The 57,671-nt window shown below is 73.5% G+C and carries 38 protein-coding genes and 1 pseudogene (1 of these 39 running past the window's edge); 6 read left to right on the top strand and 33 right to left on the bottom strand.

Going from position 1 to position 57,671, the window contains the following annotated elements:
- The 8 genes from dnaG to CUD01_RS08240 all read right to left on the bottom strand — a co-directional run.
- On the bottom strand, positions 1 to 1,074 hold part of the coding region annotated (gene dnaG / locus CUD01_RS08275) for a DNA primase (RefSeq protein WP_141320198.1) (this coding region is incomplete at its 3' end). The annotated region extends 328 nt beyond the left edge of the window; 1,074 of 1,402 annotated nt are visible.
- A 95-nt stretch (positions 1,075 to 1,169) separates the two neighbouring features.
- A complete protein-coding gene (locus CUD01_RS08270; RefSeq protein WP_141320196.1) occupies positions 1,170 to 2,846 on the bottom strand; it encodes a glycosyl hydrolase family 18 protein in 1,677 nt (558 codons plus the stop codon).
- 168 nt (positions 2,847 to 3,014) lie between these two features.
- A complete protein-coding gene (locus CUD01_RS08265) occupies positions 3,015 to 8,519 on the bottom strand; it encodes a family 43 glycosylhydrolase (RefSeq protein ID WP_141320194.1) in 5,505 nt (1,834 codons plus the stop codon).
- Between the two features lie 297 nt (positions 8,520 to 8,816).
- Positions 8,817 to 10,100: a deoxyguanosinetriphosphate triphosphohydrolase gene (locus CUD01_RS08260; protein ID WP_243860743.1), complete on the bottom strand. Its 1,284-nt coding sequence runs from the start codon at positions 10,098 to 10,100 to the stop codon at positions 8,817 to 8,819.
- A gap of 36 nt (positions 10,101 to 10,136) precedes the next feature.
- A complete protein-coding gene (locus CUD01_RS08255) occupies positions 10,137 to 11,993 on the bottom strand; it encodes a glycoside hydrolase family 13 protein (RefSeq protein ID WP_141320191.1) in 1,857 nt (618 codons plus the stop codon).
- Positions 11,990 to 12,895, bottom strand: a complete 906-nt coding sequence (locus CUD01_RS08250) for a sugar ABC transporter permease (protein ID WP_094180317.1) — start codon at positions 12,893 to 12,895, stop codon at positions 11,990 to 11,992. The genes CUD01_RS08255 and CUD01_RS08250 overlap by 4 nt, the downstream gene beginning before the upstream one ends.
- The gene (locus tag CUD01_RS08245; RefSeq protein ID WP_141320190.1) at positions 12,895 to 14,517 is read right to left on the bottom strand and encodes an ABC transporter permease subunit; all 1,623 of its coding nucleotides are present in this window, start codon (positions 14,515 to 14,517) and stop codon (positions 12,895 to 12,897) included. Before CUD01_RS08245 ends, CUD01_RS08250 begins: the two co-directional genes overlap by 1 nt.
- A gap of 173 nt (positions 14,518 to 14,690) precedes the next feature.
- Positions 14,691 to 15,950 (bottom strand): sugar ABC transporter substrate-binding protein, encoded by a 1,260-nt coding sequence (locus tag CUD01_RS08240; RefSeq protein WP_141320188.1) that lies wholly within the window; start codon positions 15,948 to 15,950, stop codon positions 14,691 to 14,693.
- A 244-nt stretch (positions 15,951 to 16,194) separates the two neighbouring features.
- Between CUD01_RS08240 and CUD01_RS08235 the strand changes: the two genes are divergently transcribed.
- Positions 16,195 to 17,256, top strand: coding sequence for a LacI family DNA-binding transcriptional regulator (locus CUD01_RS08235; RefSeq protein ID WP_141320186.1), 1,062 nt, complete (start codon positions 16,195 to 16,197; stop codon positions 17,254 to 17,256).
- 150 nt (positions 17,257 to 17,406) lie between these two features.
- The gene (locus CUD01_RS08230) at positions 17,407 to 19,122 is read left to right on the top strand and encodes a glycoside hydrolase family 13 protein (RefSeq protein WP_141320184.1); all 1,716 of its coding nucleotides are present in this window, start codon (positions 17,407 to 17,409) and stop codon (positions 19,120 to 19,122) included.
- A gap of 73 nt (positions 19,123 to 19,195) precedes the next feature.
- Here CUD01_RS08230 and CUD01_RS08225 read toward each other — a convergent pair whose 3' ends face one another.
- Positions 19,196 to 20,671: an alpha-amylase gene (locus CUD01_RS08225; protein WP_141320182.1), complete on the bottom strand. Its 1,476-nt coding sequence runs from the start codon at positions 20,669 to 20,671 to the stop codon at positions 19,196 to 19,198.
- Positions 20,672 to 20,777: 106 nt separating this feature from the next.
- Here CUD01_RS08225 and CUD01_RS08220 point away from each other — a divergent pair, with 106 nt between their 5' ends.
- Positions 20,778 to 21,686, top strand: a complete 909-nt coding sequence (locus CUD01_RS08220) for a carbohydrate kinase family protein (protein WP_141320180.1) — start codon at positions 20,778 to 20,780, stop codon at positions 21,684 to 21,686.
- Positions 21,687 to 21,713: 27 nt separating this feature from the next.
- Here CUD01_RS08220 and dusB read toward each other — a convergent pair whose 3' ends face one another.
- A complete protein-coding gene (dusB, locus tag CUD01_RS08215) occupies positions 21,714 to 22,892 on the bottom strand; it encodes a tRNA dihydrouridine synthase DusB (protein ID WP_371860772.1) in 1,179 nt (392 codons plus the stop codon).
- A 90-nt stretch (positions 22,893 to 22,982) separates the two neighbouring features.
- On the opposite strand from dusB, the gene CUD01_RS08210 reads away from it, so the two are divergent.
- Positions 22,983 to 23,564 carry a SigE family RNA polymerase sigma factor gene (locus CUD01_RS08210; protein WP_094182223.1) on the top strand — a complete coding sequence of 194 codons (582 nt, stop codon included), beginning with the start codon at positions 22,983 to 22,985 and terminating at the stop codon, positions 23,562 to 23,564.
- Complete coding sequence (locus CUD01_RS08205) at positions 23,561 to 25,159, top strand: hypothetical protein (protein ID WP_141320176.1); 1,599 nt, start codon at positions 23,561 to 23,563, stop codon at positions 25,157 to 25,159. Before CUD01_RS08210 ends, CUD01_RS08205 begins: the two co-directional genes overlap by 4 nt.
- A 326-nt stretch (positions 25,160 to 25,485) precedes the next feature.
- Here the strand turns inward: CUD01_RS08205 and CUD01_RS08200 are convergent, their stop codons facing one another.
- The 3 genes from CUD01_RS08200 to CUD01_RS08190 all read right to left on the bottom strand — a co-directional run bounded on the left by CUD01_RS08200 (position 25,486) and on the right by CUD01_RS08190 (position 28,027).
- Positions 25,486 to 26,871, bottom strand: coding sequence for a glycine--tRNA ligase (locus CUD01_RS08200; RefSeq protein ID WP_094180334.1), 1,386 nt, complete (start codon positions 26,869 to 26,871; stop codon positions 25,486 to 25,488).
- Positions 26,872 to 27,043: 172 nt separating this feature from the next.
- Complete coding sequence (locus CUD01_RS08195) at positions 27,044 to 27,394, bottom strand: VOC family protein (protein WP_141320174.1); 351 nt, start codon at positions 27,392 to 27,394, stop codon at positions 27,044 to 27,046.
- A 39-nt stretch (positions 27,395 to 27,433) separates the two neighbouring features.
- Complete coding sequence (locus tag CUD01_RS08190; protein WP_371860771.1) at positions 27,434 to 28,027, bottom strand: helix-turn-helix domain-containing protein; 594 nt, start codon at positions 28,025 to 28,027, stop codon at positions 27,434 to 27,436.
- A gap of 86 nt (positions 28,028 to 28,113) precedes the next feature.
- Here CUD01_RS08190 and CUD01_RS08185 point away from each other — a divergent pair, with 86 nt between their 5' ends.
- The gene (locus CUD01_RS08185) at positions 28,114 to 29,814 is read left to right on the top strand and encodes a bifunctional NAD(P)/FAD-dependent oxidoreductase/class I SAM-dependent methyltransferase (protein ID WP_141320170.1); all 1,701 of its coding nucleotides are present in this window, start codon (positions 28,114 to 28,116) and stop codon (positions 29,812 to 29,814) included.
- On the opposite strand, the gene CUD01_RS08180 is transcribed toward CUD01_RS08185, so the two are convergent.
- The 20 genes and pseudogenes from CUD01_RS08180 to CUD01_RS08090 form a co-directional block, all read right to left on the bottom strand.
- Positions 29,774 to 30,382: an FtsX-like permease family protein gene (locus CUD01_RS08180; protein ID WP_166771983.1), complete on the bottom strand. Its 609-nt coding sequence runs from the start codon at positions 30,380 to 30,382 to the stop codon at positions 29,774 to 29,776. The genes CUD01_RS08185 and CUD01_RS08180 overlap by 41 nt on opposite strands.
- Positions 30,379 to 31,086 carry an ABC transporter ATP-binding protein gene (locus CUD01_RS08175; protein ID WP_141320166.1) on the bottom strand — a complete coding sequence of 236 codons (708 nt, stop codon included), beginning with the start codon at positions 31,084 to 31,086 and terminating at the stop codon, positions 30,379 to 30,381. The genes CUD01_RS08180 and CUD01_RS08175 overlap by 4 nt, the downstream gene beginning before the upstream one ends.
- Positions 31,087 to 31,211: 125 nt before the next feature.
- Positions 31,212 to 32,003, bottom strand: coding sequence for an isoprenyl transferase (locus CUD01_RS08170; RefSeq protein ID WP_141320164.1), 792 nt, complete (start codon positions 32,001 to 32,003; stop codon positions 31,212 to 31,214).
- A gap of 34 nt (positions 32,004 to 32,037) precedes the next feature.
- Positions 32,038 to 32,769, bottom strand: a complete 732-nt coding sequence (gene recO, locus CUD01_RS08165) for a DNA repair protein RecO (RefSeq protein WP_141320162.1) — start codon at positions 32,767 to 32,769, stop codon at positions 32,038 to 32,040.
- 66 nt (positions 32,770 to 32,835) lie between these two features.
- Positions 32,836 to 34,629 (bottom strand): 2-isopropylmalate synthase, encoded by a 1,794-nt coding sequence (gene leuA / locus CUD01_RS08160; protein WP_141320160.1) that lies wholly within the window; start codon positions 34,627 to 34,629, stop codon positions 32,836 to 32,838.
- Positions 34,630 to 34,825: 196 nt separating this feature from the next.
- Positions 34,826 to 36,415 (bottom strand): outer membrane protein assembly factor BamB family protein, encoded by a 1,590-nt coding sequence (locus tag CUD01_RS08155; protein WP_141320158.1) that lies wholly within the window; start codon positions 36,413 to 36,415, stop codon positions 34,826 to 34,828.
- 99 nt (positions 36,416 to 36,514) lie between these two features.
- Positions 36,515 to 37,873: an RDD family protein gene (locus tag CUD01_RS17235; protein ID WP_141320156.1), complete on the bottom strand. Its 1,359-nt coding sequence runs from the start codon at positions 37,871 to 37,873 to the stop codon at positions 36,515 to 36,517.
- Complete coding sequence (locus CUD01_RS08145; RefSeq protein WP_141320154.1) at positions 37,870 to 40,278, bottom strand: transglutaminase domain-containing protein; 2,409 nt, start codon at positions 40,276 to 40,278, stop codon at positions 37,870 to 37,872. The genes CUD01_RS17235 and CUD01_RS08145 overlap by 4 nt, the downstream gene beginning before the upstream one ends.
- Positions 40,275 to 41,417 carry a DUF58 domain-containing protein gene (locus CUD01_RS08140; RefSeq protein ID WP_141320152.1) on the bottom strand — a complete coding sequence of 381 codons (1,143 nt, stop codon included), beginning with the start codon at positions 41,415 to 41,417 and terminating at the stop codon, positions 40,275 to 40,277. Before CUD01_RS08140 ends, CUD01_RS08145 begins: the two co-directional genes overlap by 4 nt.
- Complete coding sequence (locus tag CUD01_RS08135) at positions 41,417 to 42,373, bottom strand: AAA family ATPase (protein ID WP_094180346.1); 957 nt, start codon at positions 42,371 to 42,373, stop codon at positions 41,417 to 41,419. Before CUD01_RS08135 ends, CUD01_RS08140 begins: the two co-directional genes overlap by 1 nt.
- 47 nt (positions 42,374 to 42,420) lie before the next feature.
- Positions 42,421 to 44,064: pseudogene (locus tag CUD01_RS17035) on the bottom strand (fibronectin type III domain-containing protein); the annotation flags it as partial.
- Positions 43,973 to 48,625: an Ig-like domain-containing protein gene (locus tag CUD01_RS17440; protein ID WP_243860741.1), complete on the bottom strand. Its 4,653-nt coding sequence runs from the start codon at positions 48,623 to 48,625 to the stop codon at positions 43,973 to 43,975. The gene CUD01_RS17440 and the pseudogene CUD01_RS17035, both read right to left, overlap by 92 nt.
- The gene (locus CUD01_RS08125) at positions 48,622 to 50,178 is read right to left on the bottom strand and encodes a serine/threonine-protein kinase (protein ID WP_141320150.1); all 1,557 of its coding nucleotides are present in this window, start codon (positions 50,176 to 50,178) and stop codon (positions 48,622 to 48,624) included. Before CUD01_RS08125 ends, CUD01_RS17440 begins: the two co-directional genes overlap by 4 nt.
- 63 nt (positions 50,179 to 50,241) lie before the next feature.
- A complete protein-coding gene (locus tag CUD01_RS08120; RefSeq protein WP_141320148.1) occupies positions 50,242 to 51,912 on the bottom strand; it encodes an FHA domain-containing protein in 1,671 nt (556 codons plus the stop codon).
- Positions 51,909 to 52,739, bottom strand: coding sequence for a PP2C family protein-serine/threonine phosphatase (locus CUD01_RS08115; RefSeq protein ID WP_232514689.1), 831 nt, complete (start codon positions 52,737 to 52,739; stop codon positions 51,909 to 51,911). The genes CUD01_RS08120 and CUD01_RS08115 overlap by 4 nt, the downstream gene beginning before the upstream one ends.
- A gap of 186 nt (positions 52,740 to 52,925) precedes the next feature.
- Positions 52,926 to 54,422, bottom strand: a complete 1,497-nt coding sequence (locus CUD01_RS08110; protein WP_244937712.1) for an alpha/beta hydrolase family protein — start codon at positions 54,420 to 54,422, stop codon at positions 52,926 to 52,928.
- A gap of 107 nt (positions 54,423 to 54,529) precedes the next feature.
- Positions 54,530 to 55,462 (bottom strand): GTPase Era, encoded by a 933-nt coding sequence (gene era, locus CUD01_RS08105; RefSeq protein WP_141320144.1) that lies wholly within the window; start codon positions 55,460 to 55,462, stop codon positions 54,530 to 54,532.
- Positions 55,459 to 56,748 (bottom strand): hemolysin family protein, encoded by a 1,290-nt coding sequence (locus CUD01_RS08100; RefSeq protein ID WP_141320142.1) that lies wholly within the window; start codon positions 56,746 to 56,748, stop codon positions 55,459 to 55,461. The genes era and CUD01_RS08100 overlap by 4 nt, the downstream gene beginning before the upstream one ends.
- Positions 56,745 to 57,197, bottom strand: a complete 453-nt coding sequence (gene ybeY / locus CUD01_RS08095; protein ID WP_094180354.1) for an rRNA maturation RNase YbeY — start codon at positions 57,195 to 57,197, stop codon at positions 56,745 to 56,747. Before ybeY ends, CUD01_RS08100 begins: the two co-directional genes overlap by 4 nt.
- The coding region (locus CUD01_RS08090) for a PhoH family protein (protein WP_141320140.1) at positions 57,194 to 57,671 on the bottom strand (478 nt) is incomplete at its 5' end. The genes ybeY and CUD01_RS08090, both read right to left, overlap by 4 nt.

Below are 57,671 nucleotides of genomic sequence, written 5' to 3'. Positions count from 1 at the left end.
GACCGCGACGAACGTCTGCGCGGCGAACGTCTGGTCCTCGCCGAACGCGCGCAGCGCGGCCTTCTGCCCGGCCGCGTCCCCGTCGAACGTGAAGATCACCTCGCCGCCGACGGACGCCCCCGTCGCGAGCTGCACGCCGCTGCTGGCACCGGAGTCGCCGATGAGACGGCGCACGATGCGCGCGTGGTCGGAGCCGAACGCGGTGCCGCACGTCGCGACCGCGGTCCCCACGCCGGACAGGTGCATCGCCATGACGTCGGTGTACCCCTCGACGACCACCACCTGCTTGGCGCGCTGCATCTCGCGCTTGGCGAGGTCGAGCCCGTACAGCACGTGGGACTTGCGGTACAGCGCGGTCTCGGGTGTGTTGAGGTACTTGGGGCCGTTGTCCTCGTCGAACAGGCGGCGCGCGCCGAACCCGATGGTCTCGCCGGTGACCTCGCGGATGGGCCAGACGAGCCGCCCGCGGAACCTGTCGTAGACGCCGCGCTGCCCCTGGCTGACGAGCCCCGAGGCGACGAGCTCGGGCTCGGTGAACCCGCGCCCGCGCAGGTGACGCATGAGCGCGTCCCACCCGGTGGGGGCGAACCCGACGCCGAACTGCTCGGCAGCGGTCCGGTCGAAGCCGCGCTCGGCGAGGAACTGCCGGCCCGCGGCACCGGCGGGCGTCGTGAGCTGCTCGCGGTAGAACTCCTCGGCGACCTTGTGCGCCTCGATCAGCCGGCGTCGACGGCCGGGCTCCTGCTCGGGCCGGGCGGGACCGCCGCCCTCCTCGTAGCGCAGCTGGATCCCGACGCGCCCCGCCAGGTACTCCACCGCCTCGGTGAACCCCAGGCCGTCGACCTTGATGACGAAGTCGATGACGTCGCCGCCCTCGCCGCAGCCGAAGCAGTGGTAGCGGCCGACCTGGGGCCGCACGTGGAACGACGGCGAGCGTTCGTCGTGGAAGGGGCACAGACCCTTGAGGGAGCCGACGCCCGCGGTCTTGAGCTGCACGTGCGCGCCGACCACCTCGTCGATGCGCACACGCTCGCGGACCGCCTCCACGTCCTCCCGCCGGATGCGTCCCGCCACGCCAGGAGTCTAGGTCGTCCGCGTCGTCGTCCCGACGTCCGGGCGGGCGAGGGGGCCGACGCCGTCGGCGCCGACCCCCTCACCTCGTCGTCCGGTCAGCCGATGCCCGACTTGAGCGCCGAGATCAGCTCGCCGTTGCTCGTGTCACCCGACAGCTCCCAGAAGAACGCCCCGCCGAGGCCCTTGCTCGTGGCCCAGGCGGTCTTGGTGGCGATCGTCGCGGGGGTGTCGTAGCTCCACCACTCGTTGCCGCACTTCGCGTACGCGGTCCCGCCGACCGTCCCGGTGGCCGGGCAGCGGTTCTTGAGGACCTTGTAGTCGTCGATCCCCGCCTCGTACGTGCCGGGCGCGGCGCCGGTCGCAGAGCCGCCGGGTGCGCTCTGCGTGACGCCCGTCCAGCCGCGTCCGTAGAACCCGACGCCGAGCAGGATCTTGCTCGCCGGGATCCCCTTGGCGATGAGCTTGTTCACCGCGTCCTCGGAGTTGAAGCCCGCCTGCGGGATTCCCGGGTAGGAGGTGAGCGGCGAGTGCGGTGCCGTCGGTCCCTGCGGGTTGAACGCGCCGAAGTAGTCGTACGTCATCGGCATGATCCAGCTCAGCTTGGTCGCCGCGGTGGCGTAGTCGGTCGCGTCGATCTTGCCGCCGCTGCTGCCGTCCGCCGTGATCGCGGCCGTGACGAGGAAGCTCGAGCCGAACTTGTCGCGCAGCGCCGTGACGACCCGGTCGAACGCCTGCGGACCGCTCGAGTCGCAGCTCAGGCCGCACGCGTTCGGGTACTCCCAGTCGACGTCGATGCCGTCGAACAGACCGGCCCAGCGCGGGTCGTTGAGCAGCGAGTAGCACGAGTCCGCGAACGCGGTGGGGTTCGCCGCCGCCTGCGTGAAGCCGCCCGACCAGGTCCAGCCCCCGAACGACCAGAGGACCTTGAGGCCCGGGTTGGCGGCCTTGAGCTTGCGCAGCTGGTTGAAGTTGCCGCGCAGCGGCTGGTCCCACGTGTCCGCGACGCCGTCGACGCTCTGGTCGGCGGTGTACGCCTTGTCGTACGCCGCGTACGAGTCGCCGATCGAGCAGCGCCCCCCGGTCGTGTTGCCGAACGCGTAGAGGATGTGCGTCAGCTTCGACGCGCTGCCGGACGTCTTGATGTTGTTGACGTGGTAGTTCCGTCCGTAGACGCCCCACTCCGCGAAGTACCCGACGAGCTTCTTCGCTCCCGGGTTCACGGTGGTCGTCGGCGTCGGCGTCGGGTTCACCGTGGGGGTCACCGTCGGCGTCGGGCTCGTCGTCGGGTTCGTCGGGCTCGTCGTCGGCAGGACCGTGCCCGTGCACGTCGCACCGTTGATGGTGCAGCCCGTCGGCTGCGCGAACGGGCCGCTGCCGACGTACCCCCAGGACTGGGAGGCGCCCGGGGCGAAGGGGCCGGCCCAGCTCTTGGAGGTGACCTTGTAGTGGTTGCCGGTGCGGGTCACGTCCGCGTCCCACGAGCTGGTGATCGCGGTCCCGGCGGGCAGGTCGAACTCGAGCGTCCAGGACGACGCCGTGGCCGACGAGCCGTTGGTGACCTTCACGGTGGCCTGGTGACCGGTCCCCCAGTCACCTGCCGACGTGAACGTCGCCGTGAAGGTGCCCGCCGCGGTGGCGGGCAGCGCGGCGGCGAGTCCCGCCGTCACGAGTGCCGCCGCGGCGGCGAGGGCGACGAGCGCGGTGCGTCGTCGCTGGGGCGGTGTTCTGCGCGTGATGCCGGCTCCTGCGCCGGCGAGTCCTGCGTGCTGCATGCCTTGCCTCCCTGAGCGATGGGAAGTGCGGTATTTAGTAAGGGATATTCACTAATCCCTTACCCACAGACGTTAGTCAGACCGGGTGACATCGGTCAGCGGATGGGATGACTTGCGGGCACGACGACGCCCCCGCGCCCGGCAGGCACGGGGGCGTCGTCGCCGGCGTCAGCGCACGTTCAGCCGGTGCGTCGAGCTCGACGTGGCGTACCTCGAGTCACCCGAGTAGAGCGCCACCAGCACCAGCGTGCTCGTGGTGCGCGGCAGCGTGAACACGACCCTGCCCTTGCTCAGCGTGCCCTTCAGCACGGTCGAGCCCGCGACGAGCCGCACGGTCCCGGTGGGCCGCTCGCCCTTCGTCGGGCCTGTCACCGTCACGATCACCTTCGGGCGCGAACCCTCCGAGACCGTCCACGACGACCGCACGAGCTTGACCTTGGGAACCGAGCGGATCACGATCACCTTCACCGTGGTCGACGACGGAGCGACCGAGGCGGTCCCGACGTACTTGACCTTGAAGGCGTGCGAGCCCACCGCCAGCTTCGCGGGCAGCGCCACCTCGGCCGTGCCGGTCATGCCGGAGGTCGAGAGCGTCACCGTCCGCACCAGCGTGCCGTCGGCCCGGCGCAGCTGGACCTTGCCGGAGGCCGGCTGGTCGGTCCCGGTCACCGTCACCTTCACCGTGGCCTGCGTGCCGTACCGGACGGCACCCGACGGTCCGCGCGCACCGGTCGTGGACGCCGACTTGCGCACCGTGGTCTGCACCAGGCCGGTCGAGCCGAGCCAGGTGTCGCCCGCCGGCACGAAGGCGGCCGTGACCGTCTGCTTGCCCACCGGCAGCTTCACGGTCGACGTCGCGACACCGTCCACGACGGCGGCGGTCCCGAGCACCCGGGTGCCGCTGCGGAACGAGACCGTACCGGTGGCGGTGCGCGGGGTCACGGTCGCCACGAGCTTCTGCTCGTCGCCGACGACGAGCCGTCCGGAGACGGCCACCTGCGTCGTCGTGGCCCGGTGCATCTCGGTGAACGACCAGGTGTCGACCTCGAGCAGGTCGCCCGCACCACCCTGGAAGACCAGGAACACGTCGTGCACGCCGGATGCGTCCGCCAGGTCGGCGGTCACGTCCTGCCACTGGTCGGACACCACGGGCTCGAGCGTGCCGAGCAGGCGGCCGTCGACGGCGTCCTGCCGGACCTCGATCGTCGTGCCCGCCTGCACGGACCGGACCCGGGCCGTGACCCTCGAGGCGCCGTGCGCCAGGTCGACGCCCGCGAGCGCCACCCAGTCCCCCGCGTCGATATCGGTCAGCGCCAGGTTGGTCGCCGATCCGGTCGTCGACGGGACGTCGATCTCGGTCGTCGTGATGCCCTGCTCCCACCCGATGGTCTCCGCCTCGATCGCCCCGTCGAACGCGTCGAGCGGTGCGAGCTGGTCCACACCGGCGTAGTCCGCCTGGACCTGCTCCATGAGCCCGTCCTCGTCGAACGTGACCTCGTTGATGTGCGTCGACCGGTACCCGAGCGTGTTGCCGCTGCCATGGATCGCCTTGTCGAGCGTGCCGGCGTGGTAGGCGATGTAGAACTTCCCGTCGAGCTCGAAGAACGACTGGTGGTTGTTCCCGCCGACGCCGAAGAAGCCGTACATGTTCGGCAGGACCACTCCGGCGTAGTCGTCGACCGTCCACGCGTAGGAGCCGTCGTCCTGGAGGGATCCCAGCGGTGTGTCGGCCACCATGTACGCGATCACGCCGGTCGCCGGGTAGTCCGCCGGGGTGCTCGCGTCGGGCGGCGTGAAGTTCGTCGAGTACGAGTAGTAGTACTTCCCGTCCCGCTCGAACACGTGGCTCGCCTCGAACATCTTCGGGGCGTCGATCACCTGCGCGCTGCCGACCGTGCTCGTCATGTCGTCACCGAGCTTGATCACGCGGGTCGTCTTCGGGTTGTTGGCGTTCGTGCCGGTGCCACCCCCGAAGTACAGGTACGCGTCACCCTCGTCGGTCACGACGACCGCAGGGTCGAACAGCCAGTTGCCGTCGGCCGACGCACCCGGCGTGCTCGGAGTGATGAGCGCGTGGCCGAGCGGATCGGTCCACGGACCGGTCGGCGAGTCCGCCTCGAGGACGCCCACGCTCGCGGCGTTGTTGGCGAAGTACAGGAAGAACTTCTCCTGGCCGTCGACGACCTTGCTGGCCACCGCGGGCGCCCAGGAGTTGTTCGCCCACGTCGCCGCACCGGACGCCCCGGCGACCTTGATGTCGCCGTGGTCGGTCCAGTTCACCAGGTCGTCCGACGAGATGACGGTGATCGTCTTGATGTTGCTGTAGTTGTTCGACGCGAGGTTGCTCGGGTCGTACTGCTGGGTGTCGTTCGTCATGTAGACGTACACCCGGCCGTCGTGCTCGAACGCGTACGGGTCGGCCCCGAACTTGTGGTTGACCAGCGGGTTCGAGCTACCGACCCGCTTGGCGACGGCGTCCCAGACGCCCGGCTCCTCGACCACCGGCGGCTCCTGCGTCATGACGAGCGAGACGTCGTCGACCAGGTAGTCCATGAGGTCGTCCGCACCCGGGCTCGCGACCCACGTGGTCTCGATCAGCAGCCACGCCTCGTCGACCGACTGCGTCGTCGGGACCGTGAACTCGCCGCTGATCGTGCCCCACTCACCCTTCGTGAGCGTCGTGCTCACGTAGTCGTCGTAGGCGTAGCCACCGAAGTTGCCGGTGATGTTGAACGCGCGCGTGGCCGGTCCCGTGTCATACCTGACCTTCGCACTGACCTGGTACGTCGCACCGGCGAGCAGCTTGCCGGTCATGTCCTGCCACAGGCCGGCCTGCGTGCCGGTGCGTCCCGTGACCGACCCGACCGTCGACTGCTTCGTCACGTCGTCGACCGTGCCGAGCGTCGCGTTGCGCGCCGTCCAGCCCGTGGTCCCGTCCGCGAAGAAGCCGTTGACGACCAGCTCGCCCTCGGCCGGCTCGGGGTCCGGCGTCGGCTCGAAGGTCGGATCCTCCGGGTCGACCGGCTCCTGCGGCGTCGTGGTCGTGCCGTCGTCGACGAGCACGCCGAGCTCCGCGAGCTCACGGCTGAGCGCCTGGGTCGGCGCGTCGATCTGGTTCTGCGTGCTCGGGTCCGTGACAGCCTGGGCCTTCGCGAGCGCCGCCTGCATGTCCGCCCACGCCTGCGCCGGGTAGTCCGCCTGGTCGAGCGTCGCCGCGTGCGCGACGGCCGCGTCCAGCGCGGTGGTGTCGAGCTCGGCGCCGTCGGCCGTCAGCGTGTCGCTGAGCAGGTAGTAGTCGACGTCGACGTGACCGCCGGTGGACTGCGTCGCGTAGTCGAACAGCCCGAACCGGTAGCCCATGAAGTGCGACAGGCTCCAGTCCATGACCAGCGGGCCGGTCGGGTCGCCCAGCGGCTGCCAGGCCTCCCCGTCGAGGCTGTAGTAGTACTGCACCCACAGCTGGTTGGCGCTCGACGCGAAGTCGGCGTCGGCCTTGATCCGGACGTCGGTCGCGTCACCGAGCTCCACGGTCGTGCCCGCCACGAACGACTCGACCGCGTCCTGGTCAATCGTCGCCGAGAACGGCTGCAGCCGCTCGACGACGCCCAGGATGCGCTCGCCGTCGACCTGCTTGACGGCCGCGTACGTGAACGAGCGGCCGTACGTCGCGAGGCCGGCGACGTCCCCGTCGTTCATGCCGGAGACGTCGAGCCGCGTCTCGGCCGAGGCCTTCGGGCCGAACGTCCGCTGGGAGAGCGTGTTGCGCGCCTCCTCGAGGTAGGTGAGCTCGTCGTGCGTCGAGAGCTTGGAGTAGGTGTAGTCGCCGGTCACCACCTTGCCCGCGGTCAGGCGCAGCCAGCCGTCGCGGTCGGTCAGGGACCAGTAGCGGTTGTCGGGGTTGTGGTTCCACTCCCACGCGGTGTCGAGCGTGGAGCCGTTGAACGTGACCTCGTCGGCGTCGGGATCCTCGTTCGTCGCCTGACGACCCACGACCGAGACGTCGTCGATGTAGTAGGAGACCAGCTCGCCGTCCGCGTAGCTCGACTTCCACGGCGTCTCGACGACGAGCTTGATGTTGCTCGGGTCCGCCGTCTCGGGAACCGTGTACGAGCCGCTGACGGTCACCCAGTCGCCCTTGGTGACCACGGCGCTCGTCATGGTCTTGACGACCGAGCTCGTGCTCGAGCCCAGGATGAAGGTCGTCGTGTCAGGGCCCTCGGTGTACTTGATCTTCGCCGAGACGTCGTAGGTGACACCCTTCTGCAGCTCACCGTTCAGCACCTGGGTCGGCCCCGCGCCGTTGAGCGTGCGTCCGCTCACCGACAGCGCGTACGTGCCCGTCGCGGCCTGCTCGCTCTGCACGGCCAGGACGCCGCCGTACTGCGCGGTCCAGGGCGAGGTCGCTCCCGACTCGAAGCCGGGGTTGTCGACCAGGTTGACACCCAGGAGCGAGGTGTCGACGGTCGACGGCTCGATGTCCCAGTCCTCGTCCATGTAGGGCTTGAGCGGTGCGTCGTTCGCGAAGTCGTCGGACGCGACGACGCTGCGGGTGCGCTCCAGCGCCTGCTGGGCGTCGGTCAGCGTGATCGGCTTGTCGAACGAGTCGCCGCGCGAGACGTCGCCGTCGTCGCCGAAGGTCGGCCAGCCGTCCTCCCACACCGCGGGGATCAGCGCGGGGATGCGGCCGATCGGGTAGGTGTCACGGAAGAACATGCCCCACCACGCGACCTCACCGTCGTCCGTGGCGATGTCGACGAGGCTGCCCTGGGCGAAGCCGTCGGAGTTCAGACCCGAGCGCGTCTCGTACGTCTGCGCGCCGTCGTCGGACGTGTACCGGCCGAGCAGGTCGGGCGACCGGAACAGCACGACCTGGCGGTTGCCGCCGCTCGGCCAGGTGATCGTGGCGATGTAGTAGTAGTCGCCGATCTTGTAGACCTGCATGCCCTCGTAGGAGCTGGTCACGTACGACTGGCTCGAGAAGTCGGACTTGCTGAAGATCGCCGGGTACTCGTCGGTGATCGCCGTCAGGTCGCTGTTGAGCTTGACCGCGTTCGTGGTCCCGGCGCCGTAGAAGATGTACGCGGAGCCGTCGGTGTCGAAGAAGAGCGACGGGTCGTGCAGGCCCCGGCCCAGCTTGGTCGAGGTCCAGGCACCGTTCTCGACGTCGTCCGTCGAGTAGAGGTAGGCGCCCCCGAGGTTGTTCGTATTGAACAGGACGTAGAACTTGCCGTCGTGGTAGCGCAGCGACGAGGCCCACTGGCCCTGTCCGTAGGAGTTGCCTCCGTTGCGCAGCGACGTCGAGTCGTCGGTCCCGAGCCGGCCGAAGACGTAGCTGACGGTCTCCCAGTTGACCAGGTCGTACGACTTCATGATCGGGGCGCCGGGGCTCAGGTGCATGGTCGTGCTGACCATGTAGTAGATGTCGCGGCCCTCGTCGTTCTCCGCCGCCGGGACGCGGGCGACGCTGATGTCGGGCACGTCGGACTCGAGCAACGGTACCGAGTACGTGCCGTCGCCTGCGTCAGTCGACGTGTACGACGGCTGCGGCACCCAGGTGCTGTCGTCCCCCTCGGCGGCCAGCGCCGACGTGGTGACGAACGCGGTACTGACCAGTGCACCGGTGACGGCTGCAGCGAGCAGCCCTCTTCCGCGCGTGTGGTGATGCGCTCCCACGGATCCTCCTCGATTCGTGTCGCACTCGGCGGTGGCAGCCGTCGGGTGTCAAGCAGGCTGCCCCTGGCGCTCGGCGGGATCGCGTCGCGCCGTGTCCCGCGCGGTGCGCACGACATCTCGTGCGCGTCTGACGGGACGGAGCAGGCCACCAGGTCACCGCTTCGTGACCTGGGCACTCCTCTCCAGCGGCGCGATGTTATCGCTCACATCGATCGTTATCAACGCACGCGAGCGAGCGGGGCAGGATGGTCACGTCGCCATCGGGTGGAGGCACGACGGACCCGCTCCGGCGAGCCGTCAGTGGCGGGGTGGGCGGACCAGGCGCGCGTGGGCCTCGGCAGCCGAGACGTCCGTCAGCGACGCGACCTGGTCGATCACGACGCGCAGGCGCGCGGCGTCGTCGGGCGCTTCGGCCCAGTCGGCGGCGAACGGGGGCTCGAGGGCCAGCGGCGCGCGGTCCGCCATGATCGTCACCAGGTCCGTCAGCATCTCGCGCTGCCGGTGGTAGAGCGGCTCGAGCTCGCGCGGCGCCATGACATAGGCCACCGCGAGCCCCTTGAGCACCAGGATCTCGGCCTGCGTCGTCAACGGCACGACGAGGTCCGCGGCGTACCGCGTGAGCGGCCCGTCGCCGTACTGCGCGCGCGTCGCCTTCTGCGACGCCTTCGCGAACCGGCCGATGAGCTGGCTCGTCGCGTCCTTGAGCATCGCGAGCGAGACGCGGGACCCGTCGAAGCCCGTGGCCCACAGCCGCGCGTGCACGAGTCGGTCCATCGCGGCGAGCAGCCCGGCCTCGTCCACCGCGTCGCCGTACCAGGTCTGCACGGCCTCGACCACGCGCGCCCGCTCGTCGGGAATCGTCAGCACGGCCAGGTCCAGGCGCCCGCCGACCACGGCGTCCTCGACGTCGTGCACCGAGTAGGAGATGTCGTCGGCCAGGTCCATGACCTGCGCCTCGAGGCACTTGCGGCCGTCGGGAGCGTCCTGCCGGAGCCAGGTGAACACCGGCAGGTCGTCCTCGTAGACGCCGAACTTGTGCGTGGGGCGGCCGCTCGCAGCGCTCACCGGACCCTGCAGGTAGCGCCACGGGTACTTGACCGAGGCGTCGAGCGAGGCGCGCGTCAGGTTGAGGCCGACCGGCGTGCCGTCCGGGCCGACGACCTTCGGCTCGAGCCGGGTGAGGAGCCGCAGCGTCTGCGCGTTCCCCTCGAACCCGCCGATCCCCTTCGCCAGCACCGCGAGCGCACGCTCGCCGTTGTGCCCGAACGGCGGGTGGCCGAGGTCGTGCGCCAGGCAGGCCGTGTCGACGACGTCCGGGTCGCAGCCCAGCGCCTTGCCGATCTCGCGGCCCACCTGCGCGACCTCGAGCGTGTGCGTCAGTCGCGTGCGGACGAAGTCGTCCGACGACGGGCCGAGCACCTGCGTCTTGGCCCCGAGCCGGCGCAGCGCGGACGAGTGCACGATGCGCGCGCGGTCCCGCTCGAACGGCGTGCGCCCCTTGGACTTCGCGGACTCGGCGACCCACCGCTCGCGGTCGACGTCGACGTACCCGTCGACGTCGAGGTGCTCGAGCATGGTCATCGGGTCAAGCGTACGCAACCGCGCACGCGTTCCCGGTCAGCCCAGCCGCCAGACCTGCACGGACGGGCCCTCGGTCGCCGGCACGACGACCTCGTCGGCACCCGTGCCCAGCACGCCACCGCCGTACAGGTTCTCCGCGGCGCGGACCGGCAGCGGCAGGCGAGCGCCCGCCCACACGTCGCGCGCCAGGACGACGAGCACGCGCTCGTCGGCCGTCTCGCGCAGGTAGCCCACGGCGTCGTCGTCGACGAACGCCCAGCGCAGACCGCCCTCGCGCAGCGCGCGGCACGAGCGCCGCAGCGCGATGAGCGCGCGGTACGTCGCGAACGTCGCGTCGTCCCAGTCCGCACCCGCGGCCCCTGGGACGCCGTCGATCCGCCCCCACGGCATCGGCACCCGCCCGTGCTCGCCGTTGACACCCGTCAGCCCGCCCTCGTCGCCCGCCCAGATCACCGGCGTGCCCGGGTAGGTCAGCAGCAGGCCCGCGGCGACCTCGACCAGCGCGCGCGAGCCGGTCACGGTCCGGATGCGCGCGGTGTCGTGCGACCCCAGCAGGTTCCACTGGTGCCGCGTCACCGACCACGGGACGGTCGCGTCGAAGTCCCGCATGGTCGCGACCATGTCCGCTCCCCCGCCGCGCGGGACCGGCACGGGCATCCCCATGAAGGGCAGGGACGAGCCCGGCGCCACGAGCCACGTCCAGGCCGGCCGCGTGAACGCCGAGTAGTTCATGTTGACGTGCCAGCCGCCCACGGACAGGTCGCCCGCGGCGTCGTGGAAGTGCTCGGCGACGAGCGCCGCGTCGGGGTTGACCCCCGCCATCCGGGCCCGCAGCGCGCGGGCGACCGCGTGCGCGTGGTCGTCGTCGCGGTAGCGCCCCGTCATGTTGGCGACGTCGATGCGCCAGCCGTCGAGGTCGAACGGGGGCCGCAGCCACCGCTCGGCCACGGACCCGGCACCGGTGATCATCCGCTCGGTGAGCTCGGGTGCGCCGTAGTTGAGCTTCGGCAGGGACGCGTGCTCGAGCCACCCGACGTAGCCCGGCTCGTCGTCGGTCCAGTAGTAGAACGACGCCTCCGCGCTCGACCGGTCGGCGCGCGCCCGCTCGAACCACTCGTGGCCCACGCCCGTGTGGTTCGTCGTGAGGTCGCCGACGACGCGCATGCCGCGCGCGTGCAGCGCCGCCGACAGCGAGGCGAGCGCCTCGTCGCCGCCCAGCAGCGGGTCGACGTGGGCGAAGCTCGTCGCGTCGTACCGGTGGTTCGAGCGCGCCGGGAAGACCGGTGTCAGGTACAGCGTGTCGACCCCGAGCCGCTGCAGGTGGTCGAGACGCTGCTCGATGCCGCGCAGGTCACCGCCGTAGACCTGCTGCGCGACGCCGTGGCCTGACCCGATCGGCTCCTCGGCCCAGTCCGCGGGGATCGCCCAGTCCGGCAGCGGACCGCGCGGTGGGCCGTCGTGCCCCGACGACCGCGCGAACCGGTCGGGGAACACCTGGTAGACCACGGCGTCGTCGAGCCAGCGGGGCGCGGGGTCGTGCACCGCGAGGCGGAAGTCCGCGGCGTCGGTGACGTCCCGGCCGTGCAGGCCACGTCCGTTGAGCCAGCGGTACCCGCCGGGCTCGTCGAGCAGGAACCGGTACGGCGTGACGGGGTTGTGCACGACGACGTCCGCGACGTACCAGCGCTCGCGCGCGTCGGCCCGTTCGAGGCGGGCCGGCACGAACCGGGGCTCGCCGTCGCGGACCACGCGCACGTGCACCCCGCGCTCGGCCCGCGACGCGGGGACGCGTACCCGGACGGGTACGACGTCCCCGAGCCGCGGGGTGGCGCGCTCGACGTACAGCTCCGAGCCGTCGTGGTGCGGTACTCCGAGGCCGAGCCCTGCGCTCATCCCTTGACGGAGCCCGCGGTGAGCCCGCCGACGATGTACTTCTGCAGGAACATGAACAGCAGCACGACGGGCACGGCGGCGACCACGGCACCGGCGGCGAACAGCCCCCACGGCGCGGTGCGCTCGTCGGCCGCGAGCGAGTACAGCCCCACCGCGACGGTCCAGTGGTCCGAGCGCTGCAGCACGACCTTCGCGATGAGGAAGTCGCCGAACGACGAGATGAACGACAGCAGCCCGACGACCGCGAGGATCGGCGTGACCATGCGCAGGATGATCGTCCAGTAGATCTGGCCGTGCGTCGCGCCGTCCATCTTCGCGGCCTCGTCGAGCTCACGCGGGACCGTGTTGAAGAAGCCGTACATGAGGAACGTGTTCACGCCCAGCGCGCCACCGAGGTACACGAAGATCAGCCCGAGCAGGCTGTCGAGCCCCAACGCCGGGAACACGTCCTTGAGCGTGAGCAGCAGCAGGAAGATCGCGACGAACGCGAGGGTCTGCGGGAACATCTGCGCGAGCAGCAGCCCGGTGAGCCCCTTCTCACGGCCCTTGAACCGGAACCGCGAGAACGCGTACGCGGCCGCGGCGCCCATGAGGACCGTGCCGATCGCCGTCACGGAGCACACGACGAGCGAGTTGCCGAGCCACGTCCAGAACCCGCGCGCCTCCAGGTCGGCGAAGTTCTCGCCCGAGACGGTGCGGAACAGGCGGTTGGACCCGACGAGCGAACCGCCCGGGTTGAGGGACGCGGAGATGACGTACAGCAGCGGCGTCACGCAGATCACGATCATGACGAGCGCCACGAGGTAGCGCCACGACACCTCGCGCCACCAGCGCCGCCCGTGCGTCCCGCTGCGGCGCAGGTTCGTCGTGGCCCTGCCCGGCTGGGTCTGGGTGGTGGTCATCACAGCTCCTCGAGACGACGCGTGCGACGGAAGCCCCACCAGGAGATCGCGCCGACCAGGATGAAGATGAGGATCGACAGGGCGCTCGCGAAGCCGTACTGCTTGAGGCCGCTCTCGAAGGCGATGGAGTAGACCATCGAGATGAGGATGTCCGTGTGCCCGACGACGACGGGCGTGCCGACGAAGTTGGGCCCACCTCCGGTGAGCATGTAGATGAGCGCGAAGTTGTTGAAGTTGAACGCGAACGACGCGACCAGCAGCGGTGCGACCGAGACCATCAGCAGCGGCAGCGTGATCGAGCGCATGATGCGCCAGGGCTTGGCGCCGTCCATGCGTGCCGACTCGTAGACCTCACCGGGGATCGACTGCAGCGCGCCCGTGCACACGATGAACATGTACGGGAAGCCGAGCCACAGGTTGACCGCGATGATCGAGAGCTTCGCGAGCCACGGGTCGGTCAGCCACGGGATCTCGGCACCGCCGAGGATCACCTGGTTGAGGAAGCCGCTGCGCGTGTTGAGCATGCCCTTCCACACGAGCGCGGAGATGAAGGCCGGGACCGCGTACGGGAGGATCAGCAGTGCGCGCAGCAGCTTGCGGGCCCGCACGCGCGGGTCGTTGAACACGACCGCGAGGAACAGGCCGAGCACGAACGTCGTGACGACCGACAGCAGGGCGAACGCGAACGTCCACAGGAAGATCTCGACGAACGCCGTGCGCAGGCGGTCGTCGCTGAACGCCCGCGTGAAGTTCTCGAAGCCCACGTTGACGCGCCAGCCGGGCGTGACAGTCGAGCCGTCCTCGGCCTGGAACTGCCCGTGGTCGTTGGGCCGGTAGACCACGCCGGTCTGCGTGTCGGTCATGGTGTCGGCGGCGGGGTCGTACTCCATGACGGACTCGAAGATGTAGCCGGTCGAGCCGTCCTGCGTGCGCAGCGACCCGTCGGCGGCGTCGTCGGACACCGGTACGCGCAGGTCGACGATCTCCTGCTGCCGCTGCGCCACGGCCGCGAAGCCGAGCACCTCGTGGTCGGGCAGAGCCGTGACCTTGTCGGACTCGACGCTCGCGTCCGGCGCGGGGGCGAGCGGCTCCTCCTGGGTGCCGGCGAGCGCCTGGCCGTCGCGCACGATCGCGAACGTGAGGGCCCCGTCACCGTCGGTGAGGATCGTCAGCGGGTACGCCTGCGAGCCTTCCACGCGCTGCTCGTTCTGCGCGAGGATCGCGGCGACCGCGTCGTCCTTCGTGGAGTTGTGGCCGTCGCCGTAGTTCGTGAACGCCACGTACGCCGTGTAGCAGGCGGTGAAGATCACGTAGACGAGCAGGAACACGAGCCCGGGCAGCAGGTACTTCGCGGCGAGCGCCCGCCGCGAGAAGTACGCCCAGTTGACGGCGACGAGAGCCAGGACGAGGAAGGCGACGATCGCCCACTGCTCGACCGAGATCGCCGTGAGGATGCCGTACAGCCCGATCGCGTCGATCAGGCCGACCAGCACGAGCTTGACCAGGAAGCCCCGGGAGAAGTCCCGGGCCGGCGAGGAGTCACCGCGCACGGGGCGCGCGTCGCCGGGAGGTGGTTCGGGTGGGGCGTGCTCGCTGTCGGGCGCGATCGTCTGCTGCGACATAGGGTCCTCCGCGCGGCGCCCGCCGTCGGGCGCCGATGTGTGCAGTGTGCTCCGCCGCCGCACGGCGCGCGCGTGGGCGCGGTACGGGGGCGCGGGGTCCGGGACGTGCCGGGTCACGGCACGTGAGGCGGCCGCCCGCACGCGCCGGGTGGCGGTGCGGGCGGCCGGTCAGGTCACGCCGCGTCGATCGCGTCCTGCATGTTCTTGACCATCGTGTTCCAGGCGCCGACGGGGTCGGTCGCCTGGCCGCCGATGATCTGCACCTGCGTGGTGCCCCAGAACTGCCACATCGCGCCCATCTCGGGGATCGACGGCATCGGGGCGCCGGTCGCGCCGGCCTCGTTGAAGCCCTGGAGGATCGGGTCGTCGACCTTGGCCGCAGCGGCCTTCAGGGCCGGCATGCGGCCACCCAGGTCGAACAGCTTCGACTGGACGGCCTCGGTCGTCAGGTAGTTCACGACGAACTCGTTCGCGAGGACCGGGTTGGCCGACTTCGCCGAGATGAACGCGCCCTGCACGCCCACGAACGGCTTGGCCTCCGCGCCACCCGCGCTCGGGACGGGGAGGACGGAGATGTCGAGGCCGGCCTTGGTGAACTCGGTCGCGTACCAGGGGCCGGTCACGATGTACGGCGACTCGCCGTTGAGGAAGGCCTCCTTGACCTGGTCGCCGCCGAGCGCCGGGTCGAGGACCTTCTCCTTGCCGAGCTTCTGCAGGTACGTCGCGAACTTCCCGCCGTTCTCGCCGCCGAGGCCGAGGTCGGTGGTGTACGAGCCGTCCGCGGTCTGGGCGAAGATCGGGGCGTCGAACGAGGTCTGCAGCGGGTACAGGTGGTACGCGTCGCCCTGGTCACCCTGCTGGATGAGCACCGGGTACTTGACGCCGGCGGCCTTGCCCTCGGCGACCAGCTCGTCGAACGTCGTCGCCTTGGTCTCGGGGACGAGCTTGTTGTTGCGGACGAGCGCGATGTTCTCGATCGCGTACGGGGCGCCGTAGACCTGGCCGTCGTAGGTGAACGCCTGCACGGCGGACGGCGCGAACTCGTCGCTCTTGGCGCCGAGCTGGATCGGGGCGACGACGCCGTTGTTGACGAACTCGCCGGTCCAGTCGTGCGCGCCGATGATGACGTCGGGACCCTGGCCGGTCGGGACCTGCGAGACGAAGTCGGTGCGGATGTCGCCCGACACCTTCTGCACGAGGTCGACCTTGACGCCGGTCTCGGACTGGAACTCCTCGACGATCGGCTTCATGACGTCGATGCGGGTCTCGTCGACCCACATCGTGAGCGTGCCGGTGAGCGCGGGCTCGGTGGTGGCCGCGCCGGCCGTCGGCTCCGTGGTCTCGTTCGCACCGTCGTCACCGCTGCCGCCGCACGCGGTGAGGGTAAGTGCGAGCCCCAGCGCGGCCGCGAGGGCCGGGATGCTCCGTCGCATCGTGTGTCTCCTGATCTTGGGTGGCGTAGCCCAGAGACGCCCACGCGACGACCGTGCTGTGACGGGCCCCTGCGACCGGCTCTGGCCTGATGATGCCGACGCTAACCCCGTTGCAACGCGACCTGCAAGTCGTTACGGTAACTTTCAGGCAACGGTTTCAGACGGTCGTCCAGACGTCCAGAATGGCTGCTCGAACGACCCGGAGAGACCCACGAACCCGAATGGGCGAGGACGAGGAGGTCCCATGTCCCCTACGCTGCCTCCCGTGCGTACGCGGTTGACGGACCTTGCGGAACAGGCCGGTGTCAGCACCGCCACCGTGTCCCGTGTCCTCAACGGCAAGCACGGCGTGTCGGCGCAGGCACGCCAGGCGGTGCTCGCCGCTCTCGACGTGCTCGGCTACGAGCGCCCCGAGAAGCTGCGCACCCGCTCCGCGGGCCTCGTCGGCCTCGTCGTGCCCGAGCTCGCCAACCCCGTGTTCCCCGCGTTCGCGCAGGTCATCGAGTCGATGCTGACCGAGCGCGGCTACACGCCGCTGCTGTGCACGCAGTCACCCGGCGGCACCACCGAGGACCAGTACGTCGAGATGCTGCTCGAGCACGGCGTCGCCGGCATCGTGTTCGTCTCGGGCCTGCACGCCGACACCTCCGCGAGCAAGGAGCGCTACCACCGGCTGCGCAGCCGGGGTATGCCGATCGTGCTCGTCAACGGGTTCGCGTCCGGTGTCGACGCGCCGTTCGTCTCGACCGACGACGAGGCAGCCCTCGACCTCGCGTTCCGGCACCTCGTGTCGCTCGGCCACCGCTCGATCGGTCTCGCGATCGGCCCCGACAGGTTCGTGCCCGCACAGCGCAAGCGCGCCGCGTTCGCCGACAACCTGAACCGGCACCTCGGCCTCACCGACGCCGAGAACCACATCGTCTCGACCCTGTTCACGGTCGAGGGCGGCCAGGCCGCCGCGCTCGAGCTCATCGCCTCGGGCCACACGGCCGTCGTCTGCAGCTCCGACCTCATGGCCCTCGGCGCGATCCGGGCCGCCCGCTCGCGCGGCCTCGAGGTGCCGGACGACCTGTCCGTCGTCGGGTTCGACGACTCGCCGCTCATCGCGTTCACCGACCCGCCCCTGACCACGGTGCGCCAGCCCGTGCTCGCGATGGGGCACGCGGCGGTCTCGGCGCTCGTCGCCGAGATCAACGGCACCCCCGCCTCGCGCATCGAGCTCAAGTTCCACCCCGAGCTCATCGTGCGCGGGTCCACGGGTGCGGCACCCGCCACGGTCGGGCTCGCGCCCGCAGCGACCCGCTGACCCGCGAGCGCCGCGGGCCCGGTCACCGGGCCCGCGGCGCTCGCTGCGTGGACCGGCGCACGACGTCGAGCCCCGCCTCCCCCGGTCCCCGGCCACCCCCGGCCGACCCCCGCACGTCCGCGCCCGCGGACCCCAGAGAAAGACCACCGCGTGACCACCCTCGACACCCGACCGACCCTCGTCCACGCACCCGGCTCGCCCGACGGCGAGTGGTGGCGCGACGCCGTCATCTACCAGGTCTACCCGCGCTCGTTCGCGGACGGCACGGGCGACGGCGTGGGCGACCTGCCCGGCATCACCGAGCGCCTGCCGCACCTCGCCGAGCTCGGCGTCGACGCCGTGTGGCTCTCGCCGTTCTACCGCTCGCCGCAGGCCGACGCGGGCTACGACGTGGCGGACTACCGCGACGTCGACCCCCTGTTCGGCACGCTCGCCGACTTCGACGTCATGCTCGAGGCCGCGCACGGCCTCGGGCTGCGCGTGATCGTCGACCTGGTGCCGAACCACACGTCCGACGAGCACGCGTGGTTCGTCGAGGCGCTGGCGGCCGGCCCGGGCTCACCCGCGCGCGAGCGGTACCTGTTCCGCGACGGCCGCGGCGAGCACGGCGAGCTGCCTCCGAACAACTGGCAGTCGATCTTCGGCGGCCCGGCCTGGACGCGCGTGCCGGACGGCCAGTGGTACCTGCACCTGTTCGACTCCAAGCAGCCCGACCTCGACTGGGAGCACCCCGAGGTCCGCGCCGAGTTCGAGGACGTCCTGCGGTTCTGGCTGGACCGCGGCGTCGACGGGTTCCGCATCGACGTCGCGCACGGGATGGTCAAGGCACCCGGCCTGCCCGACTGGCACGGGCACGTGTCCATGATCGAGGGGTCGGAGGACACGTCGGCGCTCGACCGCGTCGACGAGGTCACGGGGTCCGGCAACCAGGGCCCGATGTTCGACCAGGAGGGCGTGCACGAGATCTACCGCGCCTGGAACAGGGTGCTCGCCGAGTACGACGGCGACCGCGCGCTCGTCGCCGAGGCGTGGGTCGAGCCGCTGTCCCGCCTCGCGCGCTACGTGCGCCCCGACGAGATGCAGCAGGCGTTCAACTTCGCATTCCTCGCGACGCTGTGGCACGCGCCCTCGCTGCGCGACGTCATCACGGCGTCGTACGCCGCGAGCGACGCCGTCGGCGCGCCCACCACGTGGGTGCTGTCGAACCACGACGTGGTGCGCCACGCCTCCCGGCTGGGCCTGCCGGTGCCGGGCTCGCGCCCGAACGGCATCGGCGCGCGCGACGAGCAGCCCGACGAGGAGCTGGGCCTGCGCCGCGCACGCGCCGCGACGCTGCTCATGCTCGGCCTGCCCGGCTCGGCGTACGTCTACCAGGGCGAGGAGCTCGGCCTGCCGGACCACACCGCGCTGCCCGACGACGCGCGTCAGGACCCCGCGTTCTTCCGCACGCAGGGTGCCGAGCTCGGCCGCGACGGCTGCCGCGTGCCGCTGCCCTGGTCGGCCGACGCCCCCGCGTTCGGCTTCTCGCCGACGGGTGCGGCCTGGCTGCCGCAGCCGCTGTCGTGGGCGCGGTACGCGCTGGACGCGCAGCAGGGTGTGCCCGGCTCGACGTACGAGCTCTACCGCGCGGCGCTCGCGCTGCGCAAGGCCGAGGCGCTCGGCTCGGGCGGGCTGGCCTGGCACGCGTCGCACGACGACGTCCTGGACCTGGTCAACCGGGACGTGCGTGTCGTCGCGAACCTGTCGGCCGAGCCGGTCGTGCTGCCCGCGCCGACGCAGCTGCTGCTCGCGTCGGGCCCGGTCTCGGGCGACGCCTCCGGCGGGCTGCTCGTCGAGCCGGAGACCACGGTGTGGGTGCGCGCCTGACGCACGCCTGACGGCCGGGGCCGGGCCTCGCGGAGACGTCCGCGGGACCCGGCCCTTCGTCGTCTTGGCGCGGTCAGCGCGTGCGGCTCACGTCCCACGCCACCGCGGACCCGGCGGGCACGACGACGTCGACGCGTCCGTCACGCACCCGGGTCGGCGCGCACGTCCCGGCCCCGGCGAGCACGTCGCAGTACTCGCCGTCGGGCAGCCGGGTCGCGAGCGTCGCGCGCAGCTCGTCGTCGCCGAGGTTCACGACGACGAACCCGCGCTGTCCGCGCCCGAGCGCGACGGCGTCGCCCTGCGACCACGTGTCGACGACGGGCGCGTCGCCCACGACGCCGCGCCAGCCCACCATGCCCGCGACCTGCGGCCAGCGGTGCTGGCAGACCCAGTCGCCGGGGGCCAGGTCGTCGCCCGGCGCGACGTCCGGCGCGCACGTCGCGTCGAGCACCCGCCCGTCGGTGTCCTGACGCGGGCCCGCGTCGACGTCCTCGAACGCGTAGCCCGAGTACACCTGCGGCGTGCCGTAGGTGCCGGCGAGCATCAGCACGGTCGCGAGCGCGTCGTCGGTCCCGGCGCGGTAGGACAGCGTGGAGCCGTTGCGCTCGGTGTCGTGGTTCTCGACGAACGCGACCGCGTCGGCGGACCGCACGTACCGGGCGGTCGACTCGCCGAGCTCGAGCGCGAGCCCCGGCGAGCCCGCGACGACCCCGGCGAGCTCCTTGCCGTACGTGAACTCGTACACCTGGCCGTTCGGGGTGTACTCCTCGGGCGTGATCGGCTCCGCCGAGCCGCGGATGACCTCCTGCATGACGGCGACGTCGTCGGGCAGGGCAGCGACGACCGCCGCGACGTCCTCGGTCGCCATGTGCTTGGCCGCGTCGATGCGGAAGCCGTCGACCCCGAGGCCCACGAGGTCCTGCAGGTACGCCGCGAGGCGCTCGCGCACGTGGGCGGCGCCGGTGTCGAGGTCCGCGAGGTTCAGCAGCTCGCACGTCTGGACCTGCGCGCGGTCCAGGTACATCGCGATGTCGTCGTCCGGCGTCAGCCCGCAGTGGTGGAAGTCCGCGGGCGTCCACGTGCCGGGGTACTCGTAGTGCTCGTACGGCGAGCCGGCCCAGCCGGTGCCGGGCACGTCCTGCCCCGTCATGTGGTTGACGACGGCGTCGACGCGCACGTCGACGCCCGCCTCGTGGCACGCGTCGACCATGGACGCGAACTGCTCGCGCGTGCCGAGCCGCGACTCGAGGCGGTAGCTGACGGGCTGGTACGACGTCCACCAGGGCTCGCCGGTGATGTGCTCGTTGGGCGGTGAGGTGAGCACCCACGCGTACCCCGCGGGCCCGAGCGTCGTGGAGCACTCCTGCGCGATCGCGTCCCACGTCCACTGGAAGAGCTGCACGCCGACGTCGTGCCCGCTGCCGTCCGACGCGGGCTGCGTGGCGGGGTCGGGGGGGTCGTCCGAGCACGCGCCGAGCGCGGCGGGCAGGAGGAGCAGGGCCGCGAGTGCGGCCGAGCCGCGGCGCGCGCGGCGTGCGAGGTGCGTCATCGTCACCACCAGGTCGTCGTCGTCAGGTCTGCGCGTGCTGCAAGCCGTTGCAGCAATTTTCGTCGCGCGCTTCCAGGGTACGGGTCCAGCGCAGTAGGTTGCGTGCGTGACCCACGTCGTCGTGAACGGCCCTGCCACCTGGAACACCGTCGTCCGGGTGGCCGAGCTCCCCGAGCCCGTCCCGCACATGGTGCTGGCCTCCGCGCACCACGACGGCCTCGGCGGCACGTCCGCCGGCAAGGCCCGCACCCTCGCCGCGCTCGGCGTGCCCACCACGCTCGCCACCACCCTCGGCGACGACGAGCACGCGGAGCGGGTCCTGACCGCGCTCCGGCCGCGCGCGGGCGCGGCGCCGCTCACGGTGCTCAGCCGGCCGGCGGTCGCGGGCCGCACCGAGCGGCACGTCAACCTCGTCTCCGACGACGGCGACCGGCTCTCCGTCTACCTCGAGCTGCCCACCGCTCCCCCGGCGGACGACGCGCTGCGTGACCTCGTGCGCTCCGCCGACGCCGCGGTCCTCGACCTGGCCACGTCCTCGCGCGAGCTCCTGAGCGTCGCGCGCGCCGCGCACGTCCCGGTGTGGTGCGACGTGCACGACGACGACGGCGTCGGCGACCACCAGCGCGCGTTCGTCGCGGCCGCGGACGTCCTGCTGGTGTCCGACGCGCGGCTCGCCGACCCGGGCGCATACCTGTCCGCGGCGGTCGCGGGCGGCGCGTCGCTCGCGGTCTGCACGCGCGGCGCCCGCGGGGCCATCGCGCGCGACGCGGACGGCTGGTGGGAGGTCGGGCCGGCCGACGTCGGACCGGTGCTCGACGCCGAGGGCGCCGGTGACGCGTTCCTCGCCGGGCTGCTGCGCGCCGTGCTCGCGGGAGAGCCACGCGCGCAGACGCTCGCCGAGGCCGCCGCGACCGCGGGGCTCGCCGTCACGCACGTCGGGCTCGGCGCACCGCACGCCACCGTGCAGGACGTGGTCCGGCTCGCCGCGACGGTGCGGGTCGCGCGCGTCGAGTGAGGTCCCACCCCGCCGCGCGGAGCGGGGTCAGCCCCCGGAGACGCCGAGCTCGGCTTCGTGCAGCTCGCGGCGGAAGTCGTCGGACAGGTCACGCGAGTCGAGCCAGCCGTACGGCAGCACGACCTTCTTGGGCGAGCCCGCCCGGCCGCGCTGACCCTCGGCGGGCTCGCCGGGGTAGGGCTGGTCCAGGTCGAGCAGCGCGATCAGGTCGTCGAGCTCGGCCAGCGAGCTCACGAGGCCGAACCGCGCGCGCAGGTCGCCACCCACCACGTAGCCCTTGAAGTACCACGCCATGTGCTTGCGCATCTCGCGCAGCGCCTTCGACTCGTCGCGGAAGTGCTCCACCATGAGCTCGGCGTGCCGGCGCACCGTGTGCGCCACCTCCCGCAGCCCCGGCCGCACCCGCTCGTCGGACCCCGCGAACGCGGCCGCGAGGTCCGCGAACAGCCACGGCCGCCCCTGGCAGCCGCGTCCGACGACCACGCCGTCGCACCCTGTCTGCTCGACCATCGTCAGCGCGTCCTGCGCGGACCAGATGTCCCCGTTGCCGAGCACCGGGACGTCCGTGACCGTCTGCTTGAGCCGCGCGATCGCCTCCCAGTCCGCCGTGCCCGAGTAGTACTCCGCCGCGGTGCGCGCGTGCAGCGCGACCGCCGCGACACCCGCGTCCTGCGCCACGAGGCCCGCCTCGAGGTACGTCAGGTGGTCGTCGTCGATGCCCTTGCGCATCTTGACCGTCACAGGCACCCCGTACGGCCGCGCGGCACGCACGGCCCGCGTGACGATGTCCTGGAACAGCCCGCGCTTCCACGGCAGCGCGGAGCCGCCGCCGCGGCGCGTGACCTTCGCGACCGGGCACCCGAAGTTGAGGTCCACGTGGTCCGCGCGGTCCTCCGAGACGATCATGTGCACCGCCGCCTCGACCGTGCCCGGGTCGACGCCGTACAGCTGCACCGACCGCGGCCGCTCGTCGGGCTCGTGCTGGATGATCCGCAGCGACTCCTCACCACGCTCGACGAGCGCGCGGCTCGTCACCATCTCCGCGACGTACAGCCCCGCACCCTGCTCGCGGCACAGGCGGCGGAACGCCGCGTTGGTCACGCCCGCCATCGGCGCGAGGACGACGGGCGTGTCGACCTGCAGGGGGCCGATCCGCAGCGGCGGGAGCACCGCCCCCGCCGCGCGAGTGGTCGCCTCGTTCGTCACAGTCACGCGCCCCATCCTCCCATCGCCGCGACGTGACGCCCGGCACTCAACCTTCGCGCACGCTCGTGCGTCTCCTACGGTGTGACCACCATGACAGCCGGGACACGCGACGAGGACGGCACCGTCCGCGTCGAGCAGCTCACGGTCGTCGCCCCGCGCCCGCGCGCAGCCCGGACCCGCAGCGCGACGGACGAGCAGTTCAGCGCGTTCGTCGCCGAGCACGGGGACGACCTGCTGCGTACCGCCTGGCTGCTGTGCGGGGACGCCCACCGCGCCGAGGAGCTGACCCAGCAGGCACTCGTGCGCACCTACGCCGCGTGGCACCGCGCGCAGGACCCGCTCGCGTACGCGCGGCGCGTCCTGGCGAACCTGCGCGTCGACACGTGGCGACGACGTCGCCGCGAGGTGCTCACCGCGCCCGAGGACCTGCCGGAGCGCGCGCGCAACGACGTGCACGCCCGCACCGAGGACCGCGACCAGCTCGCCCGCGCGCTCGCGCTGCTCAGCCCGCGGCAGCGACGCATCGTCGTGCTGCGGCACATGATCGGCATGCCCGAGGCCGAGGTCGCCGCCGAGCTCGGTGTGAGCGTCGGCACCGTGAAGTCCACCGCGTCCCGCGGGCTCGCGACGTTGCGCGCCGCGCTCGCCACGCACCAGGAGGAGGCCCGATGAGCGCCGAGCTGCGTCCGGACCCGGACCTCGCCGCGCGCGCCGCGCAGGCGACCCCGCCCATGTCGCTGGACCGCGACGCGCTGCTGCACGCGGCGCACCGGCACGTCCGGCGGCGCACGGCGACGCGCGTCGCCGGCGGCGTGCTCGCGGTCGCGCTCGCCGCGACCGTGGTCGTCGACCTGGCCGACCGCACCGCCGAGCCGCGTCCCGCGCAGCCGCCGACGCAGATCGCGCTGCCCCTGGGCGACGACCACGTCGTCGAGGTCGCGCAGGGGCTGCTCGCGGTCAACCGGGTCGGCGCGCCGCGCGCCCCGCAACGCCACTCGGTGCCCCTCGCCGGGGACGCGCAGTGGCAGGTCGACCTCGGCCTCAGCTCGGACGAGCGCGAGCTCGTGCTCACGGTCGGCCACGAGTCCGACGGCGAGCAGGAGGCCGCCGCCTACTACACGGGCGTCGCCGCCGGCAGCGCGGAAGGCACGGGCGGCGGGACGTGGACCTGGGGCAGCGCCCCCGCCACCGAGGGCCTGCGGTTCTCGGGCGAGCTCGACACCGGCGAGTGGACCGAGCTCGTGGTCCTCCCCCAGGACCTCCGGGAGCCCCACGTGCTGCTGTGGAGCACGACCGGGTTCGCGGTGACCGGCGGCGCCACCACGGTGGTCGAGCTGCCGACGTTCGCCGCACCCGACGGCCAGCTGCTGGCCGCCGCGCTCGGCGACTACTCCGTTGCGGCCCGGATGCGCCTGGGCCGGTCCGGGGTCCTCCTGGTCGACTCCGACGGGGACGTCGTCCCGGTGCCGTGCGACGGGGCGGGCCCCGAGCAGTGCCCGGACGTCGACGAGGTGCCCGGCCTCGCCGACGCGGTCGCCGCCATCCGCGCCGAGCCGCGCGACGCGGCCGCCTCCGTCATCGACCTCGCGCCCGGCGTGCGCGCCACGACCGCGCTCGCCCGTTCGACGGGTGCGGGCTGGGACACCGGGGTCCGCGTGCCCGTCTCGGTCGTCGCGACGGTCGAGCGCACCGTGAGCCTCGCCCGCGCCACCCCCGCCGACCTGCTCGCCGCCGGGGGTCCGGACGGCGACCGACCCGGCCGCGGCGTGGTCGCGCGAGTCGCGGGCACCGAGATCCGGCTACCCGTCACGTGGTCGGACGACGACACCGCCGAACGCCTCGCCGCGGGCTCGTCCTACCCCGGCGCAGCACGCTGGGGTACGGACGACGTGCGGCTCGTCACGGGCGTCGTCCCCCGGTGGATGCCCCGGGCCGACGTGCTGCTCTGGTTCCCGGACGGCATCCGCGACGACGACGGGCGCACCGTGCACGCGCTCGAGGTCCCGACCTTCGAGGACCCCACCGGCACGGGAGCCCGGCTGTACATGGTCGCGCTCGGCAGCGTGACGCGCGCCGACGGACCCGGTGCCGCTCCGCTGGTCCTGCACCTGGGCGGCGGGTCGACGGCCGACGTGCTCGACACCGGTGGCCTGTGCACCGGCGTGCCCGCGGAGTGCCTCGAGGCGCAGCCGGACGGCGGCGCCTCGCTGCTGGCCGAGCTCGCCGCACGCGGCGTGCGGACCGGGACCACCGACGCGGACGGCTGACCGCGACCCGACCGTTCCCGGTCGGGTCGGGCACGGTCGGGACTCAACACCGGACGGGGTTGCTGCGTTCTCTACGGTGTGACCACGATGCCGCTGACGTCCACGTCCGACGACCACCGCGGGCCGGAGCCCGGCCCACCGGCGGGACCTACGAGATGACCAGCTGCGGCTCCCGGGGCCCGGACGCGACCTGCGAGGTCGAGGAGAGCGAGCAGTGGATGGAGGACCTCGCGCGCGAGGTCCTGCAGTGACCCGCTAGCTCGCGGCGAGGCCCGTCCCCGACCGGGGACGGGCCTCGCCGTGCGTGCGGCCGCGGGACTTGGACGTCAGGCGCCCAGAAGACGCGGGGCGAGGTAGGACGTCACCTGGTCGAGCGCCACGCGCTCCTGCGACATGTCGTCGCGGTGGCGGATGGTCACGGCCTGGTCGTCGAGCGTGTCGAAGTCGACCGTGATGCAGAACGGCGTGCCGATCTCGTCCTGGCGACGGTAGCGACGGCCGATCGCGCCGGCGTCGTCGAAGTCGACGTTCCAGCTCTTGCGCAGCTCGGCCGCGAGGTCCCGGGCCTTGGGCGAGAGCTGCTCGTTGCGGGACAGCGGCAGCACGGCCGCCTTGACGGGCGCGAGGCGCGGGTCGAGCTTGAGCACGACGCGCGTGTCGACCCCACCCTTGGTGTTGGGCGCCTCGTCCTCGGCGTACGCCTCGACGAGGAACGCCATGAGCGAGCGCGTCAGTCCCGCGGCGGGCTCGATGACGTAGGGCACGTACCGCTCGTTCTTGGCCTGGTCGAAGAACGACAGGTCCTGTCCCGAGTGCTCCGTGTGCGTCGACAGGTCGAAGTCGGTGCGGTTGGCGATGCCCTCGAGCTCGCCCCACTCGCTGCCCTGGAAGCCGAACCGGTACTCGATGTCGACCGTCCGCTTCGAGTAGTGGGACAGCTTCTCGGCCGGGTGCTCGTAGTGCCGCAGGTTGTCCCGGTCGATGCCCAGGTCGACGTACCAGTCCGTGCGGTAGTCGATCCAGTACTGGTGCCAGGTCTCGTCGGTGCCGGGCTCGACGAAGAACTCCATCTCCATCTGCTCGAACTCGCGCGTGCGGAAGATGAAGTTGCCGGGCGTGATCTCGTTGCGGAAGGACTTGCCGATCTGGCCGATGCCGAACGGGGGCTTCATGCGCGCCGCGGTGTAGACGTTCTTGAAGTTCACGAAGATGCCCTGCGCGGTCTCGGGCCGCAGGTAGTGCAGGCCGGACTCGTCCTCGACCGGGCCGAGGTACGTCTTGAGCATCATGTTGAAGTCGCGCGGCTCGGTCCACTCGCCCTTGGTGCCGCAGCTCGGGCACGGCACGCCCGCGAGGCCGCCCTCGGGCGCGCGGCCCTTGCGCTCCTCGAACTCCTCGAGCAGCTGGTCCTCGCGGAAGCGCTTGTGGCAGCTCAGGCACTCGGTCAGCGGGTCGGTGAACACACCGACGTGGCCCGACGCGACCCACACCTGACGCGGCAGGATGACCGACGAGTCGAGGCCGACGATGTCCTCGCGGCTCGTGACCATCGCACGCCACCACTGGCGCTTGATGTTCTCCTTGAGCTCGACTCCCAGCGGTCCGTAGTCCCAGGCGGAGCGCGTACCGCCGTAGATCTCGCCGCTCGGGAACACGAACCCGCGCCGCTTGGCGAGGGAGACGACGGAATCCAGACGCGAGGGTGCTGCCACGGCGGTGCTCTCCTGGTGCTCGGTGCCCGCGGCTGGGTGCCGTGAGCCGGATGGGTGACGTCCGCGGTGCACGTGCGCCGCGGAGCCCGCCCAGGCTACCGGCCCGACGCGCCCGTCCGGGTACCGCAGGACCCAGGCCGGGCGCCCCCGCGCGCGTGGGGCGACGCGGCGCTCAGGCGTGCTGCGAGACGCAGAACTGGTTCCCGTCCGGGTCGGCGAGCACGGTCCACGACAGGCCCTGTTCCGCGTGCCGGGCGACGAGCGTCGCACCGTCGGCGACGAGCCGCTCGACCTCGGCCGCCACGTCCGGCGCCTGCAGGTCGAGGTGCACGCGGTTCTTGCCCGGCGTCGGGCTCTCGACGCGCTGGAACCCGAGCTGCTGCACGCCGCGCACGTCCGTCACCACGACGAACCAGGCGTCGGGCTCGCCCTGGACGGTGCCGCCCAGCCGGCGCGCCCACCACACGGCGAGCGCGTGCGGGTCCGTCGAGTCGAACGTGACCATCTCCACCATGAGTGCCATGCGCACACCGTAGGGCCGGGCGCCGACACGCAAGCCGGGTCAGGACGCGTCGTCGACCCGCCGGGTCCGGGCACGCACGTGCATGCGCTCGCCCTGCGGACCGAACAGCGTGAGCAGCTCGGTCGGTCCGGGCCCGGGGTTGAGCAGCGCGTGGGGCGTCCGGGTGTCGAACTCGGCGACCTCGCCCTCGGCGAGCACCAGGTCACGGTCGCCCAGCAGCAGGCGCAGCCGTCCCGTCAGGACGTAGACCCACTCGTGCCCCTCGTGCACCTGCAGCTCGCCGGGCGGGCCCGGCTCGGGCGGGAGCACCACCTTGTACGCGCGCATCCCGCCGGGACGGCGCGTGAGGGGCACGTACGTGCGCCCGCGCCGGTGGATCGGCGTCGCGTGCACGCGCGGGTCGCGCGACTCGGGTGCGCCGACGAGGTCGTCGAGCGCCACGCGGTGCAGCCGTGCGAGCGGGAGCAGCAGCTCGAGCGTCGGGCGGCGCTGGCCCGCCTCGAGACGCGAGAGCGTGCTGATCGAGATGCCCGTCTCCTCCGCGACCGCGGCGAGGGTGAGGTCCCTGCGCTGGCGCAGCGCACGCAGCCGGGGCCCGACCCCCGAGAGCACGTCGTCCGTCATGCGCGCCATGTTGCCAGTCCGGCAACGATCCTTGCTACCCCAACCGCGGACGCGGGACGGTGCGGACAGCACACCACGACCGCGAGGAGCACACCATGACGCACGAGCGCACGCACGGCCACCGCCACGACGAGCCCGCCCAGGACGCCCCCGCGGCGCGGCCCACCCCACCGACGCCTGACCCGCCCGCCGCCGACCGACCCTGGGACGTCGTCGTCGCAGGCGGCGGTCCCGCCGGCCTCGCCGCGGCCCTCGTGCTGTCCCGCGCCCGGCGGCGCGTACTCGTCGTCGACGCGGGCGCACCGCGCAACGCACCCGCCGCGCACGCGCACGGCTTCCTCACGCGCGACGGCGCCGCCCCGCGCGCGCTGCTCGCGCACGGTCGCGACGAGGTGCTCGGCTACGGCGGCGAGGTGCTGCCGGGGCGCGTGACGGCCGTCGAGGGCGAGCTCGGCGCGTTCGTCGTGACGCTCGAGGGCGGCACGCGGCTCGCGGCGCGCGCGGTCGTCAGCGCCACGGGCGGCCGTGACGCGCTGCCCGACGTCCCGGGCCTCGCGCAGCGGTGGGGGCGGGACGTCCTGCACTGCCCGTACTGCCACGGCTGGGAGGTCGGCGACGGGCGCGTCGTCGTCGCCGCCGAGGGTCCGCTCGGCGTCCACGCCGCGCTGCTGTGGCGGCAGTGGACGCCGCGCGTCACGCTGCTGCGCCCGGACGCCGCGCTGCCCGCCGACGAGGCGGCACGGCTCGCCGCACGGGGCGTGCGCGTCGCGCTCGGACGGCTCGCCGGGCTCGTCGTGACCGACGACCGGCTGACCGGCGTGCGGTCAGACGCGGGCGAGACGCTCGCCGCCGACGCGCTGGTCGTGCGCACGCTGCTCGAGGCGGACGACGAGCACCTCGCGCCGCTCGGGCTGCGTGCGGAGCCCGTCGAGCACGCCGGTGTCGTCGTGGCCCGCGCCGTGCCCACGGACGCCTGGGGCGGGACCGGAGTGCCGGGCGTGCGCGTGGCGGGCAACGTGTCCGACCCCGCCGCGACCGTGCTGGTCTCGGCCGCGCAGGGCGCCACCGTCGCCGGGATGCTCAACGCCGAGCTGGTCGAGCTGGACGCCCGCGAGGCCGTCGGCCGGTGGCGCGGGCTCACCTCGGGGCCCGACGCGACGTCCGCGTGGTCGCTCGACGCGCACGGCTGGGAGGAGCGCTACGGCACCGCGCCCGCGGTGTGGAGCGGGCAGCCCAACGCCGCGCTCGTCGCCCAGACGGCACACCTGACCCCGGGCACCGCGCTGGACCTGGGGGCGGGCGAGGGCCGCGACGCGGTGTGGCTCGCGCAGCGCGGCTGGCGCGTCACGGCCGTCGACTTCGCCGCGACCGCGCTGGAGCGCGGTGCCCGTGCGGCCCAGCAGGCCGGGGTGGACGTGCGCTGGGTGCAGGCGGACCTCGCGACGCCGGACGAGCGGGCGCTCGACGGCGGGTCGACGTTCGACCTGGTCACGTCACACTTCCTGCACCTCGCGCCGCAGGCCCGACGCGGGCACGTCGCGCGCGCGGCCCGGCTCGTCGCACCCGGCGGGACGCTCCTGCTCGTGCAGCACCACGCGCTCGACCTCGCCGCGCCGGTGGGGCTGCCCGACGACCCGTCGATGTTCCCCGGGGCGGACGAGGTGCGCGACGAGCTGCTCGCGCTCGACGCGGCATGGACGGTCGAGGTCGCGCTCGCCGTCCCGCGTCACGCGACCACGCGCGAGGGCGAGACCGTCACGGTGCACGACGCGGTGCTGCGAGCGCGACGCGCCTGACCGGCGGCCCGACGAGCGTGCGACGCACGGTCACCACGCCGCTCACCGCCGCGAGCAGCACCACGCCCGCACCCACGAGCGCCAGCGACGACGGGCCGACCCACAGCTCCGCGACCGTGAACGCGCCCGGTGGCGCCACGGCGGCCCACACGGGCAGCAGCGCGCCGTACAGCAGCGACCCGAGCACCGCACCCACCAGCCCGTGCGACGCCGACTCCACCGCGGTGAGCCCGAGCACCTCGTGCGGCGTCGCGCCCAGCAGACGCAGCGTGGTGAGCCGCTCGTCGCGGCGGCCGGCACCCAGCCGGGCCGTGGCGGCGCCGAGCACCACGAGCGCGACGGCGAGCAGCACGGTCGCGGCGGACGCGAGCCGCACCTGCGGGTGGTCGAGCCCCGACGCCGCGGCCGGGTGCGCGGCGCGCTGCGCGAACGCGAGGGTCACGGCGAGCACGCTCGTCGTGAGGACGGTCGTCAGCGCGGACGCGGCCACCGCGACGCCCGTCCGCACCCGGCCGTCGCGCCCCTCGGCGCGGCGCAGCCGCGGCCCGAGCGCCAGGACGGGGTTCACGGGTCGAGCCGCCCGTCGCGCAGCTCGACCCGGCGGTCGCACCACCCGGCGACCAGCGGGTCGCGCGTGACGACGACGAGCGACGCGCCGATCGCACGCGTCGAGTCGACCAGGACGCGCAGGACCTCGCGGCTCGTCGCCTCGTCGAGCAGGCCCGCCGGCTCGTCCGCGAAGACGACGTCCGGGCGCGTCACGAGCGCTCGCGCGACCGCGACGCGCTGCACCTGGCCGCCGGACATCTCGCCCGGCCGGCGACCTTGGTCGCCGGCCAGGCCGAGACGCGCGAGCCACTGCGCCGCCAGCCCCTCCGCATAGGCGCGTGGCTCCCCGTCGAGCATCGCCGCGAGCGCGACGTTCTCGAGCGCCGACAGCTCGGACAGCAGCTGCCCGTGCTGGAACACGAACCCGAACCGCCCACGCCGCAGCAGCGCACGCTCGCGCTCCGACATGCCCTCCACACGTCGGCCGCGCAGCGCCACCGTGCCCTCGTCGGGCGTCACGATGCCCGCGAGCACGTGCAGCAGCGTCGACTTGCCCGAGCCCGACGGCCCCGTGAGCGCGAGCGACTCCTCCTCACCGATCTCCAGGTCGACGCCCGCGAGCGCGGTCGTCGCGCCGTGGCGCTTCACGAGGCCACGGGCGACCAGACGCGGCTGCCCGGGCGTCGTGATCTCGAGGAGCGGGTGCGCGGCGGTCGAGGTCATGCGCCCAGCCTGGCGCCGGACGCGCGCGTCGGACGTCCCTCACGGGTCTCGTCGTACCGGGCTCGCGTGCGACCCTCGGCGGTCCTGCCGCAAGACGTTGTCATCCTCTCGGCGGATACGCCCGGTCAGACCTTCGGCTGGTCGACCGCTCCCCCGTACCGGCGGTCCCGGCGCGCGTACTCCTCGATCGCGCGCCACAGGTGTCGGCGGTCGACCTCGGGCCACGGCTCGTCGAGGAACACCATCTCGGCGTACGCGGCCTGCCAGATGAGGAAGTTCGACGTGCGCTGCTCGCCCGACGAGCGCACGAAGAGGTCGACGTCCGGCAGGTCGGGCTCGTCGAGGTAGCGGGCGAACATCTTCTCGTTCACGCGGTCCGGGTTCACCCGGCCCGCCTGCACGTCGCGCGCGAGCGCCGCGGCCGCGTCGGCGATCTCGGCGCGCCCCCCGTAGTTGACGCACATCGTCAGCGTGCAGACCGTGTTGTCCTTCGTGCGTCGCTCCGCCTCCTCGAGCTCGGAGATCACCGAACGCCACAGCCGCGGCCGCCGGCCGGCCCACCGCACGCGCACGCCCCATGACGCCATCTCGTCGCGCCGCCGCCGGATCACGTCGCGGTTGAAGCCCATGAGGAAGCGCACCTCCTCGGGCGAGCGGTTCCAGTTCTCCGTGGAGAACGCGTACGCCGAGACGTACTCGACGCCGATCTCGATCGCTCCCGCCACCACGTCGAGCAGCGACGCCTCGCCCGCCTTGTGCCCCTCGATGCGGCTCAGCCCGCGGGCGTTCGCCCAGCGGCCGTTGCCGTCCATGACGACCGCGACGTGCCGCGGCACGAACTGACGCGGGATGGCGGGGGGCCGCGCACCCGAGGGGTGCGGGAACGGGGGCTGCACGCTCGTCGACACGTCCGCCATTGTGCCGCCCGCGGGACCGCGTGCGGGACGCCTGCTACACCCGCTCGACGTGCGGCAGCGAGCGCAGACGCCGCTCGAGGTGGAACTGGCTGAACGCCGCGACGAGGCCCGCGGCCTCGCCTCGGTGTCGTTCCGCGCTCGCGTCGGCGACCACCCAGTCGCCCGAGATGAGCGCCGCGAGCAGCGCGAACGTCTCGGGAGCCGGCGACGCCGAGCCCGGGGGCCGGCACCGCGCGCACACCGCGCCGCCCGACTGGACGTTGAACGCGTGGTGCGGGCCCGGCTCGCCGCAGCGCGCGCAGTCCGCGAAGCTCGGTGCCCAGCCCGCGACCGCGAGCGCGCGCAGCAGGTAGGAGTCGAGCACGAGTCCCGGCGTGTGCTCGCGCGTCGCGAGCGCACGGACCGCGCCGACGAGCAGCCAGTACTGCTGGAGCGCCGGCTCGTGCTCGGCCTCCACGAGCCGCTCGGCGGTCTCGAGCATCACGGTGCCGACCGTGTACAGCGCGTAGTCCTCGGCGATCGGCCGGCCGTACGGGCCCAACGTCTCCGCCTGCGTCACGATGTCGAGGTTGCGACCCGTCGAGAGCTGCAGGTCGACGTGCATGAACGGCTCGAGGCGTGAGCCGAACCGTGAGGTCGTGCGGCGCACGCCCTTGCCGACCGCACGCACCTTGCCGTGCTGGCGGGTCAGGAGCGTGACGATCCGGTCCGCCTCACCCAGCTTGTGGGTGCGCAGCACGATCGCCTCGTCGCGGTAGAGGCTCACCGGGCCATCCTCCCCCACGCCGCCCACGCTCGGGCGGACGGCGCGGGGAGAAGGCCCTCGGCGGGCTCAGCGCAGGTGGCGGTTGATCGCCGAGACGATGGCCTTGAGCGACGCCGTCGTGATCGACGGGTCGATGCCGACGCCCCACAGGATCTCGTCGCCGATCGCGAGCTCGACGTAGGCCGCGGCCGTCGCGTCGCCGCCCGAGGACAGGGCGTGCTCCGCGTAGTCGAGCACCGCGACGTCGACGCCGACCTGCTTCAGCGCGGCGACGAACGCCGCGACCGGACCGTTGCCCGAGCCCTCGAGCGTGCGGACCTGCCCGCGGTCGACGAGGTCGACCGAGAGCGTGTCCGGGCCGTCCTGCGCGCTCGTCGCGCGCGTGCCCTGCAGCGAGAACCGGCCCCAGGGGACGAGGCCGCCGAACTCCTGCGCGGGCGTCGCGACCTTCGCGGCCTCCACGGGCAGGTACTCGTCGACGAAGATGCGCCACAGGTCGTCCGCCGTGACCTCGGTGCCGTGCTGGTCCGTGTGCCGCTGCACCACCTGCGAGAACTCGATCTGCAGCCGGCGCGGCAGGTCCAGGTCCTTCTCGGACTTCATCAGGTAGCTGATGCCGCCCTTCCCGGACTGCGAGTTGACGCGGATGATCGCCTCGTACGAGCGGCCGACGTCCTTCGGGTCGATCGGCAGGTACGGCACGGCCCACACCACGTCGTCGACCGTGCGGCCCAGCGCCTCGGCACGCGACTCGAGCGCGTCCAGGCCCTTCTTGATCGCGTCCTGGTGCGAGCCCGAGAACGCGGTGAAGACCAGGTCGCCGCCGTACGGGTGGCGCTCGCCCACCGGCAGCTGGTTGCAGCGCTCGACCGTGCGCCGGATGCGGTCCATGTCGGAGAAGTCGATCTCCGGGTCCACCCCCTGGCTGAACAGGTTCATGCCGAGCGTCACCAGGCACACGTTGCCCGTGCGCTCGCCGTTGCCGAACAGGCAGCCCTCGATGCGGTCGGCACCCGCCATGTAGCCCAGCTCCGCGGCCGCCACGGCCGTGCCGCGGTCGTTGTGCGGGTGCAGGCTCAGCACCACCGACTCCCGGAAGCGCAGGTTGCGGCTCATCCACTCGATCGAGTCCGCGTACACGTTGGGCGTGGCCATCTCGACCGTCGCCGGCAGGTTGACGATGACGGGCCGGTCGGGCGTCGGCTGCCACTCCTCGAGCACCGCGTTGCAGATCCGCACCGCGAACTCCAGCTCGGTGCCCGTGTACGACTCCGGGGAGTACTCGTAGTAGACCTCGGTGTCCGGGACCAGCTCCTCGTACTTCTTGCAGAACCGCGCACCCGAGACCGCGATGTCGACGATGCCGTCCTCGTCGGACCGGAACACCACGTCCCGCTGCAGCGTCGACGTCGAGTTGTACAGGTGGACGATCGCCTGCTTCGCACCCGCGATCGCCTCGTACGTGCGCTCGATCAGGTGCTCGCGCGACTGCGTCAGCACCTGGATCACCACGTCGTCGGGGATCCGGTTCTCCTCGATGAGCATCCGGACGAAGTCGAAGTCCGTCTGCGACGCCGCCGGGAAGCCGACCTCGATCTCCTTGTAGCCCATGTCCACCAGCAGCTCGAACATCTCGAGCTTGCGGGCCGGGTTCATCGGCTCGATCAGCGCCTGGTTGCCGTCGCGCAGGTCGACCGCGCACCAGCGCGGGGCCTTCGTGATGCGCGCGTCCGGCCACGTGCGGTCCGGCAGGTCGACGCGGATCTGCTCGTGGAACGGCCGGTACTTGTGGACCGGCATGCCCGAGGGCTTCTGGGGGCTCGTCTGCTGGTAGCTCGCGCCCGTAGGGGTGACGCTCATGAGGGGACCTGCTCCTTCGGTGGTTCGACTCGGCGAGTGGTCAGCCGGCGCATCACGACACCGCGGCAGGGATCCGGCCTAGAAGGCCCCGCCGCGGCACCGAAGGAGGAGGCTCACGCGTGTGGTGCTCAGCACGTCGGTCACCTTACTCCCCCGCCCGGCGGGGTCCGCAAACCCCGCTCACGCCCCGGTCGGCTCACGCCCCCAGCACGACGATGCCGTCGGCCGTCCGCCCGACGAGCAGCCCGCCCACCGCGGCGAGCTGCGTCACCTGGCGCGGCAGGTCCACCTGCCAGCGCTGCGCCCCGTCGCGCAGACCGCGCGCCGTCAGCGTCGTGACCCCGTCGTCCTGCGCCGCGGTCAGCACGAGCGAGCCGTCGGTCAATGGCGGCCAGTCCGGTGCGTCCGAGGCGTCGGACCACAGCGGGGCCCCCGTGCGCACGTCGTACGCCGCGTACCGACCGCCGTCGGACGCGAGCAGCGTCGTGCCGACCACGGCACGCGGCGTGGCGCGCAGGCCCAGCGACCACAGCTCCTCACCCGTCGCGGCCTCGAGCGCGCGGATCGCGAGCCCCGTGGACACCACCACGACGTCGGGCGCCGAGTCGTCGTCGATGTCGAGGCGCGAGGGCACGGCGGGGATCGCCGGACCCTCGTCGCCGGCGCCGTCGTAGAGCCGACCGCTGCCGGCCGGCGTCCACGCGGCGTAGCCGTCCCGGTACGGCAGGAGCGCCAGCGCGCGCCCGCGCCCCTCGTCGTGCAGGACGGACCCGTCCGCGAGCCGCAGCACCGCGATCTGCGCGCCGCGCACCACCGCGACCCGGTCGGTGAGCTCCATCGTCGTGCGCTCGATCGCGAGCGCGCTCGCGAGGCGCTCGTGCGACCGGTACGACCACCGCACGTCGCCCGTGCGACCGTCCCGCCGCTCGACCGCGGTCTGCCCGTCCGGCTCCGTGACCGCGACGACCACGTCATCACCGACCCGCCCGAACCCGGTGAGCGTGCCGAGGCGCGTCCACGCGCCGAGCTCCTGGCCCGTCACGGCGTCGAACGCGAGGATCCGCAGCCCGGCGGTCACCTCCTCGCCGTCCACGTAGACGGGCTCGATCAGCCCCGTGACGCACACGACGAGCGAGTCGACGCGCCCCTCGCGCCAGCTCGGGCACTGCACCGGGACGTCCTGCGCACCCGCCTGCGCGGGGGTGACGCGCGCGGTCCAGCGCTGCGCGCCGGAACCCGCCTCGTAGCCGGTGAGGTGACGGCCCTGCGAGTCCTGCGTGACGACGACGACCGTGTCGTCGGCGACGAGCACCGTGCCGGGGCCGGGCTTGGCGGGTGCGCGCCAGCGCACGTGCACCGGGCCGTCGACGGGCGTCAGCAGGCCGGGGACCGTCACGGCCTGCTGGTAGGCGCGGTCCCGGCGCGCCGCGTCGACGGCGACGAGCACCGCCACGAGCGCCACGACGACGAGCGCGACGACCGACCAGAGCACCGCATGCCGGCGCAGGAGCCCGCGCCGGCCGCCCGGACCGCCGTCGTCGGGGACCGTGTCCGCCGTGCCATCTGGCGTGCCGTCTGCAGTGCCGGCCGCTGTGCCGGCCGCTGTGCCGGCAGTCGAGACCGGCCCGGGGGCGTCGGTACCGTCAGCCCGACCCGCCCGGGGGCGACCCGCGGGGCCGGCGGTGGAGCCGTCGGCGGGCGCTGAGCTGCCACGGGCGACCGTGGGGGCGGTCTCCTCGTCGACCTCGACAAGCTGCAGCTGTGCAGCCCGACGACCGCTGGACATACCGCCAGCGTAGGGGGGCCGGGCGCCGCACGGGCGCCGAACGGCGATTCCGGTCCCCCGCGTCACCTGCCGGGAGCACGACGACCCGCGGGCGACCCGTCAGGACGTCGCGACCAGCCGCATCGCGCAGTCCCCGAACATCACGACCGACCCGAGGCGCAGCCGCACGGGCTGGTCCACCGGGCAGATGACCTGCGCGCCGTCGGGGAGCGTCACGACCGTGCCGTTGGTCGAGCCGCGGTCCGCGACCCACACGCCCGACTCCTCGACCGCGATCTGCAGGTGCGTCTTGGACACCGACCGGCCGGGGTCGACCACCCGCACGAGCTGCACACCGTCCGCGGCGGCGGCCGGGTTGCGCCCGACGAGCGCGGTGCGCCGCACCTCGACCCGCTGGCCGTCGCTGATCTCCACCACCGCGACCGTCACCGTCCCGCGCTCGTGCGCGGGCGGAGGCGGCGGCGGGAGGGTCCGGCGACGCGTCGACTCCACGTGCTCGTCGTCGTCCGACGGCTGCGGCACGCTCACGCCGGCCGGCGCCTCGACCGCCACCGCACCGGCGGGGTGCTCACCGGCGGGGTGCTCATCGGCGGGGTGCTCACCGGCGGGCTGCTCACCGGCGGGCTGCTCACCGACCGGTGCGGGCGCCGGCCGAGCCCACGAGGGCGTGGCGGGCGCCTCGGCGGCCGCGGGCGCCGGCGGGGGCGGGACGAGCGGCAGCGCGCGCGTGTCGAGGTCGGGGCCCGCACGGTGCGGGGCGAGCGGCGCGAGGACCAGCGGCCGAGGGACGGCACCCGTGGCGTGCGGGACGCCGGGACCGGGCGGCGGGGGCACCGGGGGCACGGCGGGCACGGGGGGGACCGGCCCCACCACCCCCACCTCGTCGGCCGGGGCGCGGAACGACGTCGTCGTCCCGGCACGCAGCAGGTCGGGTCGCGGGGGCGGCGGAGGTGCGGCCGCCGCACCGAGACCGCCCCGCACGTCGAGCACCATCGCGTGCGCCGCACGGTCGTGCCACCCCTGGCGCCGGCCCGAGGAGTCGAACAGCGGCGACAGCAGCACGACGAGCTGGCCGACGCCCACCACGAGCGAGCCCGCCGCGACCACGAGGCCACGCAGCAGCACGCGCCACATCCCGATCGGCCGGCGGCTGCGCTCGTCGACGGTCCGCACGCCTACCAGGCGACGCCCGACCGTCCAGCCGAACCTCCCGTGCAGCACCCACTGCGCGACCGTCAGCACCAGCACCGCGGCCGCGCACGCGGGCGTGACCCACGGGGGCAGCCCCGTGTCGCCGAGCGCGGACGTGCGACCGTCGGCCGCCGCCGCCACGGACCGCGCGCCCGCCACCACCCACACCCAGCCGCCCACCAGGAGGGTCAGCGACGCGTCGACGACCACCGCGGCAGCGCGCCGGCCCAGACCGGCAGCGGGGGCTGCCGTCGAGTGTCGGATCACCGGGACTCCTTCCTGGACCTGCGAGCGGCGCCCCGAGCGACCGGGGCACCGTCCTGTGCGCGGCGGGCACGGCGTCGCGCCCGCACGGAGCGCAGCGACAGCCGCGCCCGGAGCCGGCCGCGCCACCCGACCGTCGCCCGCATCGTCGCGAGCGCCTCGTCGACCTGCGACCAGTAGCGGCCGACGAGCGCGTCGTCGGGCTCACCCGGCCCGAACACCGCCCGGTCGGCGCCCTGCGCGAGCGTCGCGACCCGCCCGCCGAGCTCACGCGCGACCGCGTGCCGCCGCGCTGCGGCGTCGGCGGGGGGCGTGAACGCGGCGGCGACCGCACGGGCCGCCTCGAGCCGCGTCCCGGTGGCCGGTGGGGTGCGGCGCAGGTCGACGGCGTGGTCGAGCACCTCGTCCCAGCCGCCCGCCACGCGCGTCACCGTGTCGCCACGTCGGCGCCGCCGGCGACGACGAGCCGCCTTGATCGCGCCGACCACGAGGAAGGGCGCGGCGAGCAGCAGCGCCGGGATGCCGACCGCGACGGCGACGACCGCGATCGTGCGCCACAGCGCCGACGCGTCGTCGTCATCCTCGGGCTGCTCGGGTGCGGGCTGCTCCGTGTCGTCGTCAGGCGGCGTCACCGCGCCGGGCGGCGGCGGGGGCGGCTGGACGACCTGCGGGTTCGGGTCGTCCTCGGTCTCGGTCGGGTCCGTGTCGGGCGTCTTCTCCTTGGGCGGCGTCGCGTCGAACGGCACCCAGCCGTGGCCCGTGAACGCGATCTCCACCCACGCCTGGACGTCGGCGCCCCGCACGGTGACCGGCTCGCCCTCCGCGACGTCCTCGCGGGACGGCACGAAGCCCAGCACCACCCGGGCCGGCAGGCCCATCGAGCGCGCCATGAGCGCCATCGCGGCCGCGTACTGCTCGCCGTCGCCGATCATCTGGTCGGCGCCCAGCAGCGTCGCGATCCGGTCCGCGCCGTGCCCGGACAGGGAGTCGACCTGCCCCTCGAGCCCGTCGCTGTAGTAGCCCTCGTCGATGAGCCAGTCGGCGAGCGCGTCGGCGATCTCGACGGCGCGGCCCGCCTCGCGCGCCACGTCCGCCGCCGTCACGCCCACGACGTCGGGCACGCCCTCGAGCGCGGGCTGCGCGACGTCGGCGGCGGCCGACGACGTGAGGTCGTCCTCGCCGGGGACCGGCGGCACCACCGCGTCGATCTCGTACGTCGTGCCCCGGCGCAGGCCGCCGGTGAGGACCGCCGCGCCCGTCGCGTCGTTGTAGCGCAGCTGCGACGACTGGCCGCGGTCGAGGTGGAACGACGTCGCCTGCCCGACCGTCGGCAGCCACACGCCCGCGAGCTCGTCGACCGTGATGCGCACGGTCCGGCGCTCGCCGCGCACGCTCGTCGGGAGCACGTCGCCCACCCGCCGGAACTCGCCCGAGCTCTGCGCGGACCCGTCTCCCGCGACGTTCCACACGACACCGTCGTACCGGTCCATCGTCGCGAGCCGCACACGGTCGCCCGCCTCGAGGCCCTCGACGGTCAGCAGCGTCGAGTCCTCGAGGTCCTTGAGGTACCGCCGGAAGCCCGACAGCGGGCTCGCGTAGTCCCGCGGGTCGAACGGCGGGACGATCTCGTCGCGCAGCACGTAGCGCGGCTCGTCGTCGACGACCGCGGGCGACGCCAGCACGCCCGAGCCCACGCCCACCGCGGCGAGCGCACCGAGCGCGACGACGCGCCGCGGTCGCAGCGCACCCGTGCGCCACGCCGCCCACGCCGGGAGCACCACCGCGAGCACGAGGCCCGTGAGGAGCGGCGGCACGCTCGGGAACCGGGTGCCGAGCAGGATCACGACGACCAGCACGGCGACCGGCACGAGCGCCGCGGCCGCGGACCACAGGCCGCGCACGCGCACCGCCGTCGCGACCGCGACGAGCGCACCCACGTACGCGAGCAGCAGCGGCGCGACGAGCAGCGTGCCGCCCGAGCCGAGCGGCGGCTGCAACGTCACGACCTGCGACCAGGACGTCACCGCGCCGCGCGCGAGCGCCAGCACGGTCTGCGGCGTCGGGACCACGCCGGCGACGGTCGTCGTCGGGACTGCCAGCGCGCCGCCCACCAGGGCGTACGTCGCGAGCGCCACCGCCACCACCGACAGCCCCGACCAGCGCGCCCACGCGCCCGCGAGCGCGAGCAGCGTCCCGAGCAGGAGGCCGCCGGCCACGGCGGGCACCGCCGTACCGCCACCGAACACCTCGACCAGCGGCCAGAGCACCAGTGCGAGCACCCCGACGAGGACCACGGCGTCGACGACGCCGTGCGCGAGCGGGCGCGGACGGCGCCGCGCGGCGGCGCGGGACCGCTGCGCGGGGGCCGCCGCGGGCGAGGTGCGCGGCCGCTCGAGCGTCGTCGTCACGAGACCACCCGCCGCAGGAGCCGGGGCAGGTCGTCGAGCGAGCCCAGGGTCCCGAGCGTGAGCTGACCCTGCGTCCGGACCGAGACCTCCGCGCCCAGCTCGCACCGCACGACGAGCGTGCGCGTGCCCGCCGGCAGGTGACGCGTGCCGAGGCGCAGGTCGCCGTCCGTGGGCACCGAACCGGTCACCAGCACCGCGACCGAGCACTGCGGCGTCTCGCGCACCACGCGACGGCCCAGCAGCGTCACGTCCGCGCCCGTCGGGTCCTGCTCGAGGCCGGAGCAGTCGTCGAGCAGCAGCGGCGGCGTGTTCACGCGCAACGACCCCGGACCCGCGAGCACCGCGAGGTCACGCTCGTCGCGCAGCGTCTGCACGCCGATCGACGCGATCGTGGACACCGCGATCTCGAACTCGTCGTCGTCCGCGTAGTCGCCCGGGCTCGTCGCGAGCGCCAGGACCGTCTGCGTGCGTCGCGTGTCCTCGAACTGCTTGACCATGAGCTTGCCGCGCCGCGCGGTCGTCCTCCAGTGGATGTAGCGGCGGTCGTCGCCCGCGACGTAGTCCCGCAGCGCGTGGAACGACATGTCCGAGTCCGACAGGTCGCGCGTCGACTGCCCCTCCAGGTCACGCAGCAGGCCGGCGCTCGCACCGCCCAGCGCGACCAGCGCGGGGTGCACGTACAGGTCGACGGGCCGCGTCCACAGCACGCTGCGTCGCGCGATGCCCAGGGGGTCGCCGCGCACCGAGCGGACCGGACCGACGACGACGACCGCGCGCCGCGCCGTCGGGATCGCGAACAGCTCGTCGTGCGTCGCGTCCGGCGCGAGCGAAGGGATGGCGAGCTCCGCGAGACCCGCCCCGACCGGCAGCTCCAGCCGCGACGGCAGCGACCGGCGCCGCGCGGCGTTGCGGATCTCGATGCGACCGACCGCGCGCTCGCCGATCTTCACGCGGTTGTCCGCCATGTCGAGCGTCACCGCGTAGCGCGCGCGGCCGACCGTCATGAGCAGGCACGCCACGAGGACGCCGCCGAGACCCGCGCCGAGAGCCGCGAGCTCGACCCAGCCGAGCACCCGGCCCAGCACGAGGCCGAGGAGCGCGACGAGCACGCACCCCCAGCCGACGCCCGAGATCCGCATCAGGCCGCCCGCAGCACCGGGGGCGCGACCTGGTCGAGCAGTCGCGCGAGCACGTCGATCGCGGTGACGCCCGCGAACTCCGCCTCCGCGTCGAGCACCAGGCGGTGCGCGAGCACCGGCTGCGCGAGGTCCTTCACGTCGTCGGGCAGCACGTACTCGCGGCCCTGCGCGGCGGCCCAGACCTTGGCGGTCCGCACCAGCGCGAGCCCACCGCGCACGCTCGCGCCGAGCGCCGTCTGGCTGTCGTCACGCGTCGCCTCGGTGATGCGCGCGACGTAGTCCAGCACGACGGGGTCGATGTGCACCGTCCGGGCGAGGTCGGCCATCGTGCCGACGGCCTCCGTCGTGATGCGCGCACCCAGGCCCACCGTCCGGTCCTTGGCCCCCGCGAGGATCTCGACCGTGGAGGCACGGTCCGGGTAGCCCAGGCTCGTCTTGATGAGGAACCGGTCCAGCTGCGCCTCCGGCAGCCGGTAGGTGCCCGCCTGCTCGATCGGGTTCTGCGTCGCGATCACCATGAACGGCCGGCCCACCGGGTGGGACACGCCGTCGACCGTGACGTTGCCCTCCTCCATGACCTCGAGGAGCGCCGCCTGCGTCTTGGGCGAGGCGCGGTTGATCTCGTCCGCCAGCACGATCGTCGCGAAGACCGGCCCCGGGTGGAACTCGAAACGCGCGGTCCCCTGGTCGTAGATCGTCACGCCCGTCACGTCGGACGGCAGCAGGTCCGGCGTGAACTGGATGCGGTGGTGCGTGCCCTGCACCGTCGCCGCCAGCGCCTTCGCGAGCGACGTCTTGCCCGTGCCCGGCGCGTCCTCGAGCAGCAGGTGGCCCTCCGCCACCATCGCGGTCAGCGCGAGCCGCACCGTGCGGTCCTTGCCCAGCAGCACGCGGCTGACGTTCTCCGCGAGCGCGGAGAACGTCTCCGCGAACCAGGTGCTCTGCTCGGGGGTCATGTACGGGGTCTCCTCAGTGTGCGACGACGGTCGTGGGGCGGCGGCGGTCAGCCGCCACCGGTGGGTTCGGGGTCCGGTGCGTCGGGGTCGGAGATCGTGAACGTCGCCGTGCTCTGGCCCGCGGGGCCCTCGCCGAGCGCGTTGACCGCCCGCACCGTGACGATCAGCGTGTACGAGCCGGGCTTCCGGCCGGACATCACGTCGGACCCCGAGATGGTCGCCTCGGTGCTCGTGCCGACCGACCGCCACCCCGAGAAGCTGCCGCCCTCCTGGATGCGGTACCCGATGTCGTACCGCTCGATCGCGACACCGCCGTCCGAGGGCGCCGTCCAGGCGACCGTGAACGACGAGGGGTCGGTCGTGCTCGGGCTGGGGGTCACCGTGATCGACGTGACCTCGGACGGACGCGAGCCCCACCCGTCGAACTCCCACTGCCTCGTCAGGACGCCACCCTCACGCGTGCGACCGTCGATCTCGGTCACGGCCGTCACGCGCAGCGTCACGGTGCGGGTCCGGCCCGGGGGCCAGTCCCAGCCGGAGATGTCGATCGCCGTGCTGCGCGCCTCCGAGGAGCTCGACGACTCGGCCGAGTTCTGGGCGGTCCACACCGCCCAGCGGTAGCGGACCGTCGCGCTCGAGCCCGCGTCGCTCGGCGGCGACCACGAGACCGTGAGCTGCGTCGGCTTGCCGTAGTCCGCCCGGCCCGTGATGGTCGCCTCGCCGCCCGTGGGTGCGGACGCGGGCGTGGTCGGCGTCGCCGACACCGGGTCGCTCCACGCGCTGCGGCCGGCCGCGTTCACGGCGCGCACCTGGTAGGAGTGCGAGACCCCGCCGGCCAGCCCCGTGAACTGCCAGCTCGTCCCCGGGCCCACCGGGTGCGGGTCGCCGGAGTCCTGCCGCACCTCGTAGGTCACGGCCGCACCGTTGTCGTCCACCGCCCGCCAGGCGAGGTCGACCCGCCCCTCGAACGCGGGCGCCGACGGCGTGAACATCTGGGGCGCGCCCGGCAGGCCGTAGGTCAGCGCGGTCGCGGTGCCCGCGGGCCCCTCGCCGGCCTTGTTGACCGCGGTGACCGAGAAGCGGTACTCGACGCCGTTCTTGGCGCCCTTGAACGCGTACGACGGGTCGGAGCCGGCCGGGACGGACACCTCGCCCGAGTTCGGTCCGCCGGAGATCGTGAGCCGGTACCCCGAGATCGCGTCGCCGTTGTTCGGCGGCACCGACCACCGGACCGTGATCTGCCCGCCCATCTCGGTGTCGACCCGGTTCGCGGTGACGTCGGACGGCGCGTCCGGCACACCGGCCGGCACCTCCGTCGCGGACGACACCGACCACGGGCTCGGCGTCTCGAGGTCGTTGTACGCCCGGACCCGGACCGAGTACGCGGTGCCGTTCTCCAGCCCGCCGATCTTGATCCCGGTGGTCGTCGACGTGCGCGTCGCCCCACCGCTCGGCGGCGTGGGCGAGATCTGCACGTCGTACTTCGTGATCGACGAGCCCCGCGAGGCCGCTGCCGGCCAGCTCCACCGCAGCCACCCGTCGCCGAACGCCTCCACGTCGACGCGCGTGGGCGCGTCGGGCACGGCGTCGGGCACGGCCTCACCGGACGGTGCGCTCTCCTGCGACCAGCCGACCTCGTTCTGGGCCGCCACGGTGAACGTGTACGTTTGGGCGTTGGTCAGCCCGTCGAACGTGCACGTCGTCGACTTGCACGTCGTCGACAGCCCGCCCTTCGTCGTCAGGCGGTACCCCCGTGATCGCCGCGCCGCGGCTGTCGGGCGCCGTCCACGACAGGACGACCGTCTGGTCGCGGGACTCGACGACCTTGGGCGCTGTGGGCCGGTCCGGCACCCCGCGGACCTTGAGCGTCACGCGGCCGTCGACCTCACGGTCGGCCTCGTCGATCACGTCACGCACGCGGTAGCGCACCACGAGCGTGCCGATGAAGCCCTCCGCCGGGGTGACCGTGACCCGCGACGCCGTCGCGGCGGCCGTGCCCTGACCGGACTCGACGGTCGCCCCGACCACGCGCAGGGGCTCGGGCGCGAAGGGGTTGAACGCGCCCTCGAGCACGTCGAGCGTCTCGGCCTTGCCCTCCTCGGCCTTCTCGACCGTCCAGTCGAGCACCTTCGCCTTGGGCCGGGTGCTCGCGATCGCGCGCAGGTCGATCTGGGCGTCGAGCTTGCCCGCGCGCCCGTACCCGATCGTGAGCTGGAGCACGCCGCGCGTGCCCTTGTCGGTCGCGAAGTCCGCGCTCACGGCCAGCATCGAGCCGTCGACCGTCGCCTTGAAGCCGGCGGGCACGGCACCGGAGATCGCGTACGTGTACCGACCCTCCGCGGGCTCGGTGCCCTCCGGGGTCTGCGTGAACGCGCGCAGGTCGACGGTCTTCGCCGGGTCGCCCGGCGCCACCTCGACGGCGGACGACAGGAACGACGGCGGGTGGTTGTCGACCGCGAAGACCTCGATGGGCAGCGTGAGGTAGGCGGTCCGCGCCGACGTGTCGTTCGCGGACGTCGCGTCGGTGACGGGCATCGTGACCGACGCCGGTCCGGAGTACTCGTCGGCCGGCGTGAACGTGACCGACCGGCCGTCCTTCGCGATCTTGACGGTGCCTCGCGTCGCGGAGACCTCGAGCGGGTCGCCGACCGACGGCTGACGGCCCTGCGCGACCTTGATCTGCTCCTCGAGCTCGATCGTGAGCGTCTCGCCGGACGCGACGCGCAGCGCCGGGGCGCCCGGGCGCAGCGACGGGCGGATGAAGCCGAGCGGCGGGACCGTGATGAACGCGAAGGCGTTGGCCCGCTCGGGGTCGCGCACGTTGACGAGCTCGAACGGCAGGGTCTGCGTCTGGTCGGACAGCGTGACCAGCACCTTGCGGTCGCCCGTGACCTTCGCGACCGACGCGACGGACGCCGGGATCCGGACGTCGAGGTCGCTCTCCGGTCCGCTGGGGTTCTGGGCGGTCGCGAGCACGTCGACGACGACCTCGGTGAGCCCGAACGTCTCGGTCGCGGGCACGACGACGTCCTCCGCGACCGGCGGCAGCACGGCGGCGTCCGCGGTCACCCGGACGGTCAGCACCGCGGAGTCCTGCCCGCCGCGCGAGTTCGTCACCGTGTACAGGATCTGCAGCACGGTCTCCTCGTCGGGCGCCGTCACCACGACGCGGCGGCCGTTGATCACGGCGTCGACGCCCTCGTCGGCCTCGATACCCGCGAGCGTCAGCTCGTCACCGGAGTTGTCGACGTCGTTGGCGAGCACGCGGACCTCGATGCGCTCACCGGGCCGGATCGTCACCTCGTCGTCGCGCGCGACCACGGCGGCCGCGTCGCTCGGACGTGGGCTGATGCCGACGCGGATGGTCCCCACCGCGCGCTGGCCGACCCAGTCCTCGACGGCGTACTGGAACTCCTCGGTGCCGGTCGAGTCGGCGTACGCCTCGTACTCGATCCAGTCCGGGCCGACGGCGCGCACGCGCCCCTTCGTCGTCCCGCTCGCGAGCCCGAGCAGCGCGACGCCGTCGCCGTCGGGGTCGATGCCGATGAGCGGCACGTCGATGCGCACGACCTCGCCCGCGAACACGCGCGCCTCGAGGTCGCGGGGCTGCGGCGGCGCCTTCGACGACGGGTCGGACTCGTGCACGCGCACCGTCACGGCCGCCGCCGTCACGGCGCCGGTCGAGTCCTCGACCTCGAACACCGCACGCGCGGTGACCGGCTTGGACGGCGCCTGGTAGCGCAGGACGTCGCCCGAGACGAACATCAGCCCCTCGCCCTCCCCGAGCTCCTCGACCAGCGCGCGGCGCAGCGTGAGCGCGTCACCGTCGGGGTCGTAGGCGTTCTCGAGCACGGGGATGGTGACCACGCCGCCCGTGCGGACCGTCGCCTCGATCGGCTCGACGACGGGCGGCTGGGTCGACGACGTCGGCGGCACGGGCTGCACGACGATCTGGCCGGTGGCGGTCTTGCTGCCGTTCGAGATCGTGTACGGCAGGACGACCACGCGGTCCAGCGTGCGCTCGGAACGGATCTGGACGAGGTGGTGGTCGAGGATCGCGACGCTGAGACCGTCCGCGTCGGCGGTGTCGACCGACTGCAGCACGAGCAGCCCGCCGGCGGGGTCCGAGTCGTTGGCGAGCGGGTCGATCGTGACCTCGCCGCCCGCGGGCAGGAACGCCCGGTCACGCACCGCGACCGGCGGCTCGGCCTCCTTGGGCCACTCCCGCACGTCGATGCGCGCGAGCCCGGTCGCCTGCTGCGGCGGGGCGGCGATCACGAACTTCACGTAGTACGAGCCGGTGCGCGGCGCGGCGAACGTGAACGTGCCGGCCTGCAGGTCCGTGGTGATGGTGGCGCCGGTGACCTCCTCGACCGATGCGAGCCGCGCGGGCTCGGCGCCCGTCGAGCGCACCGCGTCGAGCGGCTCGAGCAGCACCGGCTGGTCCACGTAGGTGACCGCGTGCACGGGGTCGATCTGCGGGGCGAGGGAGCCCGCGGAGCGCACGTCGACCTCGATCGTGCCCGGCGTGGGCTCGAGAGACGAGCCGTCGGAGACCAGGACCGTGACGGTCGCCCGGCCGAGCTTGCCGCCGTCCGCGCGGAACGTGATGGTCCCGTCCTGGCGGAAGCGCACCGTCCCGATGGACGCGTCCGTCGTGGCGCCGACGAGCACCATGTCGTCGCCGTCGGGGTCGTGGAAGTTCGCGAGCGCGTCGTAGCGCGCCTGTCCGCCCTGCTCGACCTCCATCGCACCGCGACGGTCCTCGACGGGCGCGGCGTTGTCGCCGTCACCGTGGACCTCGAGCGTGACGGTCGCGGTCGACGGCGCGGACGTCCCCCGGCCGTCCTCGATCGTGTAGGAGAACTCGACGGTGCCGCCGGCGTCGCCGTCGACCTCGACCTGCAACGCCCGCCCGCCGTAGATCGACCGGACGCTGCCGAACTCGGTCGGCACCTTCTGGGACTCGAACTCGCTGACGACGAGGATGCCGCAGTCGGACGAGGAGTCGTTCGCGAGCACCGGCAGCACCGTCGTCCGGCCCGGGCGCACGCCGAACGTGTCGTTCTTCGCGACGGGCGGCGCGGTCTCGGCGGAGCACTCGGCCTGCAGCTCGCTCGAGCTGACCTCCGACTCGTTCTTGTCGTCGGTGGACTCCGGGTCCTTCTTCTGCTTGATGTCCTCCCAGTTGAGGGTCCGCAGCTCGGTGTCCTCCTGCGGCTCCCAGACCCGGCCGCGCACCGCGTCGTTGAGCACCACCTGCGACCGGTTCACCCGGAAGACGAGCGCGTCCTGCGCGGACATGTCCTCGAGCGCGAGCTCCACGGGTGCCGCGCCGTCGCACAACCGCTGGTAGGAGCCCTGCGCGGACGCCCATGCGCCGTGCGCGCAGCTGCCGACCTGCACGGGCGCGGCGGGCTTGCCCGAGCCGTTCGACGGGTGCTCGATCGGCGACCCCCCGTCCAGCGGCACCTCGACCAGCGCGGTGTCGCTCGCGACGAGCACGCGCGACGACGCCGGCCCGGGCTGCTGGAGCGTGAGGTTGGTGCCGGTCAGCTCGACCGAGCCGTGCCGTGTGACCACCGTGCTGCCGCGCAGGCCCACGGGCTCGTCGCCGACGGCGGTGAGCTGGTCCAGCTCACCCTCGCCCAACGAGCCGTCCTGCGAGACGCGCGCGTCACCGCCCGCGACGCCGACCTCGGTGACCGCGCCGTCGGCGGCGACCCCGTAGGCGACGCCGTCCGTCCCGACGACCGCGCGAGCGCCACGACCCAGCTCGGCGTCGGGCTCCCCCTCCCCCGGCCGCATCGAGTCGAGGTCCGACAGCGCGCGCACGTGCAGCCCGCCCTCGGCGTCGACGAGCGACAGGACGCCCGCCGTCATCGACACCGCCGAGTCCTGCCGCAACGACGGCTGCACCCCCGCCGCGGCGACCTGCGTGGTGAGCGACACCGACGCGGGGTCGACGACCGAGATCCGGCCGGGCTCCACGAGCACCACGTCGGCGCCGTCCTGGAGCACGTCGAACGTGCCCTGCTCGGCGACGAGCCCGGCGTTCAGCTCGTCGACCTGCACGTTGTAGCGGCCGAGCTTCTGCTCCTGCGTGGCCGTGAGCCAGACCGCACCGTCGTTCAGCTCGACGCGCGCGAGCGGGAAGCCCGGGTTCAGCAGCGCGAGCACCGCGACGACGGCGGGGACCGTCACGACCGCCGCGGCGGTCGTGACGTTGCGACGCGACGTCGGGCCCCTCATGCGCAGGCCTGCGCGGGCTTGGCGGACGCGCGTCGGTCGGCGCGCACGATCGACACCTCGACGCACACCTCGTCCCCGGCTCGCGCGGCGGGGATCGTCACGGTGGGCTCGTCGACCACCTCGAGCTCCGGCTGTCCGGTCACCTTCAGCACCCCCCACAGGTAGTGGTCGTCCGGCTTCGGGTCAGGGTTCACCCAGGAGAACGTCACGGCCCCCGACGCGTCGCGCACGCCCTCGAGCGAGTGCGGCGCGGGGACGACCGCCTCGACGGCCGTCCCGTCGGTCGGGGCGAAGTCCGTGTCCCCCGGGCGCGGCTCGGGGTCCCCACCGCCCAGGGCCGCGGCGGCGACCACGGCCAGCGCGGCGAGCACGACAGCACCCGAGACGAGCGCCGCGACGGTGCGGCCGCGCGCGGGCGTCTCGTCGTGCTCGACCTCCCCCAGGGGCACCGGCTGCGGCGGTGCGGGGGGCGGCGCGAGGAAGCCGGGTCCCACCGGCTGGGGGTCGTGCCGGAGGTCGTGCTGGGCGTCGTGCTGGACCGTGACCGGGCCCCGCACGCGCGTCTGGGCGTCGTCGGTGGCGGCGGCCGGCGGGGCCGACGAGATCTCGACGATCGAGCGCAGCCGCGTCGCGTCCGCGGCGCCGCTGTCGGACTGCGGTGCCGCGGGCTCGACGACGCCCTCGTCCAGCAGGTCCAGCGGCGTGACGGGCAGGCGCAGGTCCGCCTCGATCTGCTGCAGCGCGCGGCCCAGCGCGGCGGCCGACGGGTGCCGCAGCTCGGGCACCTTCGCCATCGCGCGCTCGAGCACCGCCTGCAGGTCCGCGGGCACGTCGTCGCGGCCCGTGGGCGGCAGCGGCGCGCGCTCGATGCGCGCGACGAGCTGCTGCGCCCCGTTCTGCCCGCCCGGGATCTCGAAGGGCGTGCGGCCCGCGAGCAGCGAGTAGAGGGTCGCCGCGAGCGAGTACACGTCGGACCGCTCGTCGCCGTGCGGGTGCTCCGCGAGCAGCTCGGGGGGCGACCACGGGATCGACATCCCGACCGTCGCCCCGGCGCCCTGCCCCGTGGTCGCGGCGATGCCGAAGTCCGTCAGCGCGGGCCAGCCGAAGTCCGTGGTGAGGACGTTCGCGGGCTTGATGTCCCGGTGCAGGATGCCCGCGCGGTGCGCGGTCTCGACGGCCGACGCCAGGCGCACGCCGATGCGCAGCACCTCCGGCACCGCGATCCGCTCGGAGCGGTACCGCTCCGCGAGCCCCGGCCGCGAGCAGTACTCCATGACCAGGTACGGCCGTCCGTCCGACGCGATCGCGGCCTGGTAGACCGTGACGATCGACGGATGGTGCGACAGCTGGGCCATGAGGTTGGCCTCGGTCTGGAACCGTGCGCGCACCTCGTCGTCCAGGCTGCCCGCGAGCAGCACCTTGACCGCGACCTCACGTCGCGGCAGGTCCTGCCGGTACAGGAACACGTCAGCGAAGCCGCCGAGCCCGAGGGTCCGCACGTGCGCGTACCCGGGCAGCGTGGGCGGTGCCGACGCCTCGCGTCTCGCGGTCATCGGCGCGCACCCGCGCAGCGCGCGTCGACGCGTGCCGTGGTGAGGGAAGTCATGCCGTGACCGTCACCGCCCGGCCTCCACCGTGAACGTCACGCCGTCACCGAGGTCGACGACCTCGCCCGGCACGACGACGCTCGCCTCGCCCGGGTGCAGGCGGCGCGCGCCCTCGCCCTGCCGCGTGACGTGCACGCCGTTGGTCGAGTGCAGGTCCGTGACGAGCACGTGCTCGCCCTCGGCGCGGACCTCGGCGTGCGTGCGCGAGATGTCCTGCTGCGGGCTGGGCACCGCGACCAGGCGCGGGAGCTCGCGGTTCGTCACGCGCGCGACCTGCGGCGCGCGGCCGAGCAGCACGGTCCGGTCGAGCGTGACCTCCACGCCGGTCGACAGCACGAGCCGCGGCGGGTCGGGCTGGACCACCGGCTCGGGGACCGTGAACGGGCCGGGCGTCGCGCCCTCCTGCGGCCACTGGGCCGCCCACGCGGGCAGCTGCTCGCGGATCTGCGCGAGGTCCGACGACAGGATCGTCAGACCGTCGTGGTCGTCCTGCGACGCGGGCCCTACGAGCGTGCGGACGTCGTCGACGGTCGACTCGACGTCGGCCTCGGGGGTGCCCAGCGCGACGAGCGCGGGCACCGGCTCGGGGGCGGGCGGCGCCGGGAGCACCGGGAGGTCCGGGACCGCCGGGACGTCGGGCACCACCGGGCTGACTTGGGTCGGGGTCGCGTCGGTCGGGGCGTCGCCGGGCTGCGCGTCGGCGCGCGGCGCCGCGTCCCGGCCCGCGGCGGACCCGCTCTCGTCCGCACCGGCCCCGCCGCGGGGGCCCTCGTGCGCGGCCTCCTCGTCGGGAGCAGCCTCGTCGTCACCCTCGTCGGCGGCGGTCTCGTCGGCGGCGTTCTCGTCGGCGTTCTCGTCGGCGACCTCCTGCTCGAGGGCGTCCGTGCCGGTCGCCGCGGTCTCGGCGGCGGCCGGCGCGTCGGGCTCGGTGCGCTGCGCGGGCACCTCGACCGGCTCGTCCAGCGGGGCGCCGAGGATCGGGGCTCCGGGCGGGGGCAGCACCGGAGAGGTGGGCGCGAGCGGCGCCGGCGGCGCCTCGATGACGACGTCGTCGGGATGGGCGGCGGGCTCGGGAGCGGGCTCGACGACGCGCTCCGCAGCGGGCTCGACGACGGGCTCGACAGCCGGCTCGGAACCAGGCTGGGCGGCCGGGTCCGGGGTCGGCTCGTCGCCGGCCCCCGCGACCGCGCCGGTCGCCCCGTCGCGCGCCTCGTCGTCCGAGGCCTCGTCGTCGGGGACCTCGTCGGTGCCCTCGACGAGCACGACGCTCAGCACCGACCCGGACGCGACCCCGTCCGCGAGCGGCAGCGGCGTCCCCTCGTCGGACGCGTCGTCACCCAGCAGCCGCACCCAGGTGACGTCCTCGACGACCTGCTCGCTCCACGTGCCCACGTCCCCCGACCGCAGCGTGCGCGGACCGGAGGCGGTGCCGACCTCGGCGGTGACGTCGCCGCGCAGCGCGAGGTGCGCGCGGTCGCCGTCGAGGTGCACGAGCGCGAACGCGGGGAGCCCCGCGAACCCGTTGCGGGCCAGCACGACGAGCGCCGCGAGCAGACCGTCCGGCGACGCCTCCCACACCGCGCGAGCGGTGGCGGGCGCGGCGGTCGGGCCGAGCAGCGCCACGAACCCGGGGCGCGACACGGCCGTCCACCGGCCGGGCAGGTACTCGGGGACGCTCATGACGTGACCTCCTCGGACGACGGGTCGCCGGCGCCGGGCGCCTGCGTGGACGAGCGGCGGGCGCGGGGCACCGTCGCGCCGTGCAGCATCTCGTCCCACAGGTGCGGGCCGAGCTGCGAGCCCGCGCGGGGGACGGTGATGTGCACGTCGTCGAGCGCGCCGACGGACGTGGCGACGTCCACGACGACCGCGCTGACGTTGTCGCGGGCGCCCGCGTCGAGCGAGCGGCGGACGAGCTCGTTGGCCGCGTCCTGCGCGTCGGCCACCTGCGACAGGACGGCCTCGATCTCGCCGTCCCCGAGCTCACGGGTCAGGCCGTCGGTGCAGATCAGGAGCCGGTCGTGGAGCCCGGCGGGCAGCAGCCAGTAGTCGGGCTCGGGCTCGTCGCCCGTGCCGAGCGCGCGCGTCAGCACGTGCCGCTCGGGGTGCGTGTCGGCGTCGGCGGGCTCGATCCGGCCCTGGTCCAGCAGCTCCTGGACCACGGAGTGGTCGACGCTGACCTGCTCGAGCGTGTCCTCGGCCCACCGGTACACGCGCGAGTCGCCCACGTTGAACACGAGCCAGTAGGCCGTGTCGTCGTGCACCGTGACCGCGACGCCCGCGACCGTCGTCCCGCCCTGACGGCCGCCGGTGAACTCGCCCCGGATGCGCGCGGACGTGCGCGAGAAGCACGAGTGGATGTCGTCCGCGGTCGCGGCGCTCTGGCCGGCGAGCTGCGCGAACTCCTCGACCGCGATGCGGCTCGCGAGGTCCCCCGCGTCGTGACCGCCCATGCCGTCGGCGACCAGGAACACCGGCGGGTAGGCCAGCAGCGCGTCCTCGTTCACCTCACGGATGAGACCGCGATCGGTCGCAGAACCCCACGACGTTCGCACGCGAGCCCCTCTCCGCCTCGAATGGTGCCGGGCCGCCGGGTGGCGGCCCCCACATGGTGCCTCACCAGGGCGGCGCTGGAGTATCACCGCCCGAAAGGCGGTCGATCGTCCGGTGTCGCCCTGGTCGCTCGGGGCATCCTAGATGCCCAGCTGGTACACACCCCAGTAGGCGAGCACGACGAGCAGGACGGCGGACGCGCCGACCACCCCGACGAGCGCGACCGTGCGCGCGGCACCGGGCGCGATCGGCACGTGCTGCGCACGGTTGCGCACGATCGAGCGGGACAGCAGGCACGCGACGGCGACGACGAGCACGCCGACGACGCGGATCGCGAGCCACAGGCCCGTGACGACGAGCCCGTTGCTCGAGTAGTCGAGCGCGAGCCGGGCGATCACGAGGATGTACCAGACGAACCCGACGGTGGTCACGACCGCACCGGCGCCGAGCGCCGCCGTCCACCGGGCCACGCCGGGCGCGAACCGGCGCCCGGACCGCTGACCGCCGCGGCGGACCGCGGCGAGCTCGGCGCCGCGCGAGACGGGCACGACGAGGCCCGCGAGCAGCACGACGGCGCAGGACGCGATGATCGTGACCGCCACGACGTCGCCGTTGTGCAGCCAGCGCGGCTCGGGCACGGGCATCGCGAGGAACGTCTGGTTGGGCTGGTCGCCCGCGATCTTCGGGCTGGCGCCGGCCGTGCCGGGCAGCCCGACGACCCAGCCGGTCATGTCGTGCAGGAACGCGGGCACGATCTGGTCGTCGACCCGGATCCCGTGCGACGCACCCTCGTAGTACCGCACCGTGACGTCGCTGTTCCCCGCGATCGCGGCGTCCCGGATCACCTGGACGGCGCCCTGGACGATCGGCATCGACGAGTCCCCGGTGCCGTAGACCATGAGCACGGGCTGGGTCAGTCGGCGCTGGTAGGACGTCGCGTCGAAGTCGACGTACTCGAAGCCGCCGCCGGGGATCGCCATGCCGACCGCGCGCGGGATGGCGCGGAACACGCCGTGCGGCACGCCGGTCGCGCGCAGGTACGCATCGGCCGCGAACGCGGCCTGCTGGCGCGGCGGGACGACCGGCGCGGAGACGAGCACGACGAACTCGAGGCCGGGGTCCTGCGCGGCCATGACGGGCGCGATCCAGGCGCCCTCGCTCTCCGCGTACACGCCGACCCGCTCGGGGTCCACCTCCGGCAGGGAGCGCAGGTAGGCGACGGAGCGCGCGTAGTCGTCGGCCATCGCCACGTAGTCGCGGTGCCGCAACGTGTACGTGTCGAGCCGCTTGTTCGGCACGAGCGTGACCACACCGGCCTCGGCGAGCGCGCGCGCCTGCTCGTGGAACGCGTCGGAGTACGTCCCGGTCCCGGCGCCGTGCACGAAGACCACCGCGCGGGCGGGTCCGCTCAGCCCGACCGGCACGGTGAGCTGGGCCTCGACGGTCGCGCCGTCGAGCTGCACCGAGACGACCTCGCGGCGCACGTCGTGGTGCTCGGTCGCGGGGGCCTGGCCGATCGCGGTCGACGAGGTCTCGACCGTGAGCGGGTCGGTGAGCGGCACGGGGTCCCACTGCGGCCCCATGACGGCGCCGAGCACGGCGAGCACGACGACGCCGAGCACGGTGCTCGCGAGCACGCGGTACGGCCCGGTGAGCAGGTGCTCGTCCCGGTGCCGGACGTGCTCCGTGCCCGTCGGCGGGGTCCTGGTGGCGGTCGTGGCTCTCGTCCCTTCCTGCGCAGCCCTCAGAAGCCGAGCCGGCCGAGCTGCTTGGGGTCACGCTGCCAGTCCTTGGCGACCTTCACGTGCAGGTCGAGGTAGACCCGCGCGCCCAGCAGCGCCTCGATGCCGCGACGCGCCTCGCTGCCGACGTCGCGCAGCCGCGCGCCGCCCCGGCCGATCACGATCGCCTTCTGGCTGTCGCGCTCGACGTACAGGTTGACGCGCACGTCGAGCATGGGCGTGCCGTCGGCGGCGGGCGTCTCGCGCGGGACGATCTCCTCGACGACGACCGCGAGCGAGTGCGGCAGCTCGTCGCGCACGCCTTCGAGGGCGGCCTCGCGCACGAGCTCGGCGACCATGACGTCCTCGGGCTCGTCGGTGAGCTCACCGTCCGGGTACAGCGCCGGCCCGGCGGGCAGGTGCCCGACGAGCACGTCCGCCAGGACGTCGACCTGGTACCCGCCGACGGCGGACACGGGCACGATGTCGGCCCAGTCCCCGAGCGACTGCACCGCGAGCAGGTGCTCCGCGAGCCGCTGGCGCGAGACCAGGTCGGCCTTCGTCACGACCGCGACCACGGGCGTGCCCCGGCCGTCGCGCGCCATGTCCGTGAGCTGCTCGGCGATGAACCGGTCCCCGGGTCCGACCTTCTGGTCGGCCGGGAGGCAGAACCCGACGACGTCGACCTCGGTCAGCGTGTCCTTGACCAGGTCGTTGAGCCGCTCGCCGAGCAGGGTCCGCGGGCGGTGCAGGCCGGGGGTGTCGACGAGCACGAGCTGCGCGTCGTCGCGGTGCACGATGCCCCGGATCGTGTGCCGGGTCGTCTGCGGTCGTCCGGAGGTGATCGCGACCTTCTGGCCGACGAGCGCGTTGGTCAGCGTCGACTTGCCGGCGTTGGGCCGCCCGACGAAGCAGGCGAACCCGGACCGGAAGGGTGCCGCGGGGGTGTCGTTCATCGTGTCTCGTCCTCGTCCTCGGGGTCGTCGTCCCGTTCGACGCGACTCACCAGCACGGTCGCGAGCCGCCGGCGGCGACCCTCGACCTTCTCGGCCACCAGGTGCAGCCCGTGGATCTCGCCCGACGACCCCGGCAGCGGGACCTTGCCGAGCGCCTTGGTCAGCAGGCCGCCCGCGGAGTCCACGTCCTCGTCGTCGACCTCGAGCCCGAACAGCTCGCCGAGCTCGTCGCGGCCCAGACGGGCGGGCACGCGGTACACACCGTCGCCGAGGTCCTCCACGACGGGCGCGCTCGGGTCGTGCTCGTCGGTGAGCTCGCCGACGATCTCCTCGAGCGCGTCCTCGATGGTCACCAGCCCGGCGATGCCGCCGTACTCGTCGACGACCATCGCGATGTGCGAGGAGCCCTCCTGCAGCTCGCGCAGCAGGTCGTCGACGGGCTTCGACTCGGGCACGAACACGGCGGGCCGCGCGAGCGCCTCGGCGGGCGCGTCGAGCGGGTCCTCGTCGTCGCCCTGGGCGTCCGCGACGGAGATCCGCCGCACGACGTCCTTGAGGTAGAGCACGCCGCGCAGGTCGTCGACCGACTCCCCCACGACGGGCACCCGCGAGAACCCGGAGCGCAGCAGCAGCGCGAGCGCCTTGCGCAGGGGCGTGTCGACCTGCGTCACGACCATGTCGGTGCGCGGCACCATGACCTCGCGCGTGAGCGTGTCGCCGAGCGACAGCACCGAGCGGAACAGCTCGCGGTCGTCGTCCTCGATCGCCTCGGACTCGCTCACGCGCTGCACCATGTCGCGCAGCTCGGCCTCGTCGTCGTCCGTGACGCCGCGCGCCGAGGTGGTGCGCCGCGCGAGCGGGCCGGCGGCGGCGGACACGACGGCCAGCAGCCGCGACAGGGTGGTCAGCACGCGCACGGGGTGGCGCCGGCCGATCGTGCGGGGGCTGACGCGCACCACCAGGTAGGCGAACACGACGCCGAGCGCGAGACCGCCGAGCAGCACGCCCCACCACGGCAGGTCGCTGGCGGCGACGACGATCGTGAGGCACACGGTCGCGAGCACCTCGACGACGAGGCGGAAGAACGCCGCGGCGGAGGCCACGCGCTGCGGGTGCTCGACGAGCCCGAGGATCCGGTCGGCGGCGGGGTGGCGACGCGCGACCAGCTCGGTGACCGCGGCGCGCGTGACGCGCTGCACCGCGACCTCCCCCGCCGACAGCGCCGCCGCGAGCACCCAGCCCAGGACGGCGACGACGACGAGGAGCGCGACCGGCTCGTCGTTCACCGGCCGGCCAGGAAGGTCAGCAGGAGCCGGCGCTGCAGGCCGAACATCTCCTTCTCCTCCTCGGGCTCCGCGTGGTCGAACCCGAGCAGGTGCAGGATCCCGTGCGTCGTGAGCAGCAACAGCTCCTCGACCGTGGAGTGGCCCGCGGCGACCGCCTGCTGCGCGGCGACCTCGGGGCACAGCACCACGTCGCCGAGCAGACCCGCAGGGGTCACGTCGCCCTCGCGGCCGGGCCGCAGCTCGTCCATCGGGAAGGACAGCACGTCGGTCGGTCCGGGCTCGTCCATCCACTTGACGTGCAGCTCGGTCATGACGTCCGTGTCGACCAGCATGATCGACAGGTCCGTCTGCGGGTGCACGTGCATCTCGTCGAGCACGTACCGCGCGAGCGCCGCGAACTCGGCCTCGTCGACCGCGAACCCGGTCTCGTTGTTGACCTCGATGCTCATCGGCGGTCGTGGCTCCCGTCTGCGTCCCAGCGCGCGTACGCGTCGATGATGTCGCTCACCAACCGGTGGCGGACCACGTCGGACGACGAGAGCCGGCAGAACGCCACGTCGTCGACGTCGCCGAGGATGCGCTCGACGACCCGCAGGCCGGACGTCGTGCCCGACGGCAGGTCGACCTGCGTGACGTCGCCCGTCACCACGACCTTGCTCCCGAAGCCGAGGCGGGTGAGGAACATCTTCATCTGCTCGACGGACGTGTTCTGCGCCTCGTCCAGGATGATGAACGAGTCGTTGAGGGTGCGCCCGCGCATGTAGGCGAGCGGCGCGACCTCGACGGTCCCGGCCTCGAGCAGACGCGGGATCGACTCGGGGTCGACCATGTCGTGCAGCGCGTCGTACAGCGGGCGCAGGTACGGGTCGATCTTCTCGGCGAGCGTGCCGGGCAGGAACCCGAGGCGCTCCCCCGCCTCGACC

Origin of the sequence: Cellulomonas uda (assembly GCF_006538705.1) — a bacterium.
GTDB lineage: Bacteria > Actinomycetota > Actinomycetes > Actinomycetales > Cellulomonadaceae > Cellulomonas > Cellulomonas uda.
Note: the sequence above shows the minus strand (reverse complement) of the source record. Positions and strands in the feature narration are given on the sequence as shown.

What these genes read in the sequence shown, in the direction of transcription:
- CUD01_RS08120 (WP_141320148.1), bottom strand. Translation starts at nt 51,912, where the DNA reads ATGAGCGTCCCCGAGTACCTGCCCGGCCGGTGGACGGCCGTGTCGCGC.
- CUD01_RS08245 (WP_141320190.1), bottom strand. Translation starts at nt 14,517, where the DNA reads ATGTCGCAGCAGACGATCGCGCCCGACAGCGAGCACGCCCCACCCGAA.
- leuA (WP_141320160.1), bottom strand. Translation starts at nt 34,629, where the DNA reads ATGAGCGTCACCCCTACGGGCGCGAGCTACCAGCAGACGAGCCCCCAG.
- CUD01_RS08240 (WP_141320188.1), bottom strand. Translation starts at nt 15,950, where the DNA reads ATGCGACGGAGCATCCCGGCCCTCGCGGCCGCGCTGGGGCTCGCACTT.
- era (WP_141320144.1), bottom strand. Translation starts at nt 55,462, where the DNA reads ATGAACGACACCCCCGCGGCACCCTTCCGGTCCGGGTTCGCCTGCTTC.
- ybeY (WP_094180354.1), bottom strand. Translation starts at nt 57,197, where the DNA reads ATGAGCATCGAGGTCAACAACGAGACCGGGTTCGCGGTCGACGAGGCC.
- CUD01_RS08175 (WP_141320166.1), bottom strand. Translation starts at nt 31,086, where the DNA reads ATGACCTCGACCGCCGCGCACCCGCTCCTCGAGATCACGACGCCCGGG.
- CUD01_RS08170 (WP_141320164.1), bottom strand. Translation starts at nt 32,003, where the DNA reads ATGGCGGACGTGTCGACGAGCGTGCAGCCCCCGTTCCCGCACCCCTCG.
- CUD01_RS08270 (WP_141320196.1), bottom strand. Translation starts at nt 2,846, where the DNA reads ATGCAGCACGCAGGACTCGCCGGCGCAGGAGCCGGCATCACGCGCAGA.
- CUD01_RS08195 (WP_141320174.1), bottom strand. Translation starts at nt 27,394, where the DNA reads ATGGCACTCATGGTGGAGATGGTCACGTTCGACTCGACGGACCCGCAC.
- CUD01_RS08185 (WP_141320170.1), top strand. Translation starts at nt 28,114, where the DNA reads ATGACGCACGAGCGCACGCACGGCCACCGCCACGACGAGCCCGCCCAG.
- CUD01_RS08250 (WP_094180317.1), bottom strand. Translation starts at nt 12,895, where the DNA reads ATGACCACCACCCAGACCCAGCCGGGCAGGGCCACGACGAACCTGCGC.
- CUD01_RS08255 (WP_141320191.1), bottom strand. Translation starts at nt 11,993, where the DNA reads ATGAGCGCAGGGCTCGGCCTCGGAGTACCGCACCACGACGGCTCGGAG.
- CUD01_RS08205 (WP_141320176.1), top strand. Translation starts at nt 23,561, where the DNA reads ATGAGCGCCGAGCTGCGTCCGGACCCGGACCTCGCCGCGCGCGCCGCG.
- CUD01_RS08235 (WP_141320186.1), top strand. Translation starts at nt 16,195, where the DNA reads ATGTCCCCTACGCTGCCTCCCGTGCGTACGCGGTTGACGGACCTTGCG.
- CUD01_RS08190 (WP_371860771.1), bottom strand. Translation starts at nt 28,027, where the DNA reads ATGGCGCGCATGACGGACGACGTGCTCTCGGGGGTCGGGCCCCGGCTG.
- CUD01_RS08155 (WP_141320158.1), bottom strand. Translation starts at nt 36,415, where the DNA reads ATGTCCAGCGGTCGTCGGGCTGCACAGCTGCAGCTTGTCGAGGTCGAC.
- CUD01_RS08225 (WP_141320182.1), bottom strand. Translation starts at nt 20,671, where the DNA reads ATGACGCACCTCGCACGCCGCGCGCGCCGCGGCTCGGCCGCACTCGCG.
- CUD01_RS08135 (WP_094180346.1), bottom strand. Translation starts at nt 42,373, where the DNA reads ATGACCCCCGAGCAGAGCACCTGGTTCGCGGAGACGTTCTCCGCGCTC.
- CUD01_RS08125 (WP_141320150.1), bottom strand. Translation starts at nt 50,178, where the DNA reads ATGACCGCGAGACGCGAGGCGTCGGCACCGCCCACGCTGCCCGGGTAC.
- CUD01_RS08140 (WP_141320152.1), bottom strand. Translation starts at nt 41,417, where the DNA reads ATGCGGATCTCGGGCGTCGGCTGGGGGTGCGTGCTCGTCGCGCTCCTC.
- CUD01_RS08260 (WP_243860743.1), bottom strand. Translation starts at nt 10,100, where the DNA reads ATGACCATGCTCGAGCACCTCGACGTCGACGGGTACGTCGACGTCGAC.
- CUD01_RS08210 (WP_094182223.1), top strand. Translation starts at nt 22,983, where the DNA reads ATGACAGCCGGGACACGCGACGAGGACGGCACCGTCCGCGTCGAGCAG.
- CUD01_RS17440 (WP_243860741.1), bottom strand. Translation starts at nt 48,625, where the DNA reads ATGAGGGGCCCGACGTCGCGTCGCAACGTCACGACCGCCGCGGCGGTC.